We start from the raw sequence: 56220 nt of genomic DNA on the forward strand, positions 1-56220 counted from the left end.
CGCGTGAGCGGCTTCCCGAACCTCGAATGCCGACCGGACATCCGCGACTAGGACAGCGGTGGCCACTCCGTGCTCCGCGCACGAGCGGGCAGTCTCCTCCAGCCGCTCGCGGTTCCGCCCGACCAGTCCGAGGGCCATGCCCTGTTCCGCGAGCTCAACAGCGACCAGGCGCCCGATACCGCGTCCCGCGCCGGTGACCAACGCGACCTGCCCTCGCAGTGTCTGCTCCCTGGCGCTCACCTCGCGACTTCCGCAGCAAGCGTGCCGGGTGTCGTCGTGCCGTTCATGATGAGCTCGCGGTCGCGCCAGTGAGCCCAGAAAGCTCCGGTGTACCCCATCCTGTTGAGACTGGTGAGAAACGGGTTGTCGGCGTAGTTGTTGTCGTTCTCGCTGCTGCCGGAGATCGTTGGGAGCATCACTCGGTAGTACTCGGATTCCGGAATGTGGTCCCATAGGAAGTCGACGGACGCGCTCCAGATCCCGTTGGGGCTTCCCACGGTCCCCGGGGCCTCCGGGAGATCCGGTGAGAAGTAGCAGACCAGGCGGAAGTCACCCGCTTCGTCGAACATGAACTGTCTCTCGTACTCGATGGGGCTCTCGCACTTCTCCAGAGGCTTAAGGATGATCGGCCCAGTCGCGTTGTTGGACTGGAGTCCGGGAAGTGTGCGGATTCCGGCGCACCGCTGGGCCAAGGAGATCGCCAGGTCCATATAGGGGAAGAGGCGAAGCCCCAGGCTGAAGCCGGTGACCGTGGCGTCTAGCGCCATCATCCGGTCCACGCACTCGCGCATCGTCTCCTGGGTTTCCCCGGGCATTCCGAACAGGGCCTCGACCATCGTCAGCATCCCGTACTGGTGGCTCAGTCGTACCAGGCGTACGGTGTCGCTGAAGTCGTAGTACCGCGTTCCCTTGCCGGTCACCTTCCAGGCGTCGAGCATCTCGGGGCGTACGTGGTCCGCGCCGACATTTACCCCCTTGCAGCCGGCCATCGCCAGAAGTTCCGCGAACTCCTCGTCGAAGGGGGCCGGTTGACAGTAAACCCAGAGCTTGAGCTGGCGCAGTGGGCTGGACACGTCGCCGTCCCGGCGCTTGACGATTTCCCGCAACAGCTTCTTGCTGTGGGCGATCGAGAGGTTGAACTCGCTGTCCGTAGTGTGGAGGTCGTAAATTCCCTGGGCGGTCAGCGCCTCGATCTCATCCACCACCGCTTCCACGTCGCGGCGCGCGAACGAGGTGCCCTTGGCATCTGGCTCCACGCAGTGTGTGCACTTGTAGACGCAGCCGTTCTTGGTCAGGATGCTTCCCAGACCACCCAGGCGGTAGTAGCGGAGATTGTCGACCTTGTGGGGCACTCCCGAGCGCCGCGTATAGGCCTGCCTGGTCTCTGCCTGCCACGCTCGGCTTTCGTAGCGGCCGACGGCGCTGAAGGAGAGAGGCGTTGAAGTGGTGACCGCGCGCCCGCTGAGCACAGGTGGCGGCACCCTGGTCACGTGTCCGGGGCTGTGGTTGATGAGTAGGCCGGCGATGTTCTCTGGGGAGCTGCCGTCGTGGAGGGCCTGTGCCAGCTCACAGATGATCTTCTCTCCCGGTCCCTTCACGCCGAACTCGATGCCGAAGTAATCGACGAGCGCGAAAGGCATCGTGGAAAACCCCACCCCACCCGCAATGACAGGAGCCTGGGTCGAAGCACGAATCTCGTCGATCACCGCCTTGTACCCGTCGATGAAGGGGCGCTGTTCGTAGGCGTACACCGTGTCGGTGTTCCGGCATGTGACGCCGACGAGCAGTGGGCGCACGGAGTGCAGATACTCCTGGAGCACCTGCTTCCAGTCGTCCAGGTGGAAGGTCAGGTCCAGCACGTGCACCTCGAAACCTGCAGCTTCGAGCGCCGTGGTCAACACGTCCAGCGCGTACGGCGCGATGGGAGGGTATATCTGATTGGGGTTGACGAGGGTGACGATTCCTTGGGGCTCCATTGGTTTCCTTTGTGGCTCGGGGGCGCTCGTGCGGCGCTAGCCCGCGCCGCTCGTGGCCGACGCACGTGAGGGCTGGGAGGTTTCCAGGATGTACTCCGTGGCACGGTCGCCGGGGTCGCTGTCGGCGGGGTCGGGCAGGGGCTCGGTGAAAGTCAGGGTGTCCGCGCCATCAGTCGGCACAGCTGGCCAGCACAGTGGCTGCGAGAGGTCGATGTAGAGGGGCTTGCGGATGCCCGCGCCCGAAGGGGAACGAGCGGTTAGTACCGGATGCTTGTCGGCCAGCCCCTGAACGACGTCCCACGGATCCGGGAAGGTGGTCGTGCGTAGGAAAGACCGGCGAGGCACTCCAGTGCGTGCGCACCAGCGGTACCAAGCGAGTGCTCCCTCCGCGCCGCTTGCGGAGGTCACGTCGGGAAGCGCCGCGCCGGGGACCTTCCACGTGCGCCGGCACAGTACGAGACGCCCCAGGGTCAACCGCGGGTAGTGGCGGACGGCGGCTGGGTCTTTCGGAGCCACCAGGGCGTCCACGTGGTCCCACAACGCGAGCGTGGCACCCGTTGGCGGACCGAGGCGGCTCAGCCACCGGTACAGTCCGGGCGCTACCGTGGGCAGGGTCGCGTTGTGCGGTACAGGGAACAGTGGCCGCTCCCCGAAGCGCTCACTGAACAGCAGCAGCCGTCCTCCCACCACCTGCACTACGCAGGTGGACAGGTCGATCCGTGTTCGGGGGTCGCACTCCAGCGCCCGGCCCGGATAGCTCAGTGAGGCGGGCAGCAGTAGTGGGTGCTCGTTGACCGTGGCTCCCAACAGTGCGGAGATGTCGACCGGGACGCCGTCCTCGTGCGGCGTGTGGGCGGTCACCGCCCACACGCGCAACTCGGCCGTCCGGGCATCGTCGAGGTCGGCGGCCACCCTGGCGGCGAAGCGTCCGTAGCCACTGCCGACCCCGTTGACCAACACGCGGTCCCCTGCTAGCTGGAGTGGCCAGGCGGCACAGGGAAGTTCGACCACGCCGTCCGGCAACTCGGCCGCCACTGCGTCCAGCAGGCCGGGGTCGCACTGAGCTTCCGCTCGGGACGGGTCTACTGCCGCCCGGAGCCCTTCGAAAAGCCGCCGGCGCAGCTTCAGCACTGCCGCCAGGTCGTCAGCGCTGCAGTCGGCGAGCAGTGCATCGGACTCCCTGCGGCCCGATTCGAGGAACCACCGGTAGGCCGAGGGCACCGGCACCGGATCTGCCCCAAAGCGGCGCCGAAAAGCAATGGCGGTGGCCAACTGGAAGGGCAGCTCGAGCCCGAGCAATGGCACCACGCGCTGCATCCGACCCAGGTCGGCGAGAATGTCCGGGGAGGTACGAAGGATGCCGTCGTCGACCTGGACACCGGCGACGTCCTCACTGACCGTGGAACGGTCTGTCGCCTCCCGGCCGCCGCCCTGCCGGCTGGGCCGCAGTGCTTCGGCGAGTGTGCCCCACGCCTCTTTAGCACTCCGCAGCGCGTCGACCCGCCCGACGTCCGTGAGAGCGTCCTCCGCGTCGCGCAGCGTACGGAAACCGGCATGCACCTCCCGGGTGAGCTGAGCGTCCTCGCCTTTGCTCTCCGGCGCGGGGGCTGTGGCGTCGGCCAGCGCTTCCAGTGTCCGGCGGCCGTGGCCGGGCAGCAACGGTCCGACCTCCAGCAGCCCGCGTTCGATCAAGCTCTCCAGTGCTTCGGGCAGCCCATCAGGTGTGGTGAGGCCATCTAGGCGGACCGGCTCCCGCAGCCTGCGCAGTGTACGGGCGAGCGCCGCTCCGCACCGCGCAGACAGGAAGCGTTCCGTGCCGTCCCCGCCGCTGACCAGCCAGATGACGCGCGGTCCGTCCTCATGTTCCCGGACCATCGCGGTCGGGTTGACGGTGAGCCACAGTCGCTCCGGCCTCAGGCTCCGGTGACCTCCGGTGGTGATCCACTCCCGCGCCCACTCGACCACTGCACGGTCCACCCGGGGGTGGCTGTGCTGTGGAGTGGGCGTCACCTCGCGAAAGAGCACCTGGGTGGTGGCGAACCGCGCGAACGGCGTGGGTTTGGTGGCGGCCCGCTGGATCAGGCGGAACAGCGTGAGACCTCTCCGTCGTGCCTTCTTCTCCGCTGTCGCGTCCAGCGCTCCGACCGGGCCGGCCGCCAGGAGGCCGGGTACGGAGAGCTCGATAGACCAGGCAATGTCCGGGTCGTTCAGCGCCGTATCCACCGTTGCCCCGGTTTCCTGGGCGAGCTCCGCCAGTGCCCGGCCGAGCTCCCGCCCGGCCGAGTGCCGGGAAGCCAGTGCGCGGTTGTACTGCCCGACTGCTCCGATGGTGTCCGCGTACGCTGTGTGCGCCGTCAGGCCGGTAGGGAGCGCCCGGGAGTTGAACGCGGCGCGGCGTGCTCGCAGCAGCTCCCGGCGCTGTTCCCCGGGAACCTTCGGCACCAAGGTGCTGAGGTCGTCGGCGAGAGCGCCGCCGAGCCGACTGGTGGCGTCCTCAGCGTCTGCCCACGCGCCGGCGAGCGCCCATACCCGGTCGCTCCCCAGGCCCGCCACGACGGAGCTCGGCAAGTGGCATCGTCTCCGCACCGCGACCGGGCCGAGGATTACGGGGGGCAGCCGTGGTGCCCGCTCCCGACTCGCTACCGCCATGTGATCTCCAGCGGTAGGCTCTCCAGTCCCCGGTGGAGAAAGTGCGGGGTCCATTTGGGATCAGCTCTGAGCCGCAGGTCCGACCACCGTCGGCCCGCCGCCTCCAACAGAACCCTGCCCTCGGTGCGTGCCAGGCGGGCTCCGAGGCATACGTGCCGACCCTCGCCGAAGCTCACCCCGGCGTGGTTGGCCTCCCTCCCGTGGGTAACGAGCTCGTGATTGGCGGCGCCGAGCATCACCCTGATCCTGTCGCCCCGGCGGACGTGCTGGCCCGCTATCTCGCATCCCTCCCGCGCCACCCGGACGGTGAACGTGAGGGGCGCCTCACTGAGCAGGAGCCGGTCGACCTCCGCGGGGACATCTACGGTGCCGGCGGTGAGGTCCGTCAGTAGCCGAGGGTGGGTGGCCAGACGCAGTAGCAAGCCGCTGAGCATGTTCCGGGAGGTGTCGTGGCCGGCGATGTAGAGGCTGAAGACGTTGGCGACGACCTCCATCTCGGACAGTGCGTCCGGGGTATCCATCGTCTCGACGGCGAGGGTCAGCACGGAGTCGGGTATGAGTTGGCTGGGGGAGCCCATCCACCGGCGGACGAGCTGACCCAGCTGGTCGACGTGAGTCAGCGCCGTGTCAACGTCGTGTCCGGGCGGCTGCCCGGACGCCACACCGCCTCCCTTACTGATCGTCCGGCAGAGTTCGCTGACTTCGTCGCGGTCCTCCTTGGGGATGCCGACGAGATCCCCGATCACGCTGACGGGCAGACGAGCACTGATGTCGGCGACGCCATCTACGACCGGGCGCCCCTGGGTGGCGTTTAGTAGGGCCGTCATGGCGGCCTCGATCCGAGCCGTCCTGGCGCGAACTGCTCGGGGCGTGAAGAGCTGCCCCAGGAACCGGCGCAGACGGGTGTGCTGGACGCCCTCGGAGGCCAACAGCATGTTCTGGAGGAATCCGGCGTGGCTACCGTTTTCCGACCACTCTGAGTCCGGTGGCGGACCGGGCAGGCGGAAGCGGGGGTCCCGCAGCACATGGCGTGCGTGCTCGTAGCCGGTGACCACCCAGGTACGGTCGGGTCGGCTCCACGTCACGGGACCCTGCAGGCGCATACGTTCGTACAGGGGGGCCGGACATTTCAGCAGCGCTTCTTTGACCGCTGCTTGCGTGGGTCGGGTCGGCATCATTACGCCTTCTCTGTGCGGAGCACCTTGCCGCGCGCGTCGTAGGCGGCCTTGTCGGCCGGCCGGCAGACGACCCGGTGCGGTGTGACGGGTGTGGGCAATCGTCGACAGGCTTCGCGGACTCGTTTCTCGCTGACATCGCCCACCGCGATGACGGTCACGCGATCGGCGTTCCGGGAGCGCTCTACGGAGACCGAGGCGTCCTCCACGCCAGCTAGTGCCCGGACGGCGGTGGTGATCTCCCGGGGGTACACGCTCACACCGTCAACCTTGACGAGATCCTCGGTGCGACCGTCCAGGACGAAGCCTTCACCCGCCGCGTGGGCAAGGTCGCCCGCGCTGACGGCGCCGTCCGCTCGCGCTGTCAGCTCCTCCCTGGTTGCGGCGAACCGGGTGTCCGGGCCCTTGGTCCACAGTGTGCCGACGCCGTCCGGGCCGACGTTCTCCAGCCACACCGGCTTGCCGGGCAGCGGCGACCCCACATACCCGTCGTCGCGCACCCCACGATCGAGGGTGAGGATCCCGGTCTCGGTGGAGCCGAGCATGGTCAGCAAGTCGCTGCCGGGAAATCCGGCGCTGATGTGCTCCGCCCGCTCAACGGTGAGCCCACCGCCGGCGGGGACGAACCACGTCTCTCGGAAGGAGCGTCGCCCCGCTGCTACTCGGGCCCCCAGCACGGTGATGGCCGGCGGCGCCAGACACACTCCTGGCCGCCCGGCCAGTTCAGGGATCGCCACCTGCCATGACCTCGGCCGGAACAGGACTAGGTCACGGCCGAGCATCATGGCTGGAGCGACCACCATGTAGAAGGCGGCCGCGAAGTCGATTGCGGCGGAGGTGGCGAACACCTCGGCCGAGGCGTACTCCGGGATGTCGTCGACGTAGAGCTCGACGGCGGACGGCATCCTGTGCGGCCGGCCGAAAAGCAGCTTCGGCCGGCCGGTGGAGCCCGATGACGCCGTGGCATAGGTGGGACCGTCGATATCGGAGGGTGGCGCAGTATGCGCTCCGGCCGCTGTCAGTGCTCCGTCAGCTGCGGTGACCGCCCCATCAGCGCACCACGAGGCGGGGTCGCCGAGCACCCAGCGTGGTGAAGGTTCCCGCAGTCCGAGCGCGAGCAGCGCTACGATCGATCGCTCCCCGCCATCGCCCGGGACCACCCAACCGTGCGGCGGGTCAGGGAGTTCGGCCGCGATCCGCTGGGCCTTTTCCAGCAGCGCGGACCACGAGAAGCGCCCGCGTTCCGTCACTACTCCCGCGCGGGTCTCGTGCAGCATGGGTTCGGCATGTTTCAGCCACGCGCCGAGGTCGCCCATGTCACCCACTCCCTGATGGTGGTTGGGGCTTGTACGTCGTCGGGGACGGCCACCTCGTTCTCTTGAAGCACGACGATCGCGATCTCCCGCTCCAGCGAGGTGAGCGGCCGGTCGATGTCGTCCTCCTCGATGGCCTCGGTCAGCGCACGGGTCAGCGGCGTCCCGTCGACTTCCGGCGGGGCGCACGCCACCTGAAGGCGCCGTGGCATGTCGAATCTGATATGTCGCACCCGTTCGACGTTCTCCTCGATCAGTTGGATGCTCGACGCGAGGTCGTGCAGTGCCCGGAACAGCTCCGCTGCCTGGGAGCGGGCCAGCCGGGCGCCCAGGCAGCGGTACGCGCCCCAGCCGAAGGAGAACAATGCCCGGCCCGCCATCGGGTCCTTGTCCAGCCGGTTGACCTCCGAGACCTTGACCGAGATGACCTGTCCGGCCCGAAACTCGTGACCGTCGATCTCGAACGGTTCCCGAACCACGCGTTCGAGGGTCTTGAGCGGTGGCTCCTCCCGGAGGGCGTCGTCAAGCAGGTCGTCCTGACGTTTGGGGTCGGCGAGCGCTCTGGGCATACGGAGGACCTGTACCGCCGCGTTCCCGAGCATGCCGGCGACCGTTTCTAGTGACGCCTGGACCAGCATCACCACGTTGGCCTCGACGTCCTCGTCAGGCAGGTCTATCGCGCCGGCGTGCCAAGCGCCGAGCACTGAATCCGGGGGCGTGGTCGCGCGGGCAGCGGCGATGATCTCTCGGATGCGGGCCAGCGAGGCGTGCCCGGTGCGGATCGCCTCGGCGGGATCGTCGAGCCGAGCGGCATAGGCCACCAGGGCGACCTTCTGGCTCAGCTTGTGCAGCCGACGGTAGTCCTCATCCGTGAGGCCGATGAGCCGCGCCCCGGTGCGCACCGCGTACGGGAATGCCACTGCGGTCATGAACTCGCCGCCGCCGGCGTCCACGAACTTCCGCACGATGTCCCGGGCTGCCGTCCGCAGGGCCGGTGTAAGGGCATCGGTCGCGTCCGCGTCGAAGAACCGGCCAAATGCCCTGCGGAGTTCCGCGTGTCGTGCCGGTCCCGTCTGCAGCATGACGCGCTCGGCGAAGGAGGTGAGGTCCTCGACCAGCGGCCGCACTTCCTCCGGCACCCTCGTGGCGAGGTGGGCCATGACCGGCTGTGGCTCCATAACCCCCAACCGTTGGTCGCCGAGCAGCCGGATTGCCAAAGGCCGGCTGCTGACCACCCACCCCATGTTCTGTGGTAGGGGGCTCAAACCGTTCACGTGGGCAGCGGTTTCGGCAGGGGCTTCTGTGTCAGGGGAATGGGTGCGGCTCATGGCGTACCTCCTCGACGGTGAACTCTTGGTGGCCCATGCCGTTCCTGGCCCGGAACGCGTTCAGGTTCTCGGGTAGTGGCAAGCGTCGGTGTCGGTAGCCGAAGGTCATTGGCACCGTGCCGGGCACGACCGCCTTCACGCAGCGCAGGCCCAGGCGGTGCAGTTCGCTGGTGGTGTGATCCACGACAAGGACCTCCTGCCCGTCGCGGCGGGCGGCTGCCAGCATCGTGGCGAGGTCGGCCGCGATGTCGCCGACCGGTTCTAGAAGGGCCGGCGCGGGGGTGGCCACCTGGGGTGTCTCCTCTAGGAGGAAGGAGAACCACGGCCGTGCCTCCCGCAGCGCACCGACGAGGGCGTGGTCCTCCATACGGCGGACGACGTACGGGTCCTCCAGCGCGGGGAGCAACTCGGACCGGCGGCGCGGGTATTCGAGGGAGCACACCGGCGCCGTGGCCGCCATCTCGTGCACGGCCCCGAGTAGTGCCCTCTCCACGGTGAGTCCCGAACCGGCTGTGACCAGTGTCGCCGGTTGCTCCGGTTCCTCGCTGGTCGAGACGAGTAGGACGACCGGGATGTCGAACGAGCCGACTGCCAGGAAGGCGCGCAGGTCGCGGCGGGTACGGTGACGCACCGTCCGTACCGCCCTGGCGGCTTCGCCGCCCATGCCGGCCAGGTCGATCTCCGGCAGTGACGTCCGGGAGTACCAGGTACATAGGAAGGCGTCACGCTCCGACACTTCGAGCATGGCCGCCAAGAGCGCCTCTTCCGGGCCGGAGCCGAGTGCGCAGCCGTTGGAATTCTCGTAGACGAATCGCGGACCGGTCTCCGGGCGCTTCGCCGCCCCGTAGTAGGCGATGTGGAATGGCAACAGGGTGCGCCGCCCGGTGTGGACGGAGTAAGCCTCCGCCCATCCTGTGGGGGTGTTCAAGCTGAACGGCGTGTACTCGAACCCCGGCTTCCGGTACTCCCCGTCGGGGTGCAGAAGCAGGGAGCGGGGATCGACCGCGTCGTCGATATCGGAGAAAGCGGCGAAGCGCACGGGATCGCGGCCGCCGCAGTGCCACCCGGCGTAGCGCTCCAGCCCCTCCAGAACTGCCGCGGGACGCGCGCCCGCGTAGTCTTCGGCGCGCCCGATGGCGATCTCGTCGAAGCCCCAGGCGGTGGGCACGCTCACTTGTGTCGACGGCAGGGCGGCACCATCGCCGACGGCGGCGAACTTGGTGATGCCGGACCACCTGTCGAGGTACTCCCGCTCTAGACGCTCGGAGTAGCGCGCCGCCGCGTGGCGGCGCGCTGAGCCGGTATTCGTCGCGGGGAGCGGCCGGGATAGATCGGGAAGCGGTGGTGGGAGCGGGCTCCGGGTAGCCAGGCAGTGCGGTGAGGTGCACAGGGTGTGCGGTATCGCCGGATGCCAGTCACTGTTCGACCGCGCAGGCCCGATTGTGAAGGCGAACCTCTCGCTCCGGGGCGTCTCGCCGGTGGCGATCCGCTCCGCCTCGGCACGCACTAGGACGGCGGCTAGATGCCAGGCGCCGGGTGGCGCCCAGTCGTCGTGCCGCGCGGATAGGCGGCGCGGGACTGCCGCCTGTTCCGGGGAGGCGCCTTCGGGTCTGTCTGCTGCCCGTACGCGCAGTGCCAGGCAGTTCGGGCACCCGGGGGTGCCGGGCCGCACGATAGGACCGACGACCAGGCGGCCGCGAAGTCCGAACACGGGCAGTACAGTTCCGCTCGCCTCCGGAAAGTCCGAGAGATCGGCTTCCCAGTCCACGTTCACTACGACGGTTGGCCGGTCGTCCGAGGGCTCGTACGGCTCGTGGAGAGCACGTATATCGAGGGCATCTCCGAGCAGGCGGCGCAGTTTTGCCAGGTGATCGCCGGAGGAGTGTGATTCCCTTCGGCCCGAGGCCAATATCTCGTTCATGCGCCGAGTCCCGGAGTGAGAACGATCCTCGTCAGGTCGGCGGCGACCAGTGGTGGCAGGACGGTCTCGCGCCAGTCCAAACTGAGGGCGGCCGCGATCTCGGCGGCTTGGCGCTCTGGTGGAACCGCGCCGGTCCACACCGGCACGGCCCGAGGGCCGTCCTGCGGCCCAAGTTGACTGGTCGCCAACGCAGCCAGCAGCGCCCGCTCCTCCGCCTGGTCGGGATCGAAGCCGGCACGAGCGCTGGCGCCCTCCACCTGGGCACGCCACAGTCCGCTCGCGTGGCGCTTCGTCCGTACCTCGAAGTCCTGTTCAGCTAGGCCAGCCAACTCCCGTGCCCGTGCGGAGCGGAGTGGGCCTTCGTAGTCTTCCGCGCCCACGTCGTCCAGCGTGGTGTCAGCCCGGCGGAGAAGAGCCCGGGCCAGGGCTTCGGCAAGGTCCCGGCCCGCACCTACGACGATGTCGTCCACTGTGGGGAGCGTCGATTCGGCGGCGATGAGGGCGGCTTCTGCCCGGGCGTCGGCTACGGATTCCGCCACGATGACCGGGCCGTCGACCGTGCCCGTCGGCTCGGTACGTCCTGGGGGGTTAATGCGGACACGCAGCGCCGCCAGGGGGAACTGCGGCAGTTGCTCGGGGGTGCAGGAGAACAGCGGGCCGAAACACCGCGCGCTGAAGATCGATTCGGGGAACCGGTTTCGCCTGCCTGTCGATGTGGTGGCCGAGGCGTCCGCGACGCCAGCGTGCACCGTGTGCCCTGGGCATCCGGGGTCCGGGTCGACGGCAGTGCGCCAGATGCTGAGCCGGGTAAGGTCCACGACTATTCCCTCGCCCAGCACGGAGCGGTCATTCACGGCAACGTAGGGGAAAAGCTCCTGTGCGATCACGGTCGCGGCTACCGACACTGGGACGTGGCCGAGCCCGTCGGGCTGGGGAAGCGCCACGGCCTGATGGGCTAGGCGCCGCCAGGCACACCGTACGCAGGCGGTTCCTGAGCGGGGCACTTGGCCTTTCAGCAGCATCGCCTGGCCACGTACCAGTCCTGCCCAAATGCCGACGCCGAGCGTTTCGGCCTGGTCTAGGAGCCGCCAGGCATCCTCCTCGGCTCCTGGGGGGAAGACGCCGACCAGGGTCCGGCCGGCGATCTCCGCGTCCGGGCCGGACAGACGCACCGGCACCCCTTGGTGGTGGAAGTCCTTGACGAGCGCTCGCAGGTCCTCGTCCGCGGCCATATCCATGAGCATGACGTCGCAGAAGCCGGTTTCCACCAATGCGGTAGCCACCGGTCCCGCACGGTCGGCGGGGCCCGACACCGCCACCGGGTGGCGCCGCACGCGGTCCATCCCGTCCGTGGGGTCTGCAGTGAAGTGCCTCAGGTACTCCACCTGCTGCGGGAAAACATGGGCCAATGGCGACTCGTCGAGTCCGTCGGCCCGTTCCCAGCGGACCACCTTCCGCTGCTCCAGCACTTTCAGTAGCTTGTCCACAAAAGCGGTCTGCCCCGGTTGGAGTGCCGCCAGGAGTTGGTCGGGTACGACACCCCGGTCCAGCAAGGGGGCGAGTTTCTCCACCCAGGTCGCCACCGTCGCGCCGTTCAGGGTGAACGAGTTATCCGTCGTACGGATCCACACCCCGTCAGGCACCGGAACGTAGTAGGCGTCGGCGCGCAAGCGCAGCACACTGTCGGTCATTTCCCACCCCCGCCGCTCACCGGTACGGCGGTGAGCGGGCTCAGACTGTTCTCCAGGTAAAGGCCACGTCGGTAACTGCCCACGGGCACCATGAGCAGTGAGGTCAGACGTCTGGGCGCCAGATCGAACGCTTCGTCGAGCACGCCACTGACAAAGCCGAGGACCGGGTGGGCGGACATGCCATCACGGGCGGCGCACACGGCCAGCCGCTGGGCGAGAACTCCCGCGAGCAGGTGCTGCGTTCGGTATCCGATAGGGCCGCTGGTACCGAGGTGCGGCTCGGCGTCACCGACCATGACTGCGATCAACGGGGCCTGCGCGACGTTCATGTAGTTCGCAAACATGCTCCGTTGGACCAGAGGTCCGAAGTCTCCGCTCGCCAGTCGGACGAGGCCGCGCCTGTCCTCCCGTGGCAGATATGCCCCGGGCGGTACTCCGGGGATGGAGCGGATGATCAGCAGGCACCGGGGGTGCGCCAGACCACTCCCGGGTACGTCGCAGTCCAACGGGCCGAGTGCGGTGGCCAGCCAGTCGGTCAGGACGTCCAGAGGCACCGGCGAACTACGGAGCTGCTCGCCGAGGGCCGACCGGCTCCAGGAGTCAGCGACCGAAACCGTACGTTCCGTGACGGCGGGCAGTTCCGCGTCCACCCGGTCGGCCAGGTCCTCAAGCACCACCGGTGGGAGGTCCACCGGGCGTTCGGAGTGGTCGATCGCCAGGCACGCGGCGTGCATACGGCACGTTCCCGTGTCCGGCCCAGGCGGTGTGGAGGCGCCCAGCCAGCGGGGGTGGCCGATCGGCGGGGCCACGTCGGACCCCGTCCCTGACGTGGCCCCGACGGCGATGTCCAGCACGGCCGGGGCGGCCTCGTTCATGGGATCGAGACCCAGCAGGTCTAGAATCCGCCGCTCGGCCACGCCAAAGGCCACTCGGCAGTGCAGTTTCCAGGTCCGTGCGACGAGTGCGAACTGACCAACGACCGCGCCGGTGTCCATCGCACCGAGCCGGTAGGAGAAGTCGCCGTACTTGAAATAGTTCTTCCACAGTGGCTGCGTGAGAACGATCCGCACACTCCCCTCGGGAGGGGTCAGCTCTGCCGGCGGCCGGCCACGGGTGAGCACCGCTAGGGCATGCCTTACCGCGTCGTAGTGGTAGACACCGGCGTCGAGGCCCTCCGCGCCCGTGGTTGCCAGATAGCACTCTGCGGGGTACGTCACTCCTCCCGACGGCATGGCACGGCGGAGCTGGTAGTGGGCGTTGCGGTGAACCGGCGTGGGCTCTTCGGGGCTGCTCTTGGCTATGCCCTCGGGATGCCACCGCACCCCCGTGACGCCGTAGCAGGCGTGCAGCAGCATACCGACGCGGGTGAGCGGATCAGCCGCGGCGAACGCTTCCGTTCCGAGGCTGCCGCCCGCCGCCGCGGTGCGTGAAACCGTTGACAGGTCGATTCGGGAGGCGTCGGTGTACCAGCGGAAGGGGCTGGGGATGCTCCTCCAGTCGATCTGCCAGTGCTCCGGGTGGATCTCCTCGTAACTGCCGCGGAGCCTGCGGACGAAGTCATCCACGCCCTCCGCGTTGAACGGCTTGGGTGCGTGGTCCGGCTGGGCACCGGGGGGCGACAGTGCGTTGGTGTTGGTCGCCATCATCCGCTGACCTCGGCCTCCGGCCCTACCGACCGGATCAGCTCCTCCGCATCGAGATCGTACTCTTCCTCGAAGGCGCGTGAGATGAGGTAGAAGAGGGTGTAGCGGTCGGCAAGTAGGAAGCCCAGCCGGTAAAGATGCCAGTTGCAGTACGCCTGGGCCAGCCGGGAGGCGAGGAACCGACGGTCCTCGCGGATCATGCCCTGGTAGAACTTGTTATCGGCGATGGCCCGGTGGATGCCCGCCACGGGGGCTTCCGGTAGATCCTGGAGCCACTCGAGCTGTGGCCGACGGTAGAGGCCGTCGGGCGACGGGGTGAGTTTGGCGGTCTCGGTCTTGCGTGGGGTGGCGTAGAGGTAGAAGCGGCCCTCGTCGAAGCCCTTCTGGATCGCGGGAAAGTAGCTGCGCAGCCGCAACGCCCACTCTCGGGCCAGTTCTGGGAGGTCGGACAGGTTGCCGTCCGGGTTCTGCATGGCCTCGACCATTTCGCGCAGACGCGGCCGGAGCAGGTTGCGGTTCTGTTCGTACCGGTGGGCGTGTTTGGCCCGGGTGCCCTCTGGGTCCCGGATGAGCAGCATGTAGCCCTCGAACGTTGCCAGGTACGAGAGGTAACCGGCCTTGAAACCGAACCGGGCGATGGGCGGGGGCAGCTGGGGGGCGAGCAGCACACCGCTGCACACGAGGAAGTCGAAGGCCACGGCCAGGCGGAGCGCCCGGTTTCCGCGTGTGGCGCCCAGGGTCTGCAGAGCGAGTGGAGTCGTTTCGGTCCAGAAGCTCTCCGCCAGCCCCAGTGCGGTGGTGCCGCCCAGCCAGTCGTGCTCGTGATTGTACGGCTGGTACTCGAAGATCTCGTCGGGTTTTGCGTCCGGCCCGGCGGAACCGATGTGCTCCATGAGCCGGGACTTCAGGCGCCGTTCGACCGAAGGGCTCTCGCTCTTGAAGCGCAGCCGCAGGAACGGGCGCCCGCCGTGGTTCTCGCGCAGGTAGAACCACGACTCTGTCTCACCGAGCGAAACAGACTCGTCGAGTGTGGGCGCGGCAACGTCGAGAAGGAGATCCTCCTGTATCGACCACGGGACGCTGACGGTGAGATCCCTCTGATCACTGGTGGACATGACGTTCATCCCCTGTCGTGTGCCGCCGACTCTGGGCGGGGTTGGCTCACTTCCTGCTCCGTCGCTGCCCGGCACGCCAGGTATGCGACGAAACATTCGCCCTGCGGGCGGACGTTCATTCTGTTGTTGGTGGTATGCAGGTACTGGCTGACGAGGGCCGCGAGCGCGACCGTGGACGGTGCCGAGCGGTCGACTTCAGCCGGCCAGACCCGCCCCTCCGCCACGAGTGGACGCAAGCGTTCGACGACCTGGCCGAGAGTTCGCTCCCACTGTTCCCCGAGTCCCTTGCCGATGGCTTTGCCCTCGTCCAGGCCGGTGATCAGCTCGGAATAGGTGTCCCGCTGCAACAGGTACTGCTCGCCCCAGGCGGCAAGCAGCCGTTCGTCCGATACGTAACCTGACCAGCGCTCGTGGTAGGTGCGCAGAAAGACGGCACGATCTTCCGGGCCAAAGCCCAGTGCCCGTGAGGCGAGCAGCAGCAGTTGAAGCGAGATGCCAAGCCGCGCCCGGTCGTTACGGACTAGCTGGAGTACCTGCCCCGCCAGGAGGGAGCTGGCGTGGAAGACGTCCTCCGCGATCTCGACACCCTCCTCCCCGCCGTACTTGGCCAGTTCGGGCTGATAGGTGATCCAGCGCACTGTGTTCGGCGGCGCGGGAGCCTCCAGTGAGCCCTCGGTGGCATGGCCGTGCTCCAGCTCGCTGAGTCGGCTCAGCGCCTCGCGAAGCCGCTCGGGGTCGGTGTCAGTGGGACCGGGGTGCCGCTCCAGATAGTCGTTGATCCTGTGCTCGGCCTGGCTCTGGACGCTGTCCCGGTGCTCCGCGGGTATCCGCATTCGGAGCCGGACATGCGGCCCACGTTCCCAGTGGCGCAGGTAGAAGTGACGTAGCAACCGTCCTTCACGGCGCAGATCCTCGACCATGGGGAGGAGTAGATCCGTGAGTAGCGGGTCCGTGTCTCCGTGGTGGAAGACGTGGCAGGACAGCCAGGAGCTCGTGGTGGCCGTGCTCACCGTGCCCCCTCCGTGGTCTCGATGATGAACTCCTCCGTGAACCGTTCGCCGTGTCCCTCCACGCCGTCGTCCTCGCTCGGCGTCGGCAGGCACTCAGTGAAGGTCATGTCGCCCTCGTAGCGGCGCAGTGCCCGTTGCCAGGCGCGCACACTTGTGATGCTGGTGAAGTCCAGGAAAGTGGGTTTGCGTTCGGCCGAGGTGGGGAATCGCGCGAGTGTTCTGGTCCAGGAGTTCTGCTCCTCCCGCGACATCGGGACGAGGGGGTCGGGGAGCGTGAATCCGCGGTAGAAGACGCGCTCCGGGAGCCCTGTCGACTCGCGCCATCGCCGTACCTCCTCGAACAGCGCGACGCCGCTGAGGTCGGCGACGTCCGGGAGTTGGTTCGTGGGAATCTTCCAGGTCCGGCGTGCCAGGATTACGTTTCCCGAGCGGACCCGTGGATAGCAGCGGACCTTGCCCACGGCGCCACGGCGCTGGTCGACCCGATCCCACCAGGCGAAGTTAGCCAGCCCGCCGGAGCAGAAGAAGTTGAGGAACTGGTAGAAGCGGGGCGCGAGTTCGTTGAGCAAGAAGTTCAGCATCACCAACCGCAGCAGAGGGCCATCCTTACCGTGGCGGAGCAAGAGCCGGCCTGATGACTCGTCTACCTCGACCCAGCACTCCTCGAGGGAGATGCCGAGGTCGCCACCCCACTCCTGGGGGGCGGCACAGGGGTAGCGCAGGTGACTGCCCAGAAGCGGAGGATGCACGTTGGCGTTAATGCCGAGCACTGCCGAGAGATCCGTAAGGGGCGCGGACTTGAGATCGTCCCGGGCGATGTCCGCGGTGACAAGGTCGCCGAATCCCTGGTCGCCGATGGCCGCGTAGGCGGGCAGAAACCGTGACAGGGCACGTCCGAAGCCGATCGAACCTCCGTTGACGACGAGCAGTCTGCCCTCGGGGGATGTGTAGTGCTGGACGTGCCAGCTTGCTCTGGACCACCGTGGTAGCCAAGACGGTAGGTTCTCGGCGATCTCGGTGGCTTTGTGCGGGTCGACGTACGACTCGGTGCCACTATCAGTACGTGCTAGTTCGAACACCGAGTCCTGGAGGTCGTACAACTGCCTGGGCGCCGACGCGGAAACATCCGTCAGTCGCTCGGTGAGCAGCGACTGAACCTTGGGCGCGGACAACGCGGCGAAGAGGGGGAGAAGCCGGTGCGGGCCGGGTCCGAACTGGGACCTGACCACGTCGGTGACGATCGCCCGTACGTGCGCGCTGTCGTCGAAGACCGGCAATAGGCGGTGCCACGGCGCCATGGTGGAGAGGTGTGGCTGCCAGTGGTCAGGGTGTTCCGGGCGTGGACGGGCCGTCACCGCGTCCTCGTAGACGAGCGTTCGCGCGGTGTCGATTGGCGGTGTGGCGACACCGCAACGTTCGGCGAAGTCGTTGACGTGCGCCTTGATTCGGGTGATGAGGCCCTGGCGCTCGTCAAGGTCGGCGGTCTCGAACGCGGACTCGGCGGCGGCGATTCCCGTAACGCTCGCCCGGATGCCGGCGTCGAGGTTCTGGGGAAGCGACTTGACAAGACGTGCGATCGGATGCGGGTCCTGATCCCCAACGCCCAGGTCACGGGCGAGTATGCCCTGTTCCAGCAGGGAATCGAGCTCGACCTCCACGGCCTGCGGTGTCGTGCCGGGAAGCGCGGCGCATTGCGCCCGTACCTCCAGCTCGTGCGTGGGGGCGTCGGCGGACAGTGTCAGGAGCTTCCGTACCACCGGACTGGGCTGGATCCGTACGAATCGCTCCTTGCTAGCTGGATCGTGGGTACCGTCCCGGCCTCGTACGAGGAAGACGACGCCTCTCTGCGATGAGGCCACCACTGGTGCCCGGCGGAGGACGGCGATGGACCGAAGCTGGGGATGGTCCGCGAGGCAGCGTTCTACCCAGCTCACCAGCTGGCGAGGAAGCCGGCAGATGGAGACCCACGCCGCCGTGTCGGATTCGGTGGAGGGCGCGTCGGGTTCGCCGTCCTGGAGGAGGACCGGCCGCGTACGAACGAGTTGCCCGAAGGGAGACGGCTTCAGAGCGCTCCGAGCGAGCAGGTTGATCACCGTGGACTCCGTCATGCGGTCGCGTTTACGGCTCGCGGTGCCCTTGTCGACGGCGGCGGCGTAGTGGTCCATGTTGTGCAGCAGCCCATCTGCGCTCAGTTGGGCACCCGCGCGGAGGGTTCGGTCACGGGCCGCGGACGCGAGCACCCGCTGCTCCGTGCTTAGCCCCGCCTCATACCAGGTCGCCAGCTGGGATATGAGCTCGTCGCGTCGGACGGCTAGCGTGCGCAGGTCCGCAGCACCGGTTACCACGGTCCCGTCGGTGTGGTGGAGAGCGTCGAGGTCAGCCGCTGCTACTTCCGACGCGCGGTGCAGCCGCCGACGCAGCGCCAGCGTCGCGCGACGCTGGTCGCGATCCTCCAGGAACGGGACTAGCGAGGTGAGTTCCTCGGCCACTTTCGGTGCTCTGTCTTGCCACTCCCGTCGTAGTCCCCGCAGCTCGTCGCAGAGCCGGGCGACCCGTGGTGAGGAGAGCCGGGCCACGACGTCCGCCGGTTGCGAGCAGATCCGCACGACGCCGTATCCGGCGAACCTGATCTCCGGGCTAGACATGGGCACTTTCCTCGACTTCCTCGGTTGCCTCGGCGGACGTGTCGGTTCGCGCCGCTCGTTCGGCAGCGCGCCGCCGTGTGTGGAAGGTGGTGCGTTCGGCGTTGACGCGATCGACGAACTCCTCGACCGTGGCGACGAAGACGCGCGGGGAGTCCATCGGCACGACATGCCCCGCCCCGGCGACGACCGTGACGTCGGCGCCGGCGGAAGCCGCCGGGACGATGGCGTTCCGCTCGTTCTGTAACAACGCCCCGTTGACCAGCTGAACGGGGGCGCGGAAGCGCTTGAGATCGTCCAGGTTGGGCAGTCGTAGGCAGCCGTCGGAGAGCTCGTCGAAGGTGGCTGTGAGTAGTTCCTCCCACTTTTCACCGTGAAGTTCCGCGAAATGGTCACGGGCTTCCGGCTGCCGGGCGGCAACCCTTGTGAACCCCTCCAACCAGCGATTCAGCGTATCGCCTGAGACTAGGAAGGAATACCCGGACATCACCACGCCCGCGACTCTTTCCGGTGTTTTTTCCGCCGCGCGAAACGCCACAGCGGCACCCAAATAGGAGAGCCCCACCACGACCGGAGGCTCGGATTGTTCGTCGATCAATTTTTGGACGCCGCTAACAGCCGCCGCAGCGGGGTGCGACGGCATGCTAGTCCACATTCCGTGGCCCGGCAGTCGGAATTCGGTTACCGAATGAGTCCACCAGCGTCGGCAACTCCCGTAGTGGGAGCCTTCCGTACCCATGAGACCGTGCACCAGAATTACAGGTCGCACGTGATACCCAGCCTTCTTTTTTACCGGAAGCAGTATGGCCAACGGCGCATGAAGCGACCGTGGTCGTGAACGCGACTCTGGGCCGCGGTCCGGAGCGCCACTTCCCCTTTGCGATTTGTATCCGGCTAGAGTGCAACAGCCGCGACCACCGAGCCGGAACGCTCAGGTGCCGCCCTGAAGGGCGGGTCGAGCGAGGTGGCAGTGGTCTCACACGTTTGTAGACCGATCTGAGAGTCGCGGACGCGAACAACCACAAGGCTGAGGTGGGTGTCGTAGCGCTCAGGTTCTCGCTGTCGAGCTGCGCTTCGCCCACGTGGCCGCTGACTCCTGGTGCGTCGAGGCTCAGATAGTGAGACCCTCGACACCAAAGTCCTGGTCGATGGCAATGACTCTCATTGCATCCGCCCTTCGGTCGGCTCATGGCCGCGTTCGCCCGGCTGTAGAAGGGCCGCTATCCGGCCCTCTTCGACCCCTCGGACCTGCCCGATTTGAGCGGGCAGGTCCGAGGTCCCGTAGGGCTATGCCCCACGGAGACTACTGGGAAGACCGAGCCCTAACGGACGCGATCCTCTTCAGGAGCTGCAGCTGCAGGTGCAGATGCAGGTGGTGCACGAGGCGGAGGCGATCATGGTCACGGTCAGGTCCTCGCCGTCGAGCAGCGTCTCGTCCATGTAGTCGCTGATTTCCAGTGCGTCGACGTCCAGGCCCGTGAGGCCCTCGACTCCGATTTCCTGGCTGATGCTGGTGGCATTGCTCATGTCGTTCACCTAGCCCTTTCGGCAATTTTGCGGCGCGTCCGTCGCGCCACATAAGGCCAGCCACGAGAACTTGCAGCAGGCCCCCGGGACGCTTGATCGCCCGGCTGTCGATGACCCTAAGCAATCTCGGCTTCATATGCACAAGGATCTTCGCGAATAAAACAACGTGATCTACATCACACGACTATCGGAGGCCACTCTTTGACGGAGCGTCAGATTCCGTTATAGGTTCGCTCCGGCGATGCGTTATTACGTCCGATTCGGCGCGTATTGACGTCTCATGGGCCGTGGGAGCGGCGATGCGATATTCGGGAAGTGCTCGCTTGTGAAAGTGGTAAAGTCCTCCATTCCGAACGACAGTGCTCTGGCGCGATTTCGTGACAGTGGTGAATATGCGCACGCCGAGGCGGCGGAATCGCAGCTTCCTGAGCATGTCGAGGTCGACGCCAGGGAGCTCGCCCGGTTGACCATGGATCGCCCGAGCCTGACCCCTGAGAAGGCCTTCTGGCTGGTCGACTTGTGGATACAGGTTCAGGCGTTCGTGCTTCGCCCCTTCGGCGTCAAGCCGAACACCATGCGCAGTAAGAGGGCGCAGCCCCTACCCGAGGTGGGCGGGCGGCTCGGTCCTTACGAGGTGTTCGAGGCTAGCGAGCGTGAGGTGCTCCTCGGTGACATGGACAAGTTCCTGGAGCACCGCATGTCGTTCATCGTCGCCGGAGGCAGGGCGTACATCGGTGTCGTTCTGCGGACCAGGAACAAGGCGGGGGACGCCTACTGGGAGCAGTTCCGTCACAACCAAACTCAGATCCTGCATGAGTCCCTTCATCGCGGGCTGACCCGGGCGACGGGCGCCGACGACTCGGTTGAAAGTCACTGAAGGCGACCAAACGGAACAGGTCACCCCGTCGGGCGTGCCGCCCGGCTCGTAGGAGAAGAGCACCATGTCGAGTTTGATCGAGACCGCGCATTGGATCGCCTGCGCTCGGGCCGCCGAGTCGCTTCGTTCTGACCGCCTGTTCGACGACCCGCTCGCGGTGGAGTTCGTTCGTCGCGCCGATCCCGAGTTGTACGCGCGACTGAGTTCCGAACCGAGTTCACGCTTCGATGTTCTCGCGGTGCGAACCAAGTTCTTCGACGATTGCCTGCTGGACGCCGTCGCCGATGGCTCTTCCTGCCAGGTTGTCGTTCTTGCTGCCGGCCTAGACAGCCGGGCGTTCCGCCTCCCGTGGCCGGCGGGCACCACGCTCTACGAAGTGGACCTGCCCGAGGCGCTCCAGGCGAAGGCCACACTCCTTAAGGACTGGGCCGGTGTCTCTGAACAGTGCCGTCGCGTTTCCGTCAGCGCCGACCTGACCGGGGAATGGCCGTCCGCGCTGCTCGACGCCGGGTTCTCTGAGGAGCTCCCCACGGTGTGGCTGGCCGAGGGCGTTCTTTACTATCTGACCAGGGGCCAGGTGGATGCCGTAGTTGGGCAAGTGACCGAACTGTCGGCTCCCGGCAGTACCTTCCACCTGGAGCAGGTCAACGACGATCTCTATCGTGCACCGTGGATGCGGGACTGGTTGCGTCAGATGCGCGAGGAGGGGCGTCCGTGGCTCTCCGGGGTGGCTGATCCTGAAGCGTGGCTCGCCCGGAGCGGCTGGCGAGCTCTTGTCCGTGAGCCGTGTGACCTGGCAGCGGCGGCAGGGAGATCGGTGCCGCGTACCCCACCACGAGAGGTCCCTGGAGCCGCTCGTACCTGGCTGATCTCCGCAGATTTGGCGACTGCGGCGATCTCTGTGTGAACATCTCCTGAAACTGGAGTCTTCTATGCGACCTCTCATCACCCAGACCGCACGGCGACGTCATGTCGCGATGGCGGAGGAGATGGCGGCAACTTTCCATGAGCAGGCTGCTGAGTACGACAGGACGGCCGCGTTCCCGCACCGGAACATTGACGCTCTCCGGGAGGTCGGCTACCTAAAGTTGACCGTCCCCGAGGAACTTGGCGGGCTGGGTGGAGATCTGAGCGATATGGCCGCCGCCCAGGAACGACTGGCGACTGGGTGCGCTTCGACGGCGCTCGCCGTCAACATGCACCTGTCCATGGCCGGGCAGATGGCGAGGAACTGGCGGACTACCGGTGATGAACGCGCCCGCCAGATGCTCAACGACATCGTGGACGGTCGTGTGATCCTCATGGGGGCCACGGCGGAGCCGGGTCACGCGCTCGTACGGAGTACCGGGGCCAAGGCCCGCAAGGTCGAGGGCGGTTATCTGGTCACGGGCGACAAGACTTTCGGAACGGGCTCGGCGGTCATGACACACATGACGTCGATGGCGGAGTACCGGGAGCATCCCGAAGGCCCACACGTTCTCGTGTTCCGCGTTCCTGCCGACCGTCCTGGGGTCCGTGTAGTGCAGGGCACCTGGAACAGCGCCGCTCTCCGAGCCACCCGCAGTGACAACGTCGAACTCCGCGACGTCCTGGTCGCTGAGGAGGAGGTTCTCACAAGCTACCCCGTCGGCACTCTGGACGGTTCGTTGTTGCAGACACTGTGGGGCTGGGCCATGCCCACGTTCGCAGCGGTCTATCTTGGAGTTGCGGTGGGAGCGTTCGAGCAGTGCGTGCGAGACGTCCGGAACCGTGACTGGGAGGACCTCCCCTATGTGCGGGTGCTGGTCAGTGAGTGCGAGGCGCTGGTTGAGACCTCCCGCGCGGTCATCGAGCGGACGACACGTGAAGTCATGGGCAACGACCTGTGGGACTCTCTCAGTGTTCAACAGGGTATGGCGCGCGTTGTGTTGGCCAAGACCGTGGGCACCAACAACGCCGTAGAGATCGTCGACCGCGTGAGTCGGATCGTCGGCACGCCGGCTTTGCGTCCCGGCTCGGTGTATGAGCGTGCCCATCGGGACGTACGTGCCGGGACCATGCATCCGTATAACAACTCGGACGCCTGTGAGCTCATCGCCGCGACGGTGTTCGAAACCGAGGTCGCCCCGGCGGTCCCACCTCGTCTGGACAGGCTCGCCTAGTGCGGCGCGGGTCGATGTGTGCCCATCTACGTGGTGCCCTCCGCCCGTGCTGAGAGGTGATATCCAAGACACTTCCTGGCAAGGCCGGTTCGCCGCAGCGGGGCCGGCCCTGGTGACGCGGCACTCATCGGCAGCCGAAAACTCCTGATCAGACTGAGTGGAAGGTGATCAACCGTGGACAGAGAAAGCGTACAGCGACTCATGAACCATTTCCTGGCGGCGTACAACGAGGGAGACGTAGGCCACCTGGACCACTGTCTGCACCCGGACTACAGGCATCCGAACCCAGCGGTCGAGCGGGGAATCGGGGGGATGCGCGCGGCGGTCAGCCGCTGGGCGGCCTCGGTTGAGGATCTGAGCCTCACCCTCGACGATCTCGTCGTCGAAGGAGACAAGGTCGTCGCACGTATGACGTTCAGCGGTCGGCAGGTCGGCACGATTCTCAACATCCCGCCGTCCGGTAACAGGTTCTCCGTCGGACTGATCGACATCTTCCTCGTCGAGGACGGATTGTTCGCCCAGCACTGGGACGAGATGGACCTGCTCGGGCTGCACCGGCAGCTCGGTGCGCTTCCCGCCTAGGAGCTAGGAGGACACATGTGTGGCATCACGGGTTGGGTCGCCTTCGAGCGGGATCCTGGCGCACACCGTTCTGCCGTGGAGGCGATGACGGAGACCATGGCCTGTCGTGGACCGGATGCCGGAGGAGTCTGGTACGGCAACCACGTGGCCCTCGGACACCGGCGGCTCGCCGTCATCGACGTGGCCGGGGGCGCACAACCCATGGCGGCGGAGAACGACGGGCAGGTCTCGGCCGTCATCTCCTATAGCGGCGAGGTCTACAATTTCGCCGAGCTTCGGGAGCGGCTCCGCTCTGCTGGCCACCGGTTCCGCACCCGCAGTGACACCGAGGTCGTACTCCGTTCCTTCCAGGAATGGGGCCTTGACTTCGTCCGGCACCTGTCTGGCATGTTCGCCTTTGCGCTGTGGGACGCGCACACCCAGGAGCTCCTGTTGGTCCGTGACCGGCTGGGAATCAAGCCGCTGTACTACTACCCGACGCCGGACGGCGTGCTTTTCGGATCTGAGCCGAAAGCGATTCTCGCCCACCCTGAGGCGCATGCCCGGTTGAGCTCTGCCGGCCTGCGGGAACTGATGACATGGGCGAATACTCCCGGGCACGCGATCTTCGACGGCATGTTCCAGGTGCGTCCGGGGCACCTCCTCCGGGTCTCCCGCGAGGGCGTCACCGAGACCGTGTACTGGGCGCTTGAGGCGCGTCCACACGAGGCCGACCTCGACACCACGGTCGGCCGGGTTCGTGAACTGTTGCAGACTGCGGTGACGAGCCAGACCGTCGCAGACGTTCCGTTGTGCTCGCTACTCTCCGGTGGCCTGGACTCCAGCTCCGTGGCGGCGTTTGCCGCTCAGGCGCTGCGAACGCGTGTGGAGGAGCCCCTCCACTGCTTCTCGGTCAGCTTCTCTCCCGCCGGTGGGGCGGATCTGGCTGCCGCCGAAGGAAGCGGCATGGAGGACACCGACTACGCGGCGATATTGGCCCACCACATTGGTGCCTCACACGGGGCCATCGCGCTCGACGCGGGGAAGCTGTCCGACCCCGCAGCACGTGCCGCCGTGCTCCGCGCCCGCGACCTGCCGCAGGGCCTCGCGGACATGGACACCTCCCTGTACCTGCTGTTCGCGGCGATCCGGCAGCGTTCCACGGTCGCACTGTCTGGCGAGGGCGCCGACGAGCTTTTCGGCGGATATCCGTGGTTTCACGATGAGAAGGCGACGCGGGCACGCTCCTTCCCGTGGATGCATGTACCGTCCGCTGGTGCCGCGCGGGGCCCCTCGTTCCTCGACCCGGCGCTGCCCGAACGGCTTTCGCTGGACGAGTACCGTGCCGACCGGTACGCGGAGGCAGTGGCCGATGTTCCCGTCCTACCTGGTGAGCCGGAGCAGGAACGACGTATGCGGGTCGTCAGCTACCTATTCCTCACCCGTTTCCTTCCCATGCTCCTGGAGCGCAAGGACCGCATGAGTATGGCCGTGGGTCTGGAGGTGCGGGTTCCTTTCTGTGATCACGCGCTGGTGGAGTACGTGTTCAACGTGCCCTGGTCGATGAAGAGCTTCGACGGGCGGGAGAAGAGCCTGTTGCGGTCGGCCGTCGCGGTAGATCTCCCGGAGTCCGTACTTGCCAGGAAGAAGGAGCCTTACCCGACGATCGCCGATCCGCATTACGACCAGCTACTCAAGGGCAGGCTGGCGGATCTCATGGACGACGGCGCGGCGCCGGTGCGTGCGCTGATGGACGAAAAGAGCGCGTTGGAGGCCTTCGATGCGGTCCAGAAGGCCTCACCGGAGGAACTGCGCTTCCTCCGCGTCGGCTTCGAGTCACTGATAAGGATCAACGACTGGATGAGTAAGTACAGGGTGGAAATGGCGGACTGACGGCGCGCGAGAGCGATAGGTGCCTGTTTCGGGTGACGCGCGCAAGAAGATTTGAGCAGCTAAGCAAAGGGAGATAAGGCGATGGTCGAGGACACGGAGCGACGGTTCGCTGGGGTGCGCCATCCGATCCACACGCACATATGGGCCAACCCGAACCCTCGGTACATCGTGGTCTTCGTTCACGGCTACGCCGACCACGCGGGGCGCTACGGGGACCTGGCAGGCGCGCTGACACGGCACGGTGCCACTGTCCACGCCCCTGACCACATGGGAAGCGGGAAATCGGGCGGAGAACGCGCGACCATCGAGGACTACGACGAACTCGTCGACGACCTCCATGCGGTGGTGGACCATGCGCGCGATGACCATCCCGACCTGCCTGTGGTCATGATCGGGCACTCGATAGGGGGGATGGTGGCGACGCGCTACGCGCAGCGGCGCGCCGACGGCCTCTCTGCGCTCGTCCTGGCCTCCCCAGTGCTCGGCTCCTGGCACACCGCGAGCTCGCTGCTGGCTCTCGAGGAGATTCCCGAGATGCCGTTGGACGTCGGTGCGGTGATGTCCCGGGACCCCGCCGAGGCGGCACGTTACAACGAGGATCCGTTGGTCTGGCACGGTGCCTTCGTCAGGAAAACGCTGGAGTCGGTCGTCGTCTGTCTCGACAGGGTTAATGACGGCGGAAGTCTGGGTTTTCTCCCGACTCTCTGGCTGCACGGAGGCGCTGACCCTCTGGCGCAGCTTGAGGAGACCCGGAGCGGAGTGGCGAAGGTCCGCGGCTTCCATCTCTCCGAGCGGGTCTATCCAGAGGCGTTGCACGGAATATTCCACGACCTGGATAGGGACCGCGTAACAGCGGATATCACCGCTTTCGTCGACGACGCGTTGAGCGCTTCCGACAGCGCGAAAGGCTGATTCAGACGGCGCAGCACGCACTGCTTCGACAGTGGTCCCGACGGTGAACCGGGGAAAGGCGTGACATGGCAGGTACAAGAGGCCCCATACCCCCCGGGGGCGGGCATCGACTCTCCCTGAATGAGATGCCAGATGTCCCCGTGGCTGAGCTGCGCGAGCTGGTCCAGGCATCGCTGCGGGAAGTGAACCGCTATCCCGACCCTTTTTCTGGCAGGCTGACCGGTGCCCTCGCGGACCTCTTCTCTGTACCGGAGTCGGAGGTGGTCGTCGGCTCGGGTGCCGCGTCCCTACTCCAGTGTGTCATCCAGTGGGCAGCACCACACGAGGGCGAAGTGGTGTACGCCTGGCCGTCGTTCGACGTGTACCGTCTGGTCGTGGAATCGGCCGGTGCCGTCCCGGTAGAGGTTCCACTCCGGCAGCACAGGCACGACCTGCCCCAAATGCTCGATCGCATCACCCACGACACACGGGCTCTCGTGCTGTGTAACCCTCACAACCCTACGGGGACCGTGCTGGACACGGCCGAGATGCTCTCATTCCTTCGCAAGGTTCCGCAGCACGTGGTCGTCGTGTTGGACGAGGCTTATCGAGAGTTTGCTGGGGACCACGACACCCCTGACGGGGGTGAGATCTATCGGGACGTACCCAACCTGGTCGTTCTGCGGTCCTTCTCTAAGGCGTACGGGCTGGCGGGGTTGCGCGTCGGGTTCGCCCTTGCGCGCAGGGACGTGGCGGAAGCATTGCGCGGGAGGGTTCTCCCCTTCGCGGTGAGTACAGTCGCTGAGGCAGCCGCACGCACCGCACTCAGTCGCAGGTCCGATGTGCTCCGGCAGATCGAGCGTGTGGTCGCAGAGCGGGACCGCCTCACCGGACAACTCGTCCGGCATGGCCTGGCGGTGGTGCCCTCGGCAGCGAACTTTCTTTGGTTGCCGATCGGTTCCAGCGCTCCGCTGTTCGCCGAGCGGGCGGCACGGGACGGATTGCACGTGCGTGCCGTTCACGAGGAGGGCGTCCGCGTCACGGTGGGTGGCGTCGAGGCTAACGACGCGTTCCTGCGCTTCGCCCTTCGGTGGGTGAGGCGGCATATGGAGTAGCCGGTCGCTCTTCTCTCCTGGTGCGATGCGTTGACGCCAGCCGGGCTCCCAGCCGCGTCAGCTGCCTGTTCGCGTCCGGTCCGCTACGGATTGGGTCCAGACTAGGACGTCCATGTTGGGAGGCTATCCGCTGATGAGGGGCTCCGAGGCTCGCGATAAAGTTCCACCATGACCAGCCTTGATGTCATCAACGAGAGGTCCGATCCTGCCGTACAGAGGATCATCGACGTGACGAAACACTCGCGGTCGGTGGTCCGTACGGCGTTGATCGAGGACCCTGAGCCCCTTCTCCAGAGTGTCCGCGCCGGGTTGGACTTCATCGAGATCTACGGGATTGAGAGCACTCCGGTGCCGAGTGAGCTGCTTTCCGCCTGCGAGGAGCGGCACATTCCCGTCCGTCTGATCGGTTCCTCGATCGTCAACCAGGTATTCAAGGCTGACAAGAAGCCCAAGGCGTTCGGAATCGTCCGGGTGCCGAAGCCACATCGTTTCGATGATCTGGCCAGCGTCACCGGCGATCTCATCGTGCTGGACGGGGTGAAGATCGTCGGCAACATCGGCGCCATCGTGCGTACGTCGTTTGCACTTGGCGCCGGGGGCATCGTGCTCGTGGACAGCGACCTCGTCAGTATCGCGGACCGCCGCCTAGTCAGGGCGAGCCGAGGCTATGTGTTCTCGCTCCCGATCGTGCTGGCATCGCGGACGGAGACCATCGACTACCTTCGGGATAGCAGAATGCGGTTGGTGGCTTTTGACGCGGACGGGAAGCTCACCGTCGGCGATCTCCGCGCCACCGACGAGCGGTTGGCCCTGTTGTTCGGCAGCGAGAAGACGGGCATGTCGAGTAGCTTTGGGGATCTCGCGGCCGACTCGGTGTCGATCCCTATCAACCCCGCCGCCGAGTCGCTCAATGTCTCCGTCTCCGCCGGGATCGCGCTACACGAGAGGTCACGCCGGAACCTGCCGGCTAGTGGGGGAGCCGCGCGGTAGAGGCGCACGCAGTCCCGTCGGTGTGCCTTGACAAACCCACCGCCAGATCGGCCCCGTGCCTCAACGCGACCTGGCCGGCCATACGGGGACGCGGCCGAGGACTTTCGCGGCTGCCGCGCTCCAAGCAGACGCGTAGTTCGGGTGGGCTCTCCGCCGCCCACGCTCACGGCCGCAACGGCGTGGGCGCGGGTACCGGGGCCTCGGTCACCTCGTCCCCGCTGAACGACAGGTGCCGGCCGTCCCGCAGCCCGGCCAGCCCGGCGAGGGACAGCAGGCACAGCGCGATCATCAGCAGGGACAGCGCCCAGGTGCCCCCGGTGGCCGAGGTGAGGGCCGCCGCCACGAACGGGAGGGTGCCGCCGGCGAGGGCGGCGGCGAACTCCCGGCTGACCGCCACCCCGGTGTAGCGGACCCGGGTGTCGAACTGCTCGGGCAGCAGGGACGCCTGGGAGCCGAGCATCAGGTCGTTGGCGAAGGTGAGGACCAGGGTCATGGCGATCCACACCGCCCAGGAGTGCCCGGTGTCCAGCAGCCAGAAGAACGGGAACGCCAACAGCGCGCACAGCACGGCCCCGGCCGCGAACACCGGCCGTCGACCCCAGCGGTCGGACAGCGCCCCGGACAGCGGCAGCGTCACCATCTTCACCGAGTTGGCGATCAGCAGCCCCACGGTGCCCACGCTGGCGGCCATGCCCAGGTCCTCCTTGACGTAGGTCAGGGCGTAGACGCTGGGGACGTAGGTGGCCACGTTGGGGCCCAGGTTGGTCAGCAGGCACAGGCCCAGCTTCCTCGGCTCCCTCCGCACCAGGTCCAGGGCCGGGTAGGACTCGCGGGCTCCCTTGCGGCGGGTCTCCGCGAAGGCCGGGGTCTCGGTGACCCGCAACCGGATGTAGAGGCCCACCGGAAGGATCAGGATGCTCAGCAGGAACGGCACCCGCCACCCCCAGCTGAGCAGCTGGTCGTCCGGGAGCAGGGTGAACGGGGTGAAGACGGCCGCCGCCAGGATCACGCCCAGCCCGTTGCCGGTGGGCGGGATGGCCGCGTACAGGCCCCGCCGGTGGGGCGGCGCGTGCTCGGCGGCCATCAGCGCCCCGCCCGCGTACTCCGCGCCGGCGCCCAGGCCCTGGAGGACGCGGAGGAACACCAGCAGGACCGGCGCCGTGACACCGATGCTGTCGTAGCTGGGGATCAGCCCCATCAGGGTGGACGCCACCGCCATCAGACAGAGCGTGACCACCAGGACCTTCTTGCGTCCCAGCCGGTCCCCGAAGTGGCCGAACAGCAGGCCGCCGAAGGGCCGGGCGAAGAAGCCCACGGCGAAGGTCGCCAGCGCGGCGAGGGTGCCGACCAGGGGCTCCTGGTCGGGGAAGAACACCTTGTCGAAGACGAGGGCGGCGGCGGTCCCGAAGAGCATGAAGTCGTACCACTCCAGGGCGGTACCCACGGTGCTCGCGGTGACGACACGACGGATCATGACGGTGGTCCCTTCGTACGGGCGCGCGGCCTCAGCCGCCGAGCCGGGCGGACTCGAAGCGCGGGCCCAGATAGGCGCCCTGGTCGAGGAGTTGACGTTGGAGGGCGGGCACGTCGACCGCCCGGGGGTCGACCCCCTGCCGCAGGGCGAGGGCGGCGGCGGTACCGGCGGCCTCACCCATCGCGAACGACGGCGGCATCACCCGGATCGCGGCCAGCGCCTCGTGGGTGGCCGAGACGCAGCGCCCGGACAGCAGCACGTTGTCCAGGTCCCTCGGCACGAGGGTGCGGTACGGGATCTCGTAGACGTTGGCGGTGGGCGGGATACCGTCGTCGAACGGGCCCTCGGGGCCGGTGGGGCTGTGGATGTCGACCGGGTAGCCGGCCACCGCCACGGTGTCCTCGAAGGCGTGCCCCGAGGTCAACTCCTCCAGGGTCAGCAGGTGTTCGCCCCGGACACGCCGGGTCTCGCGCACCCCGATGGTGGCGGCGGTGTCCAGCAGCTTGCAGTTCCCCATCCCCGGCAGCCACTCGTGGAAGAACCGCAGCAGCTCGGTCACCTGACGTCGGGCGGTCAGCTCCCCGGTGGTCAGGTCCGTCGCGTCGGTGCCGTCCAGCCCCAGCACCCGGGTGGTGTTGATCCGCCACACCCCCGGCTCCAGCGTCTTGAACAGCTGGACGCCCCGCCGGGGAAGCCGGAACGCCCCCTCCTCCCGGGCCCGCTCCACCAGCCCCTGGAAGGGGAACCGCTCCTCGGGGTGGGCGCGCTGGTAGGCCCGTACCTCCTCGTCGTCCACCTCGCTGACCCGGAAGAACAGGGTCATCGGCTGGGTCTGCCCGTCCCCCTCCCGGCCCATGTCGAAGCCGGCACCGGACCAGGCGGCGATGTCGCCGTCCCCGGTGCAGTCGATCACCGTGGTCGCCGGCAGGACGCTGGGGCCGCTCTTGTTGGCGACCACCACACCGGTCACCTGACGGCCCTCGGTGAGGGTGTCGACCACGAAGGTGTGCAGCAGCAGTTCGACGCCCGCCTCCTGGCACATCTCCACCGCCACCGACTTGGCGGCCTCCGGGTCGAAGGGGGTGACCGCCTCGTGGCCGTAGACCATGAAGCCCGAGTAGGGGCTGCCGGAGCGGGTCTCGGAGGGGTGGACGGCGCCGCCCACCTCGGCCATGCGCCGGACGAACTCGTCGAAGACGCCCCGCACCAGCTGCGTCTGACCGTCCAGGGAGAACGACGTCATACAGGGGCCGACCAGCCCGGCGGTCAGGTTGCCGCCGAGGAAACCGAACCGTTCGACCAGGCGCACCGAGGCGCCGTTGCGGGCGGCGGCGAGGGCGGCACCCAGCCCGGAGGGGCCACTGCCCACCACCAGGACGTCGACGGGCGCCGCTTCCGGCAGTTCACGGCTGTAGGTGCGGCGGGGCGTGCGAGAGGACATGCGGAAGCGACCTCCGGGACGTGGTGGGAGTGGGGAACGGGCCTGGTCGAGTGCGGCTCGTGGGCCGGGCGCTCCCCTCGATGCCCGACACCATGCACCCGGTCCCGCACGTTTCACCAGGGTTACGCACATATGTGCACGGTGAGCCGATCGTGCGTCTGATCAGGTACGGAGCCCGCACGCGAACCCGCTCAACGGTGCTCCAGGGCGGCGATCAACAGCCGGGCCGTCCGCTCGTCCAGCACCAGGTGGCTGACGTAGCCGCCCTCCAGCGCGGCGACCAGGGCGGGGATCTTGTGGTCGCCGGAGACCGCGCAGATCCGGTGGTCCACCTCCCGCAGCCGGTCCAGGTCGGGGCCGCTGGTGCGCTCGTTCAGCCGGATGCCGTGGTGGCTGCCGTCGGCCCGCAGGAAGACCGTGGCGATGTCGCCCACGGCCCGGTCCCGGGCCAGGGAGGCGAAGTCCGAGTCGTCCAGGAAGTACCCGGCCAGATACGGGCTGCTGGGCACCCCGTCGGTCACCGTCCCCACGCTGAACAGGGCCGCGTCGGCGGCCAGTTGGAGTTCGGTGACCCCCCGCACCGCCCGCTCGGCGAACAACGCCCGCTTGGTGTCGGCCGAGTCGAAGAACAACGGCGTCGGCAGCTGCCGCACCACCGCGTCGAAGGCCGTGCCGAACGCGGAGAACATCTGGTGGGAGTAGTGCGTCCCGGTCACCCGGGAGTTGCCCGCGCCGTTCAGCTGCACGATCTGACAGTTGTGCACCGGCTTGGGGATCAGACAGTGGCTGATCGCGTTCACCATCGTGCCCCAGGACAGCCCGATGACCATGTCCGAGTCGAACACCGAGTTGATCACCCGCGCCGCCTGGATCGCGGTCAGCTCCAGCCGCTCCACGTTGCTGGCCGTCGCCGGCACCCGCACCACGTGCGCCCGCACCCGGTACCGCTCCCGGATACGCTGCTCCGCCTCCGCCACCCGGGACGCCGGCCGGTGCACCCGGATCTCCACCAGCCCGGCCTCCCGGGCGTAGCTCAACAGCCGGGAGACGGTGGAACGGCTGGTGCCCAGCTCCTTGGCGATCGCCCCCATGGTCGAACCCTGGAGGTAGTACCGCTGCGCCGCGCGCAGCGCCGTCTCGACCCGCTCACCCGGAGCGGGCTCGGACAACGGCCCGTGCTCCCCCTCGGGCCGCCGGCCACCGTCCACGGGACCACCGGGGGAGGCGCCGGGCGGGTTCGCGGCTCCCATCCGGCGATCGTACGACAACCCGGACAAGCCGGCCCCGCCCCGCCGGCCCGCCCCTGGTCAGCCCCCCGGCCGATGTCAGTGGCGGCCGTCACACTCGTCGAAGAGGTGGCCGACCGATGAGTTCTCCCCGCCCGCGCCGTCTGCCCACCACGACAGCCACCAGCCACCCCACCGCACTCCTCCGCCAAGAAGGCCGAACCATGACACAGCCATCCCGCCACCGGGGCACCCACTCCCCGCCGCCCCGGACGAAAAACCCGTATCCCCCAGGCACGATCGGTGCTGTCCTGGGAAGCGGCCACACATCCTCGCGACGCCCGGCGTCGACCACCGTCAGGGGTGAGCACGCGTGAAGGGTTCCCACAACGGACCGGCCATCGAGACCCACGGCCTGGTCAAGGTCTTCGGCGACAACCGCGCCGTGGACGGGGTGGACCTCAGCGTCCAACCCGGCACGGTCTACGGCGTACTCGGCCCCAACGGGGCCGGCAAGACCACCGCCGTACGGATGCTCGCCACCCTGCTGCGCCCCGACGCCGGGGAGGCCCGGGTCTTCGGGCACGACGTGGTGCGCGAGGCCGACGCGGTACGCAGCCGGGTCAGCCTCACCGGACAGTACGCCTCGGTGGACGAGGACCTCACCGGCGCGGAGAACCTCGTGCTGCTCGGCCGGCTGCTGGGCCACCGGCGGGCCGCCGCCCGGGACCGCGCCGCGCAGATGCTCCACGCGTTCGGGCTCGCCGAGGCCGCCGACCGCCAGGTGAAGAACTTCTCCGGGGGTATGCGCCGCCGGCTGGACATCGCCGCCAGCATCCTCAACACCCCCGACCTGCTGTTCCTGGACGAGCCCACCACCGGCCTCGACCCCCGCAGCCGCAACCAGGTGTGGGAGATCATCCGGGCCGTGGTGCGGATGGGCACCACCGTCATGCTCACCACCCAGTACCTCGACGAGGCCGACCAGTTGGCCTCCCGGATCGCGGTCATCGACCACGGCCGGGTCATCGCCGAGGGCACCAAGGGTGAGCTGAAGGCCTCCGTGGGCGCCGGCAGCGTGCACGTACGGCTGCACGACCCGGCCCAACGGGCCGAGGCCCAGCGCCTGTTGGCCAAGACCCTGGACGCCGAGGTGCAGTTGGAGCCGGACCCGGTCGCCCTCACCGCCCGGGTGGGCGGGGCCGGCACCCCCTCCACCAACGGGGACTCCGCCCGGACGGCCGCCAACGGCGCCGGGGCCGCCGCGGAGCAGGCCTCCCGCGCGCTGGCGGAACTGGCCCACGCGGGCATCGTCGTCGACAACTTCGCCCTGGGACAGCCCAGCCTGGACGAGGTGTTCCTCGCCCTCACCGACCGGCCCGCCGACCACTCCCACGACCCCAAGGAGCCCACGCCATGACGACCGCTCCCACCACCAAGTCGCCGGAGTTGGCCCCGGTCACCGCCGAGAGCCTGGTCAGCGTGCTGGACACCGGCGAACGTCCACCCCGCCCCAGCGCCCTGTCCGCCTCGCTGACCTTCGGCTGGCGGGCCATGCTCAAGATCAAGCACGTGCCGGAGCAGCTGTTCGACGTGACGGCGTTCCCGATCATGATGACGCTGATGTTCACCTACCTCTTCGGAGGGGCGATCGCCGGTTCGACGGGGGACTACCTCCAGTTCGTCCTGCCCGGGATCATGGTGATGAGCGTCATCATGATCACGATGTACACCGGGGTCGCGGTCAACAACGACATCGAGAAGGGCGTCTTCGACCGCTTCCGCACCCTGTCCGTCTGGCGCCCGTCCACCATGGTCGGCTACCTCCTGGGCGACGGCTTCCGGTACACCATCGCCTCCCTGGTGATCCTCACCGTCGGGCTGATCCTCGGGTTCCGCCCCGAGGGCGGCGCGGCCGGGGCGGCGGCCGGGATCGTCCTGCTGGTGGCGTTCTCCTTCGCCTTCTCCTGGGTGTGGACCATGTTCGGTCTGCTGCTGCGCAGTGAGAAGTCCGTGATGGGCGTCAGCATGATGGTGCTGTTCCCGATGACCTTCCTCAGCAACGTGTTCGTCGACCCCAGGACCATGCCCGGCTGGCTCCAGGCCTTCGTGGACGTCAACCCGGTGGCCCACCTGGTCGCCGCCGTACGCGGCCTGATGGCCGGGGAGTGGAACGCCGGGGAGATCACCTGGGTCCTGGTGTCCGGGGCCCTGTTCACCGTGGTGTTCGGCACCCTCACCATGCGGCTGTACAACCGCAAGTAGGCCGCCCCCACCCCGGCATCGGCCCGACCCCGGCCCGGGTCCGTCCAGCCCCCCGCGCCCTGCGGGCCGGCCATCCCGGCGCCGGTCGGGGGTACGGGGATGTGGGTGGTGTCGGGGGTGGACGTGGGGTCAACCGCCCCCGGCCGGCCCCTGTGGGGCTGGTTCCGGGTGGGGCGCCAGGGGCGCACGAGCGACCCCGCCCCCCTGCGGTCGTCGCTGTCGGGGTGGGCGCGTGGTGGTCGTACGGGTTCGGGGCGGCTGCCGGCCGGGGCCCGGACGGTGGGGGAGCGGGGAGCCGTCACCGTGGCGTACGGGCCTCGCCCCGAGCTGGCCGGGGTGCCCCGCGTACCGTCCACCTTCTGGGGCCCGCCCCGTCGGGGGCGACCATCGAGGGGCCGCACTGACCCGCTGTCGACCCCGGTGGACGGCCGGCGCCGCTGGGCACCGCCTGCCCCACGGTGGCCCGCGCCCTGCGGGGCGCCCATCCCGGCGCCGGTCGGGGGTGCCGTGCGACTCAGGCGGACCGGCCCGATCGGTCCGGGCAGGACCGGTCTGACCGACCAGACCTGGTCAGGTCGGTGAGGTCGGTCAGGGGGTGCGTTCCTGCTCGGTGAGCCGGCTGAGGTCCTGCCGGGACTCGGCGCCGAGTTTGCGCAGCGCCCGGGCCACGTGCTGCTCCACGGTGCGGGACGACAGATGCAGGGTGGCCGCTATCTCCCGGTTGGTGAGGCCGCCCCCGGCGAGGGTGGCCACCTCCCGTTCCCTGGGCGACAGTTCCATGCCGTAGCCGGGCCGGCCCGGGGGCCGGGGCTCCAACTGGTGGCGGGTGCGCAGGGCGGCCCTGGCCCGGGCGGCGTCCCAGCTGGCGCCCAGCCGGTCCAGCAGTTCGACCGCCTCCGCCAGGTCGTCCCCGACGGCACCGGGCGGGGCGCCCTCGGCCTCCAGGGCGCAGCGGGCGGCCCGTTCCAGACAGAGCGCGGTGTCGTAGGGGCGGGGGAGGGTCCGGTAACCGGCGGCGGCCTCCCGGAACAGCCGGGTCGCCGCCTCCGGGTCGCCCTCGCCCTCGGCGAGCATCGCCCGGCACATGGCCAGGGCCGGCGCCACGTTGGGGGCGGACCGGCCGGCCACCTCGGTGCGGTACTCGGTCACCCACTCCTGGGCCAGCCCCGCCCGGTCGACCCGGATCAGGGCCTCCACCGCCCAGGGGGCCAGCTCGGTGGCCCACACCCACACGCCCTTCTCCCGTACCCGGGCCCAGGCGTCCTCGGCCTCGGCGGCGGCGGACTCCTCGTCCTGCCGGGCCAGCGCCAACCGGATGCGCAGGCTGGAGGCCGCCGCCATCAACGGGACCGCGCCGCTGCTGAGCGCCAGCACGCTGGGCGGGGCCAGGCACTGTTCGACCACCACCCACTCGCCACGGGCCAGGGCGATACGGCCCAGCACCAACTGGGCGTCGCTGGCCGCGAGGGAGCCCTCGCCGGCCTCGTTGACCTGGGTGCGGGCCCGTTCCACCAGCCCGGCCCAGCGGCCGGTGGCCCAGTCCAGCAGCAGGGTGGTGCTCCAGCCGGTGCGTTCGGCGTGCGCGGCCCCGGTACGGGCGGCCAGGTCGCGGCCCCGGTCCAGCAGTTCGTAGGCCCGCTCGTACCAGCCGATCCACACCGCGCCGTCCGCCGAGTTGCACATGCCGCGCGCCGCGTGTTGGCGGCAGGCCAACTCCTCGCTGTCCCAGGGGAGACGTTCCACCTCCTCCCAGGCGTCGGGGTCGCCGATGTTGACCAGGATGGCGGTCCGGTTGGCCTGCACCGCCGCCTGCACCACCAGGTCCCCGCTCTCCTTCGCGGCGGCCAGGGCCCGCTCTATCCAGCGCAGGTTCTCCGCCAGGGTGCCGCCCGGCCAGTACGGCATGGCCAGCGAGGACATCGCCCGGGCGGCGAGCCCGGGCCGTTCCCGCAACTCCTCGGTGGCGCGGGCGAGTTGGACCCGGCTCTCCTCGAACAGGCCGGCCTGGCTGGTCAGCAGCAGCCCCAGTTCCAGCCGCATCTCCCCGCGCAACTGGTCGGGCAGGAACACGTCCGCCACCAGCCGGCGCAGTACCCGTACCGTCTCGTCGTCCCGCAGTCCCACCACCGCGTTGCGCGCCAGCAGCAGCACCAGCCGGGTCCGCTGCTCCCGGGGCAGGGCGGAGTGTTCGAGGGTCTCCTCCAGCAGCCGGATCGCCAACTGGTGCTCCCCGGCGGCCGAGGCCTCCTCCACGGCCCGTTCGACCGCCCGCAGCAGCCCCCGTACCTGGCCGCCGGCCCGGCGGTGCCGCGCCAGGGCGGCCCAGTCCACCGGCTGACGTCGGGCCAGTACCCGCGCCGCCCGGGCGTGGGCCTCCCGTCGTACGGGGCCGGGTACCACCTCGTACACCGCCGAGGCGGCCACCGGAACCGTGAACCCGCAGCGGCCGTCGCCCCGTTCGCCCAGTACCGACGCCCGGTCGGCGGCCAGCAGGCCGGCCCGGGCGGCCGAGGGCTCCAGGTCCGCGACCTCGCGGAGTTCCTCCACGGTCGCCGGCTCGTCCAGTACCGCCGCCGCCGACACCATCGCCCAGGCCCGCTCGTCCAGGGCGGCCAGGCGGCCCAGCACCAGTTCGGCCAGCCGGGGCGGTGAGGGCAGGGCGTCCAGTTCCAGCGAGGTCAGACGGCGTGGGCCGTCCCCGTCCCGCAGCATCCGCAGCAGGTCCACCACCACCTGGGGCACCCCCGCGCCACGGCGCCACAGCCGCTCGGTGAACCTCGGCTCACAGCGCCCCTCGCCCAGGGCCTCCTCCGCCAGGGCCCGCACCTCGTCCTCGGTCAGCGGGGGCAGACAGAACCGGACGATCTCGGCGTCGCCGGGGTACTCCACGGCCATCCCCAACGGCAGCCCGGCCAGGGGCAGTTCCTCGGGTCGGAAGGTCAACAGGGCGCGCAGCCCGGGGGGTGCGAGTTCCAGCAGCCGGCGCAGGGCCAGCCGTACGGGTTCGGGGGCCAGATGGACGTCCTCGACCACCAGCAGGGTCGGCGTACGGGCCGACAGCAACTCCTCCAGGGCGGTACCGGGATCGGGGGGAGGGGCCTCGGCGTCCGGGGCGGCCGAAACGGCCTGGGTGTTTTCGGGGGCGCGCGCCGGGGTGGCCCGCGCCGTCCCGTCCAGGGGGCGGGGTCCGTGCCGGGTGAACCGTACGGCCAGGCCCACCGGCCAGCGGCAGCCCTGGTCCAGCAACCGGTTCACCAGCCGGGTACGGCCCGCGCCGGCCGTACCGGACAGCAGCACCACCACCGGGTGCCGCGCCTCGGACTCCAGCAGCCGACGTATCGCGGGGCCCCTGTCACCCGTACCGCCCGTAGCGCCTGTCATCGCCAAGCCGTCACCCCTCTCTCCGGGCACGCCCCGGGGCACGTCCCACGGGAGTACCCCCGTCGGGTAGAGCGAGGTCCCCGCCGTTCTACCCGGGTAGACACGCTACGGAGATAACGCGCACCAAAACTACCCCCGGTACGCGACCCGGCCCCCGGGTTAATTGCGTATCCGTACTTCCGGCCCTCTGATTGTGTCCGAGCGTGATTTTGACCACTGTGGTGGGCAACCGGTTCCCGTCTGGGGCCGCTCAGACGACCAGGAACCGAGGTGCACCCACCGCCCGAGTCCCCACCGACCGCCTGACCCCCACCAGGCGGAACCCGCCGGGAAACCACATGCGCACTGCCCAGGCAACCCCCACTGCCGAACCCCCCACCCTCAGCAGTGTCGGCGACCAGTCCGTGGAATCCTCCAAGGAGTCCGCCACGCCAGGCACGGACGTGTTGACCGTACCGGTGACCGCGCAGGCGGTCGCCCTGCTGAGGAGGCGTGCGCGTGTGGCCTCCCGCCGATGGGCGCTGTCCGAGGACGTCGAGGACGCGCTGTGCGTGGTGGTGACCGAACTGGTCACCAACGTGCTGCTGCACAGTGGCAGCGCCCGCGTCACCCTGCGGCTGGCCGTCGGCCACCGTGGGGTGACGGTCGTGGTGGAGGACTCCGGGCGGTGGCGGTCCCGGCTGGGTGTCCGCCGTGCCGTGGCGGACGCCGGCGCTCCCTGCGGCCGGGGGCTTCCCCTGGTACGCGCCCACACCCGGGCCCTGCGGGTGCTGCGCAGCCCCCACGGCACCCGGGTGCACGCGCGGATACCGACGAGTTGACGTCACCGGGGCCTCAGCGCCAGTAGCCGGTGAAGGTGATCGCCTCCTTGGCCAGACCCCGGTCGTCGACCAGGTGCCGGCGCAGCCCGGACACCATGGACTGGGCGCCGGCCAGGAAGGCGTAGCCCGGTCCCTCGGGCAGTTCGGCCTGCCGCACCGCCCGCAGGGCCAGGGTTCCGGTCGGCTCCGAACCGTCCCGCCGGGGCAGCCAGTTGAGCCGTACGCCCTCCGGTAGCTCCAGCTTCTGGGCGTCCTCGGGGTGGGGGATCTCGACGAACACCTCGGCCCGCAGCTCCTCGCCGGCGGACCCGATGACGCCGGCGATGGCCGGGAGCGCGGTCTCGTCTCCCACCAGCAGCTGCCAGCGTGCGTCGGGGGTGGGCTGGTAGGTGATGCCCTCGTCGTACAGCACCAGCGGGTCCCCGGGCCGCGCGGTGGTGGCCCAGCGGGTGGCCGGACCCATGTGGCCCTCGGCGTCCTGGTGCAGGGCGAAGTCGATGTCCAGTTCCGCGCCCTCGCCGTGGACGCCCCGCCCGGGCTGGCGGAAGTCGCGCACCGTGTAGTTGCGGCCCACCGGCCGGTTCTCCCGGGACTTCAGTGACTCCAGCATGTACTGGGCCACCCAGGTCTGGCTGTTGCTCGGCGCCCTGAGGACGCCCCGCCCGTTCGGCAGGAACAGCCGGAACCACTGGTCGTAGCCCATGGGTTGGAACCGCGCGAGCTGTGGGCCGCCCACCGTGACCCGTACGAAGTGGGGGGAGAGCTGTCTGCTGGCGAGCACCTCGGCGCGCAGGAACTCCCGACGGGACGGCTTGACGTACTTGCTGCGCTTGGCCATGAACAAAGGTTAGCCTCACCTAAGTGAAAGCTTAAGGGGGTGGCCACCCCCCACCCCGGGTCACCCCCGGCGGCCCTCGTCAGCCCGCCTCCACCCGTGGCAGATCCTCCTCCCACCGCAGCCACCACACCGCGCCGTCCGCCCAACGCACCTCCAACACGCCCTGGTCCAGGCCCAGTTGGACCAGGTGCCGCAACGGCTCCGGGTCCGGTTCGGCGGTCAGCGAGGCCGCCGCCACGAACAGCGCACCGGCCCGATCGCCGACCCGCCCCCGCACCAGCGGCACCAGCGGACGCCCGGCCAACGGCGTCGCCCCACCCACCCGCCACCCCACCCCATCCCGGTACCCGGGCCCCGGCAGCAGCGCCGACGTCAACCCCGGCCCGGCCGCCCAGCCCGTCTGCCGCACCCCGGTGCCCGGCTCGGCCCCCACCACCCGGTGCGCCCGCACCTCCACCCGACCCCGCGCCAGGGTCACCGACACCACCCGCGTACCCGACAGCTCCCGGCCGTCCCCACCCAGGGGCACATGCGCCGAGGCCGCCCAGCCCGCACCCACCCCCAGCGGCTCCAGGGGACCCCGAACCGTCCACGCCCCCCGATGCCACAGCGCGAAGTGGTTGTCCGCCAGCCCCTCCACCGCCGGGCCCTCACTCGTCGGCCCGGTCGCCGTGGAGTAGGCGAACCGCCCGTAGTACGGGTCCGGGGGAGGGGACACCGAGACGCTGCCGTGGTTGTGCAACCGCACCAGCCCGTCTACCGCCGTCGACTGGGCCAGCCACCCCGGCGCCGCCAGCGCGGTCACCCGGTCCGCCCCCTCGGACGGCTGCGGCTCCTCCACTTCCGTCCACACCGGATGCCCCGCCGGCGCCAGCAACCCCAGCAGCCCCTTGCTGGCCCAGTACGGGGAGGCCGGCCCCGAGTAGCCCTGCACCATCGGCGGATGGGGACCGTGCCAGCCCAACGACAGCAACCCCCGCCCGTCCGGCGCCCCGTGGTCCACGAAGTGCCGCAACACCCCCGACGCCAGCCGCCGGGTGGCGCCCGCCGACAGCGGGCCGTACCCGGTCAGCGCCCCCAGCCACGGGGCCGCCACCGTGGCGAACCGGTACGTCAACGAACGACCGAACACCAGCGGGGAACCCTCCGTGCCGAACAGCCGCGTGAAGCCCTCCAGATGCGCCCGCAACCGCGCCCCGTACCGCTCCAACAGGGCCGCGTCACCGGACAGATGGGCGTGCAGCACCGGATAGAAGTGCAGCGCCCAACCGTTGTAGTGGTCGAACGCCCGGTTGTCCCCGTCGCTGTACCAGCCCCCGCCCCGGTACCACTCCTCGATCCGCTCCAACCCCCGGTCCACCGCCCGGTCCGCCCGCTCGGTCTCGACCCCCACCTCCCGCAGGAAACCCCCCACCGTCAACCCGAACAGCCACCAGTTGTTGTCCACCGGCGACGGCCCCAACGACGGCAGCAACCACGCCACCACTCGCTCCCGTACCCCCTGCGGCAACCGCTCCCACAACCACGGACGGGTCACCCGCAGCGCCAGAGCCACCGACGCCGACTCCACCCTCGCCTGCCGCACCTCGCCCACCAACGGCCAGGACTCCCGGTCACCACCGGTCCACCCCCGCACCGCCGTGGGCCGCCGCGTACCCGACTCCAACCCCCGGGCGTACCACTCCAGATGCCCCCACGGATCCCGCCCCCCGGCCCCGGCCACCCGCCAGGCGGCGGCCAGCAGCGTACGGGCGAACCCCTCCAACCCGTCCGAACGGACCCCCGACACACTGGGGCGCCCACCCGGCAACGGAACCAGCCCGTGCCCCGGCGAGGCATGGGCCCGCACCGCCCCCACCAACCCGTCACAGACCGCCTCCCAGTGCCCACGGGTCCACCCCGTGTACGGGCTCAGCCCCCGATCCTCCGGCGGCAACGACAAGACCGGCGACACCAACGGAACCTCCCCGACCGGGGCGACAACGGGCGCGGCCAGCCTCACCGGCACCCCACCCCACGTCAACACGGCCCGCCCACACCCCCCGAGCCGTTCTTGACTTCGCCCCGCCCCACCAGCAGGATCACCGCCGCACCTCCCCGACCCCACCCCCACCGGTCAGGAGCCGCACCATGTCCACCCCACGCCGCCCCGCACTGCTGCTCGCCATGGACCCCGACATCGCCCGCCGACTCCTCACCCCCCACCACCGCGAACGGCTCACCCGACTCACCCACACCGACCCCGACCTGGTCGCCGACCGCCTCGACCACCCCACCCCCGAGGTCGCCGCCGCCCTCGCCGAAGCCGAACTCCTGCTCACCAGCTGGGGCGCGCCCCCGCTCACCGCACCCGTACTGGAAGCCGCCCCCCGACTCCGGGCCGTCGTCCACGCCGCCGGATCGGTACGGCACCACGTCACCGACGCCTGCTGGCAGCGCGGACTGGAGATCACCACCGCCACCGAGGCCAACGCCCAGCCGGTCGCCGAGTACACCCTCGCCGTCATCCTCCTCGCCAACAAGGGAGTCCTCCACGCCGCCCACCACTACCGGCACCTACGAGCCCCCCACGACTGGCACCGCGCACTCGAACACCACGGCAACTACCAGCGCACCGTCGGCGTCATCGGCGCCTCCCACATCGGCCGCCGCCTGATCACCCTCCTCCGCCCCCACGACCTGCGCGTCCTGCTCCACGACCCCCACCTCAGCGACGAACAGACACGGCAACTCGGCGCCGAACCCGCCGACCTCGACCACCTGTGCGCCCACAGCCAGGTGGTCACCGTCCACGCCCCCCAACTCCCCAGCACCCACCACATGATCGGCGCCCACCAACTGCGGCTCATGCCCGACGGCGCCACCCTCGTCAACACCTCACGGGGCTCCCTCGTCGACGAACAGGCCCTCCTGCCCCACCTGCGCGACGGCCGACTCCACGCCGTACTCGACGTCACCGAACCCGAACCCCCGGCCCCCGACTCACCCCTCTACGACCTGCCCAACGTGCTCCTCACCCCCCACGTCGCCGGCTCGCTGGGCAACGAACTCCACCGCCTGGCCGACCACGCCCTGTCCGAGATCGAGAACCACGTCCACGGACGCCCCTTCGCCACCCCGGTCGACCCCGCACAACTCGGCCGGTCAGCCTGACCGCTCCTCGTCCCGCACCGACTCCCCACCAAGCTGCGCCAACTCCCCGGCCGCCTCCGCCGGTTCGGCCACCACCGGCGCCGGGCGGCCCGCGCCGCCCGCCCGCGCCACCGCCCGCGCCGCCACCCGGGAACGGCGCGCCTGCCGCAGGGCGTCCGTGGTCAGCACCGCCAACGCCAGCCACACCAACGCGAAACCGGCCAACCGCTCCGCCGGCATCTCCTCGTGGAAGGCCAACACCCCCAGCACGAACATCGACGCCGGCGCCAGATACTGCAACAACCCCACCGTGCTCAACGGCAACCGCACCGCCGCCGCCCCGAACAGCACCAGAGGGATCGCCGTCGCCAACCCCGAGACCGCCAACAGCAGAGTGTGGCCCGGCCCCTCGGCCAGGAACGTCGACTCCCCACGGGACGCCAGGAACACCAGGTACCCGGCGGCCGGAAGGAACAGCACCGCCGTCTCCGCGGTGAACCCCTCCACCCCGTCCAACCGGATGCGCTTCTTCACCAGCCCGTACGTGGCGAAACTGAACGCCAGCACCAGGGACACCCACGGCAGCCGCCCGTACGCCACGGCCATCACCACCACCGCGCTCACCCCCATCCCCACCGCCACCCACTGCGTCGGCCGCAACCGCTCCCGCAGCAGCAGCACCCCGAACGCGATGGACACCAGCGGGTTGATGAAGTACCCGAGCGAAGCCTCCAACACCCGGCCCACCGTCACCGACCAGATGAACAGCCCCCAGTTGACGGAGATCACCGTGGCCGCCACCACCACCAGCGCCAACCGACGCGGATCCCGCACCAGCGGACCGATCCACGACCAGCGCCCCGCCACCGCCAGCATCGCCACCGCCACCGGCAACGCCCACACCATCCGGTGCCCCAACACCTCCGTGGCACCGGTCGACTCCAGCAGATGCCAGTACAGCGGCATCAACCCCCACAGACCGTAGGCGCCGAAGCCGTACAGCAAACCCGTGCGGTGTTCGGCCTGAGCAGCCAAGGCAGCCTCCTCGCTGGTGCGGTGACCTCGACGGTAACGCCCACCCCGAACCGCCGTCATCCGCGTTCCGGCATACGGTCCTGACGCGGACGGCCTCACCCGGGGGACGCACCCGGCGCCCGCCCGACGCGCACCCGGCCCGCACAAGGGAAACGGCCCGGATCCCCAGGATCCGGGCCGCCCCCACAGCGGGAACCAGCGGGACTAACCCACCACGGTCCAGGTGTCACTCCCGGCCAACAACGAGGCCAGATCACCCTTGCCGTGCTGCTCCACGGCCCGCTCCAACTGCTCCGCCATCAACTGCTCGTACACCGGCCGACGCACACTGCGCAGCACACCGATCGGCGTACGGTGCAGGGTGTCCGCGTCCGCCAACCGCGACAGGGCGAACGCCGTCGCCGGCGACTCCGCGTGCGCGTCATGCGTCAACACCGCGTCCGCGCCCACCTCGGCGACCTCGGCCACCCGCAGCTCACCGGTCGCCGGATCCCGCACCACACCCTGGGAACCCAGACCGTCCTCGTCCGGCAGGCCGAACCGGATCGGTTGCCCGTGCTCCAGCCGGATCACCGCCTCCTGCGCCTGCTTCTTGTCCTTCAGCACCTCGAAGGCACCGTCGTTGAAGATGTTGCAGTTCTGGTAGATCTCCACCAGCGCCGTACCCGGATGGTCCGCCGCCTCCCGCAACACCTGCGTCAGATGCTGACGGTCGGAGTCCACCGTCCGCGCCACGAACGACGCCTCCGCGCCCAACGCCAACGACACCGGGTTGAACGGCGAGTCCAGCGACCCCATCGGCGTCGACTTGGTGACCTTGCCGGCCTCCGAGGTCGGGGAGTACTGCCCCTTGGTCAACCCGTAGATCCGGTTGTTGAACAGCAGGATCTTCAGGTTCACGTTCCGCCGCAGCGCGTGGATCAGGTGGTTGCCGCCGATCGACAGCGCGTCGCCGTCACCGGTCACCACCCACACCGACAGGTCCCGCCGCGCCGAGGCCAGCCCCGTCGCGATCGCCGGCGCCCGCCCGTGGATCGAGTGCATCCCGTAGGTGTTCATGTAGTACGGGAACCGCGACGAACAGCCGATACCGGAGACGAAGACGATGTTCTCACGCGCCAGCCCCAACTCCGGCATGAACCCCTGCACCGCGGCCAACACCGCGTAGTCACCACAGCCGGGGCACCAGCGGACCTCCTGGTCCGACTTGAAGTCCTTCATCGACTGCTTGGCCTCGGCCTTCGGCACCAGAGACAGCGCCGTCGGCTCGGGCGGAGCGGGAGGTTGTCCGGTCAGCGGGGTCTCCTCCACGAGACCCGGTGACACCTCAGTCATGGTGCGCTGCCTCCTCAAGAGCGCTGATCAGGGCGTGCTCCAACTGCTCGGCCTTGAACGGCAGGCCCGTCACCTGCGTGAACGAGGCCACGTCCACCAGGTATTCCGCCCGCAGCAGCCGAGCCAGCTGCCCCAGGTTCATCTCCGGCACCAGCACCCGGTCGTAGGACCGCAGCACCTCGCCCAGGTTCGCCGGCAACGGGTTCAGATGCCGCAGGTGCGCCTGCGCCACGTGCTGCCCGGCACGGCGCACCCGCCGCACCCCGGCCGTGATCGGACCGAAGGTCGACCCCCAGCCCAACACCAGCACCCTGGCCTGCCCGTCCGGGTCGTCCACCACCACGTCCGGCACCCGCACCCCGTCGACCTTCGCCTGACGGGTGCGCACCATGTGGTCGTGGTTCGCCGGGTCGTACGAGATGTTGCCGGTGCCGTCCTGCTTCTCGATCCCCCCGATACGGTGCTCCAACCCGGGGGTGCCCGGCACCGCCCAGGGCCGCGCCAGGGTCTCCGGGTCCCGCTTGTACGGCCAGAACACCTCGGTGCCGTCCGCGAGTTCGTGGTTCGGCCCGGAGGCGAACCGCACCCGCAGGTCCGGCAGTTCGTCCACCTCCGGCACCCGCCACGGCTCCGAGCCGTTCGCCAGGTAGCCGTCCGACAGCAGGAACACCGGGGTCCGGTAGGTCAGGGCGATCCACGCCGCGTCCAGCGCCGCCGTGAAACAGTCCGCCGGCGTCGAGGGGGCCACCACCGGCACCGGGGCCTCACCGTTGCGCCCGTACAGCGCCTGCATCAGGTCCGCCTGCTCGGTCTTGGTCGGCAACCCCGTGGAGGGACCACCCCGCTGGATGTCCACCACCAGCAGCGGCAACTCCAGGGAGACCGCCAGCCCGATCGTCTCCGACTTCAACGCCACCCCCGGACCGGAGGTGGTGGTCACCGCCAACTGCCCACCGAACGCCGCCCCCAGGGCCGCGCCGATACCGGCGATCTCGTCCTCCGCCTGGAAGGTGCGGACACCGAAGTTCTTGTGCTTCGACAGCTCGTGCAGGATGTCCGAGGCCGGGGTGATCGGGTACGAGCCCAGGTACAGCGGCAGGTCCGCCTGCTGGGCGGCGGCGATCAGCCCGTAGGACAGGGCCAGGTTCCCCGAGATGTTGCGGTAGGTCCCCGGAGGGAACGCCGAGGCGGCCGGGGCCACCTCGTAGGACACCGCGAAGTCCTCGGTGGTCTCGCCGAAGTTCCAACCCGCCCGGAACGCCGCGATGTTGGCCTCGGCGATGGCCGGCTTCTTGGCGAACTTGGTCCGCAGGAAGGTCTCGGTGCTCTGGGTGGGCCGGTTGTACATCCACGACAGCAGGCCCAGGGCGAACATGTTCTTCGACCGCCCGGCCTCCCTGCGGCCCAGGTCGAACTCCTTGAGGGCCTCCACCGTCAACGTGGTCAACGGCACCGGATGGACCCGGTAGGCCTCCAGCGAGCCGTCCTCCAGGGGGCTGCTGTCGTAGCCCACCTTGGCCATGGCCCGCTTGGTGAACTCGTCCGTGTTGACGATGACCTCCGCCCCGGGCGGGAGGTCGGCCACGTTCGCCTTGAGCGCGGCCGGGTTCATCGCCACCAGGACGTTGGGCGCGTCACCCGGCGTCAGGATGTCGTGGTCCGCGAAGTGCAGCTGGAAGCTGGACACTCCCGGCAGCGTCCCGGCGGGCGCGCGGATCTCCGCCGGGAAGTTCGGCAGCGTGGAAAGGTCGTTTCCAAAGCTGGCGGTCTCCGAGGTGAAACGGTCACCGGTGAGCTGCATTCCGTCACCGGAGTCACCGGCGAACCGAATGATCACCCGATCCAGCTGCCGGACCTCCTTGGGATCCTGCGGCTGGTCTTCGGTGGTGTCGACCTGGCTGGTCACTGCTGGGAACCTCCTCACGAGGCTGCGACTCGCCCGCCATCGTACGTGGGTAAGGGTCTCCTACCTTCGGGCGCCTACATCGTGGAACGCCCAGTGAGACGAGTGAAGTCCCGCCCGGGTGTGGCCCCTCTTCACGGAGTTGTGTGACAAATAGGGGCACCTGTGGATAACTCGACGCACGCTTCCGGCGATCCGTGCAAGATGGATCCCGCCGCGGTGATCTCCGCTTCGAGCACCGCACGGACCCGCTGTGACCTGCCATGACGCATGGCCGGCCACCGGGTGAGGCGGAGGTCGATCACGCCCGGGGGCCGGTTTGCGCGCACCCCCGGGCGTCTCGGAGGAGGTGGCGGAGGGTGGGCATGGGGGGAAGGGGGGCAGGGGAAACCCCGAAGACCGTCGGCTGGCCTGACATCCCCGGCTCGGCCTGACCTGTTCCGACCTGACGCCTTGGGCCCGGCCCAGCCCGGCCTGTTCTGGCTCGGGCTGACGCCTTGAGCCTGCCTGACCTGTTCTGGCTCGGGCTGTTTCTGCCCCGACCTCGCCCAGTCTGTTCCGGCCTGTTCCGGCTTGATGCGGTGGTTCGGTGACCGGGATCGTTCCTCGGTTGTCGGGCCGCTCGCCGGTTTCCGGGTTGGGGGCCCGGGCGGGGGCCTGCCCTCTGTGGGTCGGCTTCGTGGGGTGATTGCCCGCCGGCTGGCTCTGGCCCTGGGGTGGTCGCCTTCCCCCGGCCTCGGGGGCCTGCCGGGGCCTCTGGTGGGTGGGACGCCTGTGGGGCCGGGGCCTCTGGTGTGGGGGGCTGGTCTTCCGTGGGGTGCCGGCTGGTCCGGTCCGGGTTGGCGTGGGGGTCGGGCGATGGTGGGCGAGGGGCGGGGTGGCTCTACCGGTTCCGGGAGGGATGCGCCACGCGTTCCGGGAGAGGGAGGGACGGGCCACCAAAGGAAGGGGGCCTTGGTGCACCATTGGATGCGGACGTGACCCGTCGGGCGTGCCCCGGCCGGTTATCCCGTCATCCCCGGCGCGGGACGGGGGCCACCACGAGGCCCCTCCATGCGCGGCGTGGCCAGGTGGGTTCCGCGGTCCTGACGGACAACGGGACCCCGCCGGGGAAGCCCCGGAGCCCCGATGCCGGGTGTGACAACGCGATCTCCGGGTGGTACGAGCCGTGGAAGGTGCAATGGACCCAGAACCCCAAGCCCTCGACAGCAAGCTGGATGACGAGGACTACCCCGCCTACAGCATGGGGCGGGCCGCCGAGTTGCTGGGAGTCACCCCCGCTTTTCTGCGTACTCTCGACAAGGCCAAGCTGATCGCCCCCCTGCGGTCCGCCGGGGGGCACCGCCGCTACTCCCGTTACCAGCTACGGGTGGCCGTCCGCGTCCGTGAACTGATCGACGCGGGCACCCCGTTGGAGGCGGCCTGCCGCATCATCATCCTTGAGGACCAACTGGAAGAGGCGCAGCGCATCAACGCCGAGATGCGGGCCCGACAGGGGAAGTGAGCGTCGGCCGCCACCGCGTTCCGCCCGTGACCGCCCAGCCCGGGATCCCGCCCCACCCACGTCCACCCACCGTGATCGCCCCGCCCCTGCCCCGAGGAGCCCCTGCGTCCCGCCCCGCCGGTCAACCTCCCGCAACGGCAACGGCAACGGCAACGGCAACGGCTACGAGGGCGGCGGACGACCGACGGTGCTGGACGGGCCGCGAGGTGTTCCCCGACGGTCGTGGCGGGGGCGTTCCCGGGTGGGGCGACGGGTCGCCGCCCCACCCTGGAACACGGACCGCCTCAGGCCGCGACGGCCGGACGCGGTGAACCGGGACGACCGCGACGCCCGGGGCCTCGACGGCGACCCCGCCGTGACGGGGCGGCCTCGGTCGAGGTGATCGTGATCGGTACCCCGGAGGGAGCCTGGGCCCCGGTGATGCGGGTCAACTCCTCCTGTCCGGGCCGTACCTGGGTGACGCGCGGCCGGATGCCGGCGACCGCCAGCAGCCGGGCCACCTCGCGGCGCTGCTTGGGCAGGACCAGGGTGACCACGCTGCCGGAGGCGCCGGCCCGGGCCGTACGTCCGCCCCGGTGCAGGTAGTCCTTGTGGTCGTGGGGCGGGTCGACGTTGACGACCAGGTCCAGGTCGGCGATGTGGATGCCCCGTGCCGCGACGTTGGTGGCCACCAGCACGGTGACCAGGCCGTCGCGGAACTGTGTGAGGGTGCGGGTCCGGCGGGCCTGCGACTTGCCGCCGTGCAGGGCGCCCGCGCTGACCCCCCGGCGCAGCAGGTCCCTGGTGAGCCGGTCGACGGCGTGCTTGGTGTCCAGGAACATGATCACGCGCCCGTCCCGGGCGGCGATCTCGGTGGTGGTGTCCCGCTTGTCGGTCTCCTGGACGTGGAGTACGTGGTGCTCCATCTCCGTGACCGTGGCGGTCGGCGGGTCCACGGAGTGGACCACCGGGTCGTGCAGGTAGTCCCGGACCAGCCGGTCGACGTTGCGGTCCAGGGTGGCGGAGAACAACATGCGCTGGCCGCCCCGCGCCACCTGGTCGAGCAGCCGGGTCACCTGCGGCAGGAACCCCATGTCGGCCAACTGGTCGGCCTCGTCCAGCACCGTGATGGCGACCTGGTCCAGGCGGCAGTCGCCGCGTTGTACGAGGTCGGTGAGGCGGCCGGGGGTGGCGACGACCACCTCGGCGCCGTCGCGCAGGGCGGCGGCCTGGCGGCCGATGGACACCCCGCCGACCACCGTGGCCAGCCGCAACTGGGTGGCCCGGGCGTAGGGGGTGAGGGCGTCGGTGACCTGTTGGGCCAGCTCGCGGGTGGGCACCAGGACCAGGGCCAGCGGTTCGCGGGGTTCGGCACGTCGGCCGGCGGTGCGGGCCAGCAGGGCGAGGCCGAAGGCCAGGGTCTTGCCGGAGCCGGTACGTCCGCGCCCCAGGATGTCCCGTCCGGCCAGCGAGTTCGGCAGGGTGGCCGCCTGGATGGGGAACGGGACGGTCACGCCCGCACTGGAGAGCCGTCGTACCAGGGGCTGGGGCAGCCGCATCGCGGCGAAGCTGTCGACGGCGGGCAGCATCGGGATGCCGCTCGACATGGCCGCGAACTCGGTACGGGCGCCCCGGCGGTTACCGGTGCTGGCGCCGGACGCCTCGGGGGCTGTCCTCGCCGGGCGGCTGCGCCCCCGTCGTCGACGGGAGGGGGCCGGGGAGTCGGCCGTGTGGGCGGGCGACCTTCTCGTACGAGGGGGATTGTCGGAACTCTGGGGGGAAAGCCTGCCAGGCGTCATGGATGGCCTTTCTCGGCGGGTGTGCTCGGGAATACGTCGAGGAATTCGGACGGTTTATCTCTCCACGAGCAACCCGCGAGAACCAGCCGGTGAAGGCGGAACGCGCCGCGCTTGTCCGGGTTCTTCGTGGCGGTGATTTCCTCACGCCTGCCGGCGTGGGCGGGCTCGGTCCGGGGGCGCTGTCCGCCCTCTCGCGGGGTGAGCCGGTCTCCGGGTGTCCCGGTGCGGGGATCGGTTTCCCTCCCCGGAAAAGCACGTAGCGCTGGGGCCCACACCCGAGGTGCGGGCCCCAGCGCTACAGATGCGTCAGCTTCAGGCGGGAACGATGTTCTCGGCCTGCGGGCCCTTCTGGCCCTGGGTGACGTCGAAGCTTACCTTCTGGCCTTCGAGCAGCTCGCGGAAGCCGGTGGCGTTGATGTTCGAGTAGTGGGCGAAGACGTCAGCGCCGCCGCCGTCCTGCTCGATGAAGCCGAAGCCCTTTTCCGCGTTGAACCACTTCACGGTGCCAGTAGCCAAAATAATTCTCCTTCTGGGCTGTGCCCGGAACCCACACTGTGCACGTCCCGGAGTCACTGGTAACGATCGCCCGTATCCAGGGTTCCTGGAATTGTGGAGATCTCCACCCGGCCGGCTCGCGGCGTGAGTGTGTCAGCAACTGCAAAAACAGTAGCATGTGCCGCCGGCTTGTCAAAACCTTTCAGAAAGGGAGGAAGTGGCGCCGAATAATATCGACGGAGGTCAGACGAAATTCTGTCGCGAGCACGCCAGATATTCTCGCCGCCGGCCACCACAACCGGCCACCGGCCCCGTCGACCACCGGCGCGCGGCGCACCGTCCACGGGCCCACGCCGGCCCACCGCCCCTCAGTTCTCCAGGTACCGCAGCACCGCCAGCACCCGACGGTGGTCCCCCTCGCTGGGGCTGAGGTCGAGCTTGAGGAAGATGTTGCTGATGTGCTTCTCCACCGCCCCGTGGCTGACCACCAGGGTGGAGGCGATCGCCGCGTTGGTGCGCCCCTCGGCCATCAGCGCCAGCACCTCACGCTCCCGTGGCGTGAGCCCGGCCAACACGTCCTGTTTCCGGCTGCGGCCCAGCAGTTGGGCGACCACCTCGGGGTCCAGGGCGGTACCGCCCTCGGCCACCCGTACCACCGCGTCCACGAACTCCCGCACCTCTGCGACCCGGTCCTTCAGCAGGTAGCCCACCCCCCGGCTGGAGCCCGCCAGCAGCTCGGTGGCGTACTGCTCCTCCACGTACTGCGACAGCACCAGCACCCCCAGGTCCGGGTAGCGGGACCGCAGGGCGACGGCCGCCCGCACGCCCTCGTCGGTGTGCGTCGGGGGCATCCGTACGTCCGCCACCACCACGTCGGGGAGCCGCCCCCCGTCCGCGAGTTCGGCGACCCGGCGCACCAGCGCCTCCCCGTCACCGACACCACCGACCACCTCGTGGCCCCGGTCGGTGAGCAACCGGGTCAGCCCCTCCCGCAGCAGCACCGAGTCCTCGGCGATGACCACCCGCACCCTTGCCCTCCCGCTCTCGTCGGTCGCGCCCCGTCCACCGCGCGGGGTTCAGCATCCCACCGTCGTCCCCTCAGTCCCGCTCCGTCCCGCTCAGTCCCGCCAGGGCAGTTCGACGGTGACCGTGGTCGGACCGCCCTCGGGGGAGTGCAGGGCCAACAGCCCGTCCACCGAGTCGAGCCGTTCGGCCAGCCCGGCCAGACCCGAACCGTTCTCCGGGCGGGCACCGCCCCGGCCGTCGTCGGTGACCTGGAGGATGAGGCGGTCACCGCTGCGCCAGATGTCGACCTCCGCCTGGCGTGCCCGACTGTGCTTGCTGATGTTCTGGAGCAGCTCGGAGACGGTGAAGTAGCTGATGCCCTCGATTGCCTGGGCGGGGCGGGTGGCGAGGTCGACCTGTACCTGGACCGGCACGGTGCACCGGGTGGCGAGGTGGGACAGGGCCGGGCCGAGGCCCCGGTCGGTGAGGATCGCCGGATGGATGCCGCGCGCCAGGTCCCGTAGCTCCTGGAGGACGACCTTCACCTCGCCGTGGGCCTCGTCGACCATCCGCGCGGCGGCCTCGGGGTCCTGGAGCAGCTTCTCCTTGGCCAGGCCCAGCCCCATGGCGAGGTTGACCAGGCGGGCCTGTGCCCCGTCGTGCAGGTCCCGTTCGATGCGCCGCAGGTCGGCGGAGGCGGTGTCGGTGACCGTGAGCTTGTCCCGCTCCAGTTCCCGTACCCGGCTGGCCAGCGGGGAGGGGCTGAGCAGCCAGGTCAACAGCAGCCGGTCGACCTGGGTGAGACCCATGACCACCCAGGGGGTGACCAGGGTCAGCAGCAGCCCCACCAGGGAGGTGAGGGCGATCTCCGGGACGCTGTCGACGTAGTGGCTGCCCTCGACGGTGCCGTCTCCCCACAGCTGGAGGCCGGGTTCGTCGAGGTAGTGGGGGAAGGTCCAGGCGTAGAGGGGGTAGGTGAGGGCGAGCAGGGAGTAGGTGGAGAACATCAGGCTGACCACCCCGGCGACCAGCGCCCAGGGCAGGTGGACCAGGGAGTAGGCCAGCGCCCGCCAGGACTCGCCGTTCCTGAGGGAGGCCGACAGCCAGCCCATCAGTCCCCGCCCCGAGTCGGCGCCCGACTGGGGGGAGCCCACGTCGTAGCGCAGCAGTACGCGGGCGCGGCCACGTTCCAGCGCGCCGACGCCGCCGGCGTAGTGCAGGGTCAGGGCCAGCAGGGGGATGCCCAGGAAGGTGATCAGCAGTCCGAGACTGGCGGCGAGCAGCGCGACGCTGAGGGCCCAGAACACCGCCGCCAGGGGGATGCCGCTGACCACGTAGGCCAGCTCCCGCCAGAACCGGCCCGACAGCGGCGCCCTGGCGAGGGAGGGCAGGGTGCGTTCCCGTCGCGCCTGGAGGGTTTCGAGAGTGGTGACCATCGGGCCTTCCCCGTCCGTACCGCCGTGTCCCGCCGGTCCGTTGACCGGTCGGCAATGCCAGGACAAGCCTCGGTGCCGGGGGCGGTCGGGCGCCATCGGGTACGTCGGCGTTTCCGCCCTGGGGTTTTCCCCACCCCTGGTACCCCCACCGGCGCCCCCCGACGCGGCGCCCCGGAGACGGCCTCGCGGCCCGGTCCCGTCGGGGTGTCCGGGACGGAACGGGACGTGCCCTCCGGCGTCCTCGTACGGCAGGCCAGGGCCTAGACTCCCGGGGTACGGAACGCCGAACGACCCCCGTCCCCAGGGCCCGCGAGGGGTGACGGCGCATCCCGACAGGTGCCCCCGGTGGGCGGGCACCCCGACAGCGAGTGAGGGCGAGGACGTGCCGGACTACTTCCACGGCTACACGGTCGTCGGGTTGGTCGCGGTCGTGGGAGTGCTCTTCGTGGCGGTGGCCTTCGCCACCGGCCGACTGCTGCGCCCGGTGGTGCCGACGCGGGAGAAGATGCTCACCTACGAGTGCGGGGTCGACCCGGTGGGCGAGGGCTGGGCGCACACCCAGATCCGTTACTACGTCTACGCCTTCCTCTACGTGATCTTCGCCGTGGACTCGATCTTCCTCTTCCCCTGGGCCACGGTGTTCGCCGAGTCCGGGTACGGCGCGGTGACCCTGGGCGAGATGTTCGTGTTCCTGGGCTTCCTGACGGTGGGCCTGCTGTACGCCTGGAAGAAGGGGGTCCTGGAGTGGAGCTGACACCCCGTACGTCCGGTACCACGGTCGACCTGCCCGAGCCGAGGCTGGGGCCGCTGGCCCGGCTGGCGCCGGAGCCGATGAAGGTGGTCCTCAACTGGGGCCGCCGCTACAGCCTGTGGGTCTTCAACTTCGGTCTGGCCTGCTGCGCCATCGAGTTCATCGCCGCGTCCATGGCCCGGCACGACTTCATCCGGCTGGGCGTGATCCCCTTCGCCCCCGGCCCCCGGCAGGCGGACCTGATGGTGGTCTCCGGCACGGTCACCGACAAGATGGCCCCGGCGGTGAAGCGGCTGTACGAGCAGATGCCGGAGCCCAAGTACGTGATCTCCTTCGGCGCCTGCTCCAACTGTGGCGGCCCCTACTGGGACTCGTACGCGGTGACCAAGGGCGTGGATCAGATCATCCCGGTGGACGTCTACGTACCGGGCTGCCCGCCCCGACCGGAGGCGCTGTTGCAGGGCATCCTGAAGCTCCAGGAGAAGATCGCCCGCGAGTCCTCCGCCGAGCGTTACACCCGCCGCCCCTCGAAGGCGGCCCTCCGGGGCGGGCTGGTGGCCCCGCCCGCCACCCGGGGCTCCGACAGCGCCCCGGACAGCGACTCTCACGGCGATTCCCACGGCGACTTGGGCGGCGCCCCGGACGGGGAGGGGCGGCGGTGAGCGAGGAGCCGGAGGCCAACGGCCCGACCGCACCGGTGGGTTGGCTGCCCCAGGACGCGGAGACGCTGTTCGGCGAGGGCGCCACCGCCGAGGAGGCGTACCGGCTGCTGACGGTGGACGTGCCGCCGGAACACTGGATCGAGGCCCTGACCACGGCCCGGGACCAGCTGGAGTGCCGCTACTTCGACTGGTTGAGCGCCGTAGACGAACCGGACGCCGGCTTCCGCATCTGTGCCCACCTCGCGGCACTGCCCGTACCGGGCCGACCCCTGCGGCGACTGCTGCTGCGGACCACGGTGGACCACGCGACGCCCGTACTGCCGACGGCCACCGGGGTGTTCGCCGGGGCGACCTGGCACGAACGGGAGACCCACGAGATGTTCGGGGTCGACTTCACCGACCACCCCGGCCTGGAACCGCTGCTGCTGCCCGAGACCTTCGAGGGCCACCCGCTGCGCAAGGACTTCGTGCTCGCCGCCCGGGTGGCCAAGGCCTGGCCCGGAGCGAAGGAGCCGGGCGAGTCGGACCACGGCGGCCCCAAGCGGCGGCAGATGCTGCCTCCGGGCGTACCCGACCCCAACGAGTGGGGGCCGCTCAAGGGCCAGCTGCCACCCGCGCCCGCCCGCCCCGCCCGGGGCCGTGCCGGTGCGGCCCGCGCGGAGGGTGAGCGTCCGACGCGGCGTGCGCGCAGTGCCTCCGGGGGCTCGGCCAGCCAACACGGGGAGAGCCCGGAGCGTCCGGCGCGGCGGACCCGTACCGCTTCCGGGGGCTCGGCCAGTCAACGGTCCGAAGAGGCCGCCTCGGCCACCCGGGAGACCTCCGGCACCGAGCCGTCGGGGGAGCAGGCCTCGAAGCCGGCGTCCACCCCGGGGCCGGCCGGCACCCCCGCCGAGGGGACCACGGCACCTGCGGCACCCTCGCCACCGACGGCGCCCCGTTCCTCGGACGCCCCCTGGCACCACGCGGAACCCGCCACCGGTGAGGGCCATACCGAGAAGGCCGGGGAAGCCGAGCAGCCCGGGCCGACCACACGGAGGGGTACGGCCGGGGAAGCACCCGCCACCCCCGAACGGACCCCGACCCCCGCCGACCCCACCGGCCCCACCGGTGCCGTGACCTCGACCGGGGAGCCCGCCCGTACGGACAGCCCTGGCCCCTCGGCGGGGTCGGCGCCCTCGGAGGGTGGGCCCCGGGAGGACGCGTCCACCACCGGTGGGGCACCGGCTGAGCCGGCGCCCGAGGGCGAGCCGGCGGGCACCGCCCCGGGCAAGCCCGAGGCG

At 69.5% G+C, this 56220-nt stretch carries 43 protein-coding genes (1 of these 43 cut by a window edge); 16 read left to right on the forward strand and 27 right to left on the reverse strand.

Annotation, left to right across the window (positions count from 1 at the left end; translation table 11 throughout):
* The 14 genes from ABZT14_RS16265 to ABZT14_RS16330 form a co-directional block, all read right to left on the reverse strand.
* Nucleotides 1–240 carry the start of an SDR family oxidoreductase gene (locus ABZT14_RS16265; RefSeq protein WP_356302437.1) on the reverse strand. It extends 552 nt beyond the left edge of the window, so 240 of the gene's 792 nt are visible here — the first part of the coding sequence; its start codon is at nt 238–240; the stop codon falls past the left edge of the window.
* The gene (tsrT, locus tag ABZT14_RS16270) at nt 237–1976 is read right to left on the reverse strand and encodes a tryptophan 2-C-methyltransferase (RefSeq protein ID WP_356302440.1); all 1740 of its coding nucleotides are present in this window, start codon (nt 1974–1976) and stop codon (nt 237–239) included. The genes ABZT14_RS16265 and tsrT overlap by 4 nt, the downstream gene beginning before the upstream one ends.
* 36 nt (nt 1977–2012) lie before the next feature.
* Nucleotides 2013–4544 (reverse strand): lantibiotic dehydratase, encoded by a 2532-nt coding sequence (locus ABZT14_RS16275; protein WP_356302442.1) that lies wholly within the window; start codon nt 4542–4544, stop codon nt 2013–2015.
* 71 nt (nt 4545–4615) lie between these two features.
* Nucleotides 4616–5680, reverse strand: coding sequence for a cytochrome P450 (locus tag ABZT14_RS16280; RefSeq protein ID WP_356302443.1), 1065 nt, complete (start codon nt 5678–5680; stop codon nt 4616–4618).
* A gap of 122 nt (nt 5681–5802) precedes the next feature.
* Nucleotides 5803–7116 (reverse strand): AMP-binding protein, encoded by a 1314-nt coding sequence (locus ABZT14_RS16285; RefSeq protein WP_356302445.1) that lies wholly within the window; start codon nt 7114–7116, stop codon nt 5803–5805.
* Complete coding sequence (locus tag ABZT14_RS16290) at nt 7092–8441, reverse strand: hypothetical protein (RefSeq protein WP_356302447.1); 1350 nt, start codon at nt 8439–8441, stop codon at nt 7092–7094. Before ABZT14_RS16290 ends, ABZT14_RS16285 begins: the two co-directional genes overlap by 25 nt.
* On the reverse strand, nt 8419–10362 hold the full coding sequence (locus ABZT14_RS16295) for a TOMM precursor leader peptide-binding protein (RefSeq protein WP_356302449.1): 1944 nt from the start codon (nt 10360–10362) through the stop codon (nt 8419–8421). Before ABZT14_RS16295 ends, ABZT14_RS16290 begins: the two co-directional genes overlap by 23 nt.
* The gene (locus ABZT14_RS16300) at nt 10359–12053 is read right to left on the reverse strand and encodes a hypothetical protein (protein ID WP_356302451.1); all 1695 of its coding nucleotides are present in this window, start codon (nt 12051–12053) and stop codon (nt 10359–10361) included. Before ABZT14_RS16300 ends, ABZT14_RS16295 begins: the two co-directional genes overlap by 4 nt.
* Entirely contained in the window at nt 12050–13696 is a 1647-nt protein-coding gene (locus ABZT14_RS16305; protein ID WP_356302454.1) for a SagB family peptide dehydrogenase, read from the reverse strand. Before ABZT14_RS16305 ends, ABZT14_RS16300 begins: the two co-directional genes overlap by 4 nt.
* Nucleotides 13696–14811, reverse strand: coding sequence for a lantibiotic dehydratase C-terminal domain-containing protein (locus ABZT14_RS16310; RefSeq protein WP_356302456.1), 1116 nt, complete (start codon nt 14809–14811; stop codon nt 13696–13698). Before ABZT14_RS16310 ends, ABZT14_RS16305 begins: the two co-directional genes overlap by 1 nt.
* Nucleotides 14812–14816: 5 nt before the next feature.
* Nucleotides 14817–15914 carry a lantibiotic dehydratase C-terminal domain-containing protein gene (locus ABZT14_RS16315; RefSeq protein ID WP_356302459.1) on the reverse strand — a complete coding sequence of 366 codons (1098 nt, stop codon included), beginning with the start codon at nt 15912–15914 and terminating at the stop codon, nt 14817–14819.
* Nucleotides 15818–18466 carry a lantibiotic dehydratase gene (locus tag ABZT14_RS16320; RefSeq protein ID WP_356302462.1) on the reverse strand — a complete coding sequence of 883 codons (2649 nt, stop codon included), beginning with the start codon at nt 18464–18466 and terminating at the stop codon, nt 15818–15820. The genes ABZT14_RS16315 and ABZT14_RS16320 overlap by 97 nt, the downstream gene beginning before the upstream one ends.
* Nucleotides 18459–19232, reverse strand: coding sequence for an alpha/beta hydrolase (locus ABZT14_RS16325; protein ID WP_356303105.1), 774 nt, complete (start codon nt 19230–19232; stop codon nt 18459–18461). Before ABZT14_RS16325 ends, ABZT14_RS16320 begins: the two co-directional genes overlap by 8 nt.
* Nucleotides 19233–19804: 572 nt before the next feature.
* Nucleotides 19805–19990, reverse strand: coding sequence for a thiocillin/thiostrepton family thiazolyl peptide (locus tag ABZT14_RS16330; protein WP_356302465.1), 186 nt, complete (start codon nt 19988–19990; stop codon nt 19805–19807).
* Nucleotides 19991–20315: 325 nt separating this feature from the next.
* Here ABZT14_RS16330 and ABZT14_RS16335 point away from each other — a divergent pair, with 325 nt between their 5' ends.
* From ABZT14_RS16335 to nshR, 8 genes are all read left to right on the forward strand, one after another.
* Nucleotides 20316–20867 (forward strand): DUF2867 domain-containing protein, encoded by a 552-nt coding sequence (locus ABZT14_RS16335; protein WP_356302468.1) that lies wholly within the window; start codon nt 20316–20318, stop codon nt 20865–20867.
* 64 nt (nt 20868–20931) lie between these two features.
* On the forward strand, nt 20932–21774 hold the full coding sequence (locus ABZT14_RS16340) for an SAM-dependent methyltransferase (RefSeq protein WP_356302471.1): 843 nt from the start codon (nt 20932–20934) through the stop codon (nt 21772–21774).
* Nucleotides 21775–21844: 70 nt separating this feature from the next.
* Entirely contained in the window at nt 21845–23008 is a 1164-nt protein-coding gene (locus tag ABZT14_RS16345; protein ID WP_356302474.1) for an acyl-CoA dehydrogenase family protein, read from the forward strand.
* 174 nt (nt 23009–23182) lie between these two features.
* Nucleotides 23183–23590 carry an ester cyclase gene (locus ABZT14_RS16350; protein ID WP_356302476.1) on the forward strand — a complete coding sequence of 136 codons (408 nt, stop codon included), beginning with the start codon at nt 23183–23185 and terminating at the stop codon, nt 23588–23590.
* Between the two features lie 15 nt (nt 23591–23605).
* Nucleotides 23606–25462, forward strand: coding sequence for an asparagine synthase (glutamine-hydrolyzing) (gene asnB, locus ABZT14_RS16355; RefSeq protein WP_356302479.1), 1857 nt, complete (start codon nt 23606–23608; stop codon nt 25460–25462).
* A gap of 81 nt (nt 25463–25543) precedes the next feature.
* Nucleotides 25544–26374, forward strand: a complete 831-nt coding sequence (locus ABZT14_RS16360; protein WP_356302481.1) for an alpha/beta fold hydrolase — start codon at nt 25544–25546, stop codon at nt 26372–26374.
* Between the two features lie 65 nt (nt 26375–26439).
* Complete coding sequence (locus tag ABZT14_RS16365; RefSeq protein WP_356302484.1) at nt 26440–27468, forward strand: aminotransferase class I/II-fold pyridoxal phosphate-dependent enzyme; 1029 nt, start codon at nt 26440–26442, stop codon at nt 27466–27468.
* Nucleotides 27469–27636: 168 nt separating this feature from the next.
* Nucleotides 27637–28458: an NshR/TsnR family 23S rRNA methyltransferase gene (nshR, locus tag ABZT14_RS16370; RefSeq protein WP_356302487.1), complete on the forward strand. Its 822-nt coding sequence runs from the start codon at nt 27637–27639 to the stop codon at nt 28456–28458.
* A gap of 163 nt (nt 28459–28621) precedes the next feature.
* Here the strand turns inward: nshR and ABZT14_RS16375 are convergent, their stop codons facing one another.
* The 3 genes from ABZT14_RS16375 to ABZT14_RS16385 all read right to left on the reverse strand — a co-directional run bounded on the left by ABZT14_RS16375 (nt 28622) and on the right by ABZT14_RS16385 (nt 32623).
* Nucleotides 28622–29932, reverse strand: a complete 1311-nt coding sequence (locus ABZT14_RS16375; RefSeq protein WP_356302490.1) for an MFS transporter — start codon at nt 29930–29932, stop codon at nt 28622–28624.
* A gap of 31 nt (nt 29933–29963) precedes the next feature.
* Nucleotides 29964–31373, reverse strand: a complete 1410-nt coding sequence (locus tag ABZT14_RS16380; protein WP_356302493.1) for an FAD-dependent oxidoreductase — start codon at nt 31371–31373, stop codon at nt 29964–29966.
* A 191-nt stretch (nt 31374–31564) separates the two neighbouring features.
* Nucleotides 31565–32623, reverse strand: coding sequence for a sugar-binding domain-containing protein (locus ABZT14_RS16385; protein ID WP_356302496.1), 1059 nt, complete (start codon nt 32621–32623; stop codon nt 31565–31567).
* A 349-nt stretch (nt 32624–32972) separates the two neighbouring features.
* On the opposite strand from ABZT14_RS16385, the gene ABZT14_RS16390 reads away from it, so the two are divergent.
* Both ABZT14_RS16390 and ABZT14_RS16395 read left to right on the forward strand, forming a co-directional pair.
* On the forward strand, nt 32973–34019 hold the full coding sequence (locus ABZT14_RS16390; RefSeq protein ID WP_356302499.1) for an ATP-binding cassette domain-containing protein: 1047 nt from the start codon (nt 32973–32975) through the stop codon (nt 34017–34019).
* Nucleotides 34016–34864: an ABC transporter permease gene (locus ABZT14_RS16395; RefSeq protein ID WP_356302501.1), complete on the forward strand. Its 849-nt coding sequence runs from the start codon at nt 34016–34018 to the stop codon at nt 34862–34864. Before ABZT14_RS16390 ends, ABZT14_RS16395 begins: the two co-directional genes overlap by 4 nt.
* A 588-nt stretch (nt 34865–35452) precedes the next feature.
* Here the strand turns inward: ABZT14_RS16395 and ABZT14_RS16400 are convergent.
* Nucleotides 35453–38245 carry a LuxR C-terminal-related transcriptional regulator gene (locus ABZT14_RS16400; RefSeq protein ID WP_356302504.1) on the reverse strand — a complete coding sequence of 931 codons (2793 nt, stop codon included), beginning with the start codon at nt 38243–38245 and terminating at the stop codon, nt 35453–35455.
* A 338-nt stretch (nt 38246–38583) separates the two neighbouring features.
* On the opposite strand from ABZT14_RS16400, the gene ABZT14_RS16405 reads away from it, so the two are divergent.
* Nucleotides 38584–39066 (forward strand): ATP-binding protein, encoded by a 483-nt coding sequence (locus ABZT14_RS16405; RefSeq protein WP_356302507.1) that lies wholly within the window; start codon nt 38584–38586, stop codon nt 39064–39066.
* 13 nt (nt 39067–39079) lie between these two features.
* On the opposite strand, the gene ABZT14_RS16410 is transcribed toward ABZT14_RS16405, so the two are convergent.
* Nucleotides 39080–39904 (reverse strand): siderophore-interacting protein, encoded by an 825-nt coding sequence (locus tag ABZT14_RS16410; protein WP_356302509.1) that lies wholly within the window; start codon nt 39902–39904, stop codon nt 39080–39082.
* A 79-nt stretch (nt 39905–39983) separates the two neighbouring features.
* Nucleotides 39984–41846, reverse strand: coding sequence for a DUF2264 domain-containing protein (locus ABZT14_RS16415; RefSeq protein ID WP_356303108.1), 1863 nt, complete (start codon nt 41844–41846; stop codon nt 39984–39986).
* Between the two features lie 188 nt (nt 41847–42034).
* Here ABZT14_RS16415 and ABZT14_RS16420 point away from each other — a divergent pair, with 188 nt between their 5' ends.
* Nucleotides 42035–43057, forward strand: coding sequence for a hydroxyacid dehydrogenase (locus ABZT14_RS16420; RefSeq protein WP_356302512.1), 1023 nt, complete (start codon nt 42035–42037; stop codon nt 43055–43057).
* Here ABZT14_RS16420 and rarD read toward each other — a convergent pair.
* From rarD to ABZT14_RS16435, 3 genes are all read right to left on the reverse strand, one after another.
* Complete coding sequence (rarD, locus tag ABZT14_RS16425) at nt 43049–44071, reverse strand: EamA family transporter RarD (protein WP_356302515.1); 1023 nt, start codon at nt 44069–44071, stop codon at nt 43049–43051. The two genes, ABZT14_RS16420 and rarD, sit on opposite strands and share 9 nt — an antisense overlap.
* A gap of 204 nt (nt 44072–44275) precedes the next feature.
* Nucleotides 44276–45292: a 2-oxoacid:ferredoxin oxidoreductase subunit beta gene (locus ABZT14_RS16430; protein ID WP_356303110.1), complete on the reverse strand. Its 1017-nt coding sequence runs from the start codon at nt 45290–45292 to the stop codon at nt 44276–44278.
* A 106-nt stretch (nt 45293–45398) separates the two neighbouring features.
* Nucleotides 45399–47312, reverse strand: a complete 1914-nt coding sequence (locus ABZT14_RS16435; RefSeq protein WP_356302518.1) for a 2-oxoacid:acceptor oxidoreductase subunit alpha — start codon at nt 47310–47312, stop codon at nt 45399–45401.
* Between the two features lie 1177 nt (nt 47313–48489).
* On the opposite strand from ABZT14_RS16435, the gene ABZT14_RS16440 reads away from it, so the two are divergent.
* Nucleotides 48490–48813, forward strand: a complete 324-nt coding sequence (locus ABZT14_RS16440; RefSeq protein WP_356302521.1) for a MerR family transcriptional regulator — start codon at nt 48490–48492, stop codon at nt 48811–48813.
* A gap of 284 nt (nt 48814–49097) precedes the next feature.
* Here ABZT14_RS16440 and ABZT14_RS16445 read toward each other — a convergent pair whose 3' ends face one another.
* The 4 genes from ABZT14_RS16445 to ABZT14_RS16460 all read right to left on the reverse strand — a co-directional run bounded on the left by ABZT14_RS16445 (nt 49098) and on the right by ABZT14_RS16460 (nt 53527).
* Entirely contained in the window at nt 49098–50591 is a 1494-nt protein-coding gene (locus ABZT14_RS16445; protein ID WP_356302524.1) for a DEAD/DEAH box helicase, read from the reverse strand.
* 312 nt (nt 50592–50903) lie between these two features.
* Nucleotides 50904–51107, reverse strand: a complete 204-nt coding sequence (locus tag ABZT14_RS16450; RefSeq protein ID WP_030877404.1) for a cold-shock protein — start codon at nt 51105–51107, stop codon at nt 50904–50906.
* A 347-nt stretch (nt 51108–51454) separates the two neighbouring features.
* Entirely contained in the window at nt 51455–52114 is a 660-nt protein-coding gene (locus ABZT14_RS16455; RefSeq protein ID WP_356302529.1) for a response regulator transcription factor, read from the reverse strand.
* 90 nt (nt 52115–52204) lie between these two features.
* Nucleotides 52205–53527, reverse strand: a complete 1323-nt coding sequence (locus ABZT14_RS16460; RefSeq protein WP_356302531.1) for a sensor domain-containing protein — start codon at nt 53525–53527, stop codon at nt 52205–52207.
* Between the two features lie 382 nt (nt 53528–53909).
* On the opposite strand from ABZT14_RS16460, the gene ABZT14_RS16465 reads away from it, so the two are divergent.
* The 3 genes from ABZT14_RS16465 to ABZT14_RS16475 form a co-directional block, all read left to right on the forward strand.
* On the forward strand, nt 53910–54281 hold the full coding sequence (locus tag ABZT14_RS16465; RefSeq protein ID WP_356302534.1) for an NADH-quinone oxidoreductase subunit A: 372 nt from the start codon (nt 53910–53912) through the stop codon (nt 54279–54281).
* Nucleotides 54272–54940, forward strand: a complete 669-nt coding sequence (locus ABZT14_RS16470; RefSeq protein ID WP_356302537.1) for an NADH-quinone oxidoreductase subunit B family protein — start codon at nt 54272–54274, stop codon at nt 54938–54940. The genes ABZT14_RS16465 and ABZT14_RS16470 overlap by 10 nt, the downstream gene beginning before the upstream one ends.
* Nucleotides 54937–56220, forward strand: a 1284-nt coding sequence (locus tag ABZT14_RS16475; protein ID WP_356302540.1) for an NADH-quinone oxidoreductase subunit C, incomplete at its 3' end; no start/stop codon positions are given. The genes ABZT14_RS16470 and ABZT14_RS16475, both read left to right, overlap by 4 nt.

It is taken from the genome of Streptomyces sp. NPDC005438 (assembly GCF_040606315.1).
GTDB lineage: Bacteria > Actinomycetota > Actinomycetes > Streptomycetales > Streptomycetaceae > Streptomyces.

Excerpts from the sequence above, each read along its gene's own strand:
- tsrT (WP_356302440.1), bottom strand. The coding sequence starts at position 1,976 with ATGGAGCCCCAAGGAATCGTCACCCTCGTCAACCCCAATCAGATATAC.
- ABZT14_RS16285 (WP_356302445.1), bottom strand. The coding sequence starts at position 7,116 with ATGGGCGACCTCGGCGCGTGGCTGAAACATGCCGAACCCATGCTGCAC.
- ABZT14_RS16290 (WP_356302447.1), bottom strand. The coding sequence starts at position 8,441 with ATGAGCCGCACCCATTCCCCTGACACAGAAGCCCCTGCCGAAACCGCT.
- ABZT14_RS16295 (WP_356302449.1), bottom strand. The coding sequence starts at position 10,362 with ATGAACGAGATATTGGCCTCGGGCCGAAGGGAATCACACTCCTCCGGC.
- ABZT14_RS16300 (WP_356302451.1), bottom strand. The coding sequence starts at position 12,053 with ATGACCGACAGTGTGCTGCGCTTGCGCGCCGACGCCTACTACGTTCCG.
- ABZT14_RS16305 (WP_356302454.1), bottom strand. The coding sequence starts at position 13,696 with ATGGCGACCAACACCAACGCACTGTCGCCCCCCGGTGCCCAGCCGGAC.
- ABZT14_RS16310 (WP_356302456.1), bottom strand. The coding sequence starts at position 14,811 with ATGTCCACCAGTGATCAGAGGGATCTCACCGTCAGCGTCCCGTGGTCG.
- ABZT14_RS16320 (WP_356302462.1), bottom strand. The coding sequence starts at position 18,466 with ATGTCTAGCCCGGAGATCAGGTTCGCCGGATACGGCGTCGTGCGGATC.
- ABZT14_RS16330 (WP_356302465.1), bottom strand. The coding sequence starts at position 19,990 with ATGAGCAATGCCACCAGCATCAGCCAGGAAATCGGAGTCGAGGGCCTC.
- ABZT14_RS16340 (WP_356302471.1), top strand. The coding sequence starts at position 20,932 with ATGTCGAGTTTGATCGAGACCGCGCATTGGATCGCCTGCGCTCGGGCC.
- ABZT14_RS16345 (WP_356302474.1), top strand. The coding sequence starts at position 21,845 with ATGGCGGAGGAGATGGCGGCAACTTTCCATGAGCAGGCTGCTGAGTAC.
- asnB (WP_356302479.1), top strand. The coding sequence starts at position 23,606 with ATGTGTGGCATCACGGGTTGGGTCGCCTTCGAGCGGGATCCTGGCGCA.
- ABZT14_RS16360 (WP_356302481.1), top strand. The coding sequence starts at position 25,544 with ATGGTCGAGGACACGGAGCGACGGTTCGCTGGGGTGCGCCATCCGATC.
- ABZT14_RS16365 (WP_356302484.1), top strand. The coding sequence starts at position 26,440 with ATGGCAGGTACAAGAGGCCCCATACCCCCCGGGGGCGGGCATCGACTC.
- nshR (WP_356302487.1), top strand. The coding sequence starts at position 27,637 with ATGACCAGCCTTGATGTCATCAACGAGAGGTCCGATCCTGCCGTACAG.
- ABZT14_RS16375 (WP_356302490.1), bottom strand. The coding sequence starts at position 29,932 with ATGATCCGTCGTGTCGTCACCGCGAGCACCGTGGGTACCGCCCTGGAG.
- ABZT14_RS16380 (WP_356302493.1), bottom strand. The coding sequence starts at position 31,373 with ATGTCCTCTCGCACGCCCCGCCGCACCTACAGCCGTGAACTGCCGGAA.
- ABZT14_RS16385 (WP_356302496.1), bottom strand. The coding sequence starts at position 32,623 with ATGGGAGCCGCGAACCCGCCCGGCGCCTCCCCCGGTGGTCCCGTGGAC.
- ABZT14_RS16395 (WP_356302501.1), top strand. The coding sequence starts at position 34,016 with ATGACGACCGCTCCCACCACCAAGTCGCCGGAGTTGGCCCCGGTCACC.
- ABZT14_RS16400 (WP_356302504.1), bottom strand. The coding sequence starts at position 38,245 with ATGACAGGCGCTACGGGCGGTACGGGTGACAGGGGCCCCGCGATACGT.
- ABZT14_RS16405 (WP_356302507.1), top strand. The coding sequence starts at position 38,584 with ATGCGCACTGCCCAGGCAACCCCCACTGCCGAACCCCCCACCCTCAGC.
- ABZT14_RS16410 (WP_356302509.1), bottom strand. The coding sequence starts at position 39,904 with ATGGCCAAGCGCAGCAAGTACGTCAAGCCGTCCCGTCGGGAGTTCCTG.
- ABZT14_RS16420 (WP_356302512.1), top strand. The coding sequence starts at position 42,035 with ATGTCCACCCCACGCCGCCCCGCACTGCTGCTCGCCATGGACCCCGAC.
- ABZT14_RS16430 (WP_356303110.1), bottom strand. The coding sequence starts at position 45,292 with ATGAAGGACTTCAAGTCGGACCAGGAGGTCCGCTGGTGCCCCGGCTGT.
- ABZT14_RS16440 (WP_356302521.1), top strand. The coding sequence starts at position 48,490 with ATGGACCCAGAACCCCAAGCCCTCGACAGCAAGCTGGATGACGAGGAC.
- ABZT14_RS16445 (WP_356302524.1), bottom strand. The coding sequence starts at position 50,591 with ATGACGCCTGGCAGGCTTTCCCCCCAGAGTTCCGACAATCCCCCTCGT.
- ABZT14_RS16460 (WP_356302531.1), bottom strand. The coding sequence starts at position 53,527 with ATGGTCACCACTCTCGAAACCCTCCAGGCGCGACGGGAACGCACCCTG.